The 57,671-nt window shown below is 58.7% G+C and carries 50 protein-coding genes (2 of these 50 only partly in view); 18 read left to right on the top strand and 32 right to left on the bottom strand.

Features of this window, described 5'->3' with window-relative positions; translation table 11 throughout:
• Nucleotides 1-629, bottom strand: the 5' portion of a protein-coding gene (doeA, locus tag CTT34_RS14385) for an ectoine hydrolase DoeA (protein ID WP_159343045.1). 571 nt of this gene lie to the left of the window's left edge; 629 of the gene's 1,200 nt are visible here — the first part of the coding sequence; its start codon is at nt 627-629; its stop codon lies off the left edge, out of view.
• A gap of 313 nt (nt 630-942) precedes the next feature.
• Here doeA and CTT34_RS14390 point away from each other — a divergent pair, with 313 nt between their 5' ends.
• The 5 genes from CTT34_RS14390 (at nt 943) to CTT34_RS14410 (ending at nt 5,865) form a co-directional block, all read left to right on the top strand.
• Nucleotides 943-1,878, top strand: coding sequence for a 2-hydroxyacid dehydrogenase (locus CTT34_RS14390; RefSeq protein ID WP_159343046.1), 936 nt, complete (start codon nt 943-945; stop codon nt 1,876-1,878).
• Between the two features lie 74 nt (nt 1,879-1,952).
• The gene (locus tag CTT34_RS14395; RefSeq protein ID WP_159343047.1) at nt 1,953-2,675 is read left to right on the top strand and encodes a hypothetical protein; all 723 of its coding nucleotides are present in this window, start codon (nt 1,953-1,955) and stop codon (nt 2,673-2,675) included.
• Entirely contained in the window at nt 2,676-3,608 is a 933-nt protein-coding gene (locus tag CTT34_RS14400; protein ID WP_159343048.1) for a LysO family transporter, read from the top strand.
• Between the two features lie 75 nt (nt 3,609-3,683).
• Nucleotides 3,684-4,913, top strand: a complete 1,230-nt coding sequence (locus CTT34_RS14405; RefSeq protein WP_159343049.1) for a nucleoside recognition domain-containing protein — start codon at nt 3,684-3,686, stop codon at nt 4,911-4,913.
• Between the two features lie 85 nt (nt 4,914-4,998).
• Nucleotides 4,999-5,865, top strand: coding sequence for a DMT family transporter (locus CTT34_RS14410; RefSeq protein WP_159343050.1), 867 nt, complete (start codon nt 4,999-5,001; stop codon nt 5,863-5,865).
• On the opposite strand, the gene CTT34_RS14415 is transcribed toward CTT34_RS14410, so the two are convergent.
• The 5 genes from CTT34_RS14415 to CTT34_RS14435 all read right to left on the bottom strand — a co-directional run bounded on the left by CTT34_RS14415 (nt 5,862) and on the right by CTT34_RS14435 (nt 12,717).
• Complete coding sequence (locus CTT34_RS14415; RefSeq protein WP_159343051.1) at nt 5,862-6,878, bottom strand: asparaginase; 1,017 nt, start codon at nt 6,876-6,878, stop codon at nt 5,862-5,864. The two genes, CTT34_RS14410 and CTT34_RS14415, sit on opposite strands and share 4 nt — an antisense overlap.
• Nucleotides 6,879-6,922: 44 nt before the next feature.
• A complete protein-coding gene (locus tag CTT34_RS14420; protein WP_159343052.1) occupies nt 6,923-8,386 on the bottom strand; it encodes an alanine/glycine:cation symporter family protein in 1,464 nt (487 codons plus the stop codon).
• Between the two features lie 239 nt (nt 8,387-8,625).
• Nucleotides 8,626-10,809: an OsmC domain/YcaO domain-containing protein gene (locus CTT34_RS14425; protein ID WP_159343053.1), complete on the bottom strand. Its 2,184-nt coding sequence runs from the start codon at nt 10,807-10,809 to the stop codon at nt 8,626-8,628.
• Nucleotides 10,810-10,917: 108 nt separating this feature from the next.
• Complete coding sequence (locus CTT34_RS14430; RefSeq protein WP_159343054.1) at nt 10,918-11,802, bottom strand: alpha/beta fold hydrolase; 885 nt, start codon at nt 11,800-11,802, stop codon at nt 10,918-10,920.
• 30 nt (nt 11,803-11,832) lie between these two features.
• Nucleotides 11,833-12,717, bottom strand: coding sequence for a LysR family transcriptional regulator (locus CTT34_RS14435; RefSeq protein ID WP_159343055.1), 885 nt, complete (start codon nt 12,715-12,717; stop codon nt 11,833-11,835).
• 119 nt (nt 12,718-12,836) lie between these two features.
• Here CTT34_RS14435 and CTT34_RS14440 point away from each other — a divergent pair, with 119 nt between their 5' ends.
• Nucleotides 12,837-13,847: a zinc-binding alcohol dehydrogenase family protein gene (locus CTT34_RS14440; RefSeq protein WP_159343056.1), complete on the top strand. Its 1,011-nt coding sequence runs from the start codon at nt 12,837-12,839 to the stop codon at nt 13,845-13,847.
• A 111-nt stretch (nt 13,848-13,958) separates the two neighbouring features.
• Nucleotides 13,959-14,762 carry a helix-turn-helix domain-containing protein gene (locus CTT34_RS14445; protein WP_159343057.1) on the top strand — a complete coding sequence of 268 codons (804 nt, stop codon included), beginning with the start codon at nt 13,959-13,961 and terminating at the stop codon, nt 14,760-14,762.
• An 11-nt stretch (nt 14,763-14,773) separates the two neighbouring features.
• On the opposite strand, the gene CTT34_RS14450 is transcribed toward CTT34_RS14445, so the two are convergent.
• Nucleotides 14,774-15,361 carry a TetR/AcrR family transcriptional regulator gene (locus tag CTT34_RS14450; protein ID WP_159343058.1) on the bottom strand — a complete coding sequence of 196 codons (588 nt, stop codon included), beginning with the start codon at nt 15,359-15,361 and terminating at the stop codon, nt 14,774-14,776.
• Between the two features lie 215 nt (nt 15,362-15,576).
• Here CTT34_RS14450 and CTT34_RS14455 point away from each other — a divergent pair, with 215 nt between their 5' ends.
• From CTT34_RS14455 to CTT34_RS14470, 4 genes are read left to right on the top strand one after another with little or no spacing between them, the layout of a single operon-like run.
• Nucleotides 15,577-16,782 carry an efflux RND transporter periplasmic adaptor subunit gene (locus CTT34_RS14455; RefSeq protein WP_159343059.1) on the top strand — a complete coding sequence of 402 codons (1,206 nt, stop codon included), beginning with the start codon at nt 15,577-15,579 and terminating at the stop codon, nt 16,780-16,782.
• Nucleotides 16,779-19,877 (top strand): efflux RND transporter permease subunit, encoded by a 3,099-nt coding sequence (locus CTT34_RS14460; RefSeq protein WP_159343060.1) that lies wholly within the window; start codon nt 16,779-16,781, stop codon nt 19,875-19,877. The genes CTT34_RS14455 and CTT34_RS14460 overlap by 4 nt, the downstream gene beginning before the upstream one ends.
• The gene (locus CTT34_RS14465; RefSeq protein ID WP_159343061.1) at nt 19,877-21,301 is read left to right on the top strand and encodes an ATP-binding protein; all 1,425 of its coding nucleotides are present in this window, start codon (nt 19,877-19,879) and stop codon (nt 21,299-21,301) included. The genes CTT34_RS14460 and CTT34_RS14465 overlap by 1 nt, the downstream gene beginning before the upstream one ends.
• A 22-nt stretch (nt 21,302-21,323) precedes the next feature.
• The gene (locus CTT34_RS14470) at nt 21,324-22,070 is read left to right on the top strand and encodes a response regulator (RefSeq protein ID WP_159343062.1); all 747 of its coding nucleotides are present in this window, start codon (nt 21,324-21,326) and stop codon (nt 22,068-22,070) included.
• A gap of 5 nt (nt 22,071-22,075) precedes the next feature.
• Here CTT34_RS14470 and CTT34_RS14475 read toward each other — a convergent pair whose 3' ends face one another.
• Complete coding sequence (locus tag CTT34_RS14475; protein WP_159343063.1) at nt 22,076-22,993, bottom strand: alpha/beta hydrolase; 918 nt, start codon at nt 22,991-22,993, stop codon at nt 22,076-22,078.
• 186 nt (nt 22,994-23,179) lie between these two features.
• Here CTT34_RS14475 and CTT34_RS14480 point away from each other — a divergent pair, with 186 nt between their 5' ends.
• Together CTT34_RS14480 and betT are read left to right on the top strand one after the other, a co-directional pair.
• On the top strand, nt 23,180-23,602 hold the full coding sequence (locus tag CTT34_RS14480) for a hypothetical protein (protein ID WP_254436394.1): 423 nt from the start codon (nt 23,180-23,182) through the stop codon (nt 23,600-23,602).
• A 227-nt stretch (nt 23,603-23,829) separates the two neighbouring features.
• Entirely contained in the window at nt 23,830-25,869 is a 2,040-nt protein-coding gene (gene betT, locus CTT34_RS14485; protein WP_159343064.1) for a choline BCCT transporter BetT, read from the top strand.
• Nucleotides 25,870-25,938: 69 nt separating this feature from the next.
• Here the strand turns inward: betT and exaC are convergent, their stop codons facing one another.
• Nucleotides 25,939-27,459 (bottom strand): acetaldehyde dehydrogenase ExaC, encoded by a 1,521-nt coding sequence (gene exaC, locus CTT34_RS14490; RefSeq protein WP_159343065.1) that lies wholly within the window; start codon nt 27,457-27,459, stop codon nt 25,939-25,941.
• A gap of 117 nt (nt 27,460-27,576) precedes the next feature.
• Between exaC and CTT34_RS14495 the strand changes: the two genes are divergently transcribed.
• The gene (locus CTT34_RS14495; protein WP_159343066.1) at nt 27,577-28,257 is read left to right on the top strand and encodes a response regulator; all 681 of its coding nucleotides are present in this window, start codon (nt 27,577-27,579) and stop codon (nt 28,255-28,257) included.
• Here the strand turns inward: CTT34_RS14495 and CTT34_RS14500 are convergent.
• The 12 genes from CTT34_RS14500 to CTT34_RS14555 form a co-directional block, all read right to left on the bottom strand.
• On the bottom strand, nt 28,254-29,627 hold the full coding sequence (locus CTT34_RS14500) for a hybrid sensor histidine kinase/response regulator (protein WP_159343067.1): 1,374 nt from the start codon (nt 29,625-29,627) through the stop codon (nt 28,254-28,256). The two genes, CTT34_RS14495 and CTT34_RS14500, sit on opposite strands and share 4 nt — an antisense overlap.
• On the bottom strand, nt 29,605-30,759 hold the full coding sequence (gene nosP, locus CTT34_RS14505) for a nitric oxide-sensing protein NosP (protein ID WP_390620283.1): 1,155 nt from the start codon (nt 30,757-30,759) through the stop codon (nt 29,605-29,607). The genes CTT34_RS14500 and nosP overlap by 23 nt, the downstream gene beginning before the upstream one ends.
• Nucleotides 30,743-32,989, bottom strand: a complete 2,247-nt coding sequence (locus CTT34_RS14510) for an ATP-binding protein (RefSeq protein WP_159343068.1) — start codon at nt 32,987-32,989, stop codon at nt 30,743-30,745. The genes nosP and CTT34_RS14510 overlap by 17 nt, the downstream gene beginning before the upstream one ends.
• The gene (locus tag CTT34_RS14515) at nt 32,979-33,470 is read right to left on the bottom strand and encodes a putative pterin-binding protein (RefSeq protein WP_159343814.1); all 492 of its coding nucleotides are present in this window, start codon (nt 33,468-33,470) and stop codon (nt 32,979-32,981) included. Before CTT34_RS14515 ends, CTT34_RS14510 begins: the two co-directional genes overlap by 11 nt.
• Nucleotides 33,471-33,655: 185 nt before the next feature.
• Nucleotides 33,656-34,477, bottom strand: coding sequence for a DUF2189 domain-containing protein (locus CTT34_RS14520; RefSeq protein ID WP_159343069.1), 822 nt, complete (start codon nt 34,475-34,477; stop codon nt 33,656-33,658).
• A 282-nt stretch (nt 34,478-34,759) separates the two neighbouring features.
• The gene (locus tag CTT34_RS14525; protein WP_159343070.1) at nt 34,760-35,188 is read right to left on the bottom strand and encodes a universal stress protein; all 429 of its coding nucleotides are present in this window, start codon (nt 35,186-35,188) and stop codon (nt 34,760-34,762) included.
• A 10-nt stretch (nt 35,189-35,198) separates the two neighbouring features.
• Nucleotides 35,199-37,799 carry a TRAP transporter permease gene (locus CTT34_RS14530; protein ID WP_159343071.1) on the bottom strand — a complete coding sequence of 867 codons (2,601 nt, stop codon included), beginning with the start codon at nt 37,797-37,799 and terminating at the stop codon, nt 35,199-35,201.
• A gap of 135 nt (nt 37,800-37,934) precedes the next feature.
• Nucleotides 37,935-38,915, bottom strand: a complete 981-nt coding sequence (locus CTT34_RS14535; protein WP_159343072.1) for a TAXI family TRAP transporter solute-binding subunit — start codon at nt 38,913-38,915, stop codon at nt 37,935-37,937.
• A gap of 426 nt (nt 38,916-39,341) precedes the next feature.
• On the bottom strand, nt 39,342-40,643 hold the full coding sequence (locus CTT34_RS14540; protein ID WP_159343073.1) for a TRAP transporter large permease: 1,302 nt from the start codon (nt 40,641-40,643) through the stop codon (nt 39,342-39,344).
• Complete coding sequence (locus tag CTT34_RS14545; protein WP_159343074.1) at nt 40,633-41,112, bottom strand: TRAP transporter small permease; 480 nt, start codon at nt 41,110-41,112, stop codon at nt 40,633-40,635. Before CTT34_RS14545 ends, CTT34_RS14540 begins: the two co-directional genes overlap by 11 nt.
• A gap of 59 nt (nt 41,113-41,171) precedes the next feature.
• Nucleotides 41,172-42,182, bottom strand: coding sequence for a DctP family TRAP transporter solute-binding subunit (locus CTT34_RS14550; protein ID WP_159343075.1), 1,011 nt, complete (start codon nt 42,180-42,182; stop codon nt 41,172-41,174).
• A gap of 101 nt (nt 42,183-42,283) precedes the next feature.
• Nucleotides 42,284-43,282 (bottom strand): LacI family DNA-binding transcriptional regulator, encoded by a 999-nt coding sequence (locus CTT34_RS14555; protein WP_159343076.1) that lies wholly within the window; start codon nt 43,280-43,282, stop codon nt 42,284-42,286.
• 246 nt (nt 43,283-43,528) lie between these two features.
• On the opposite strand from CTT34_RS14555, the gene CTT34_RS14560 reads away from it, so the two are divergent.
• From CTT34_RS14560 to CTT34_RS14570, 3 genes are read left to right on the top strand one after another with little or no spacing between them, the layout of a single operon-like run.
• Entirely contained in the window at nt 43,529-44,707 is a 1,179-nt protein-coding gene (locus CTT34_RS14560) for a Gfo/Idh/MocA family protein (protein ID WP_254436396.1), read from the top strand.
• Nucleotides 44,708-44,709: 2 nt separating this feature from the next.
• Nucleotides 44,710-45,789: a sugar phosphate isomerase/epimerase family protein gene (locus CTT34_RS14565; protein ID WP_159343077.1), complete on the top strand. Its 1,080-nt coding sequence runs from the start codon at nt 44,710-44,712 to the stop codon at nt 45,787-45,789.
• A 44-nt stretch (nt 45,790-45,833) separates the two neighbouring features.
• Nucleotides 45,834-47,069, top strand: a complete 1,236-nt coding sequence (locus CTT34_RS14570; RefSeq protein ID WP_159343078.1) for a nucleoside permease — start codon at nt 45,834-45,836, stop codon at nt 47,067-47,069.
• A gap of 182 nt (nt 47,070-47,251) precedes the next feature.
• On the opposite strand, the gene CTT34_RS14575 is transcribed toward CTT34_RS14570, so the two are convergent.
• The 6 genes from CTT34_RS14575 to CTT34_RS14600 form a co-directional block, all read right to left on the bottom strand.
• Nucleotides 47,252-48,061, bottom strand: coding sequence for a 3-keto-disaccharide hydrolase (locus CTT34_RS14575; protein WP_254436397.1), 810 nt, complete (start codon nt 48,059-48,061; stop codon nt 47,252-47,254).
• A gap of 18 nt (nt 48,062-48,079) precedes the next feature.
• Nucleotides 48,080-48,739, bottom strand: a complete 660-nt coding sequence (locus CTT34_RS14580) for a gluconate 2-dehydrogenase subunit 3 family protein (protein WP_159343079.1) — start codon at nt 48,737-48,739, stop codon at nt 48,080-48,082.
• A complete protein-coding gene (locus CTT34_RS14585; protein WP_159343080.1) occupies nt 48,736-50,424 on the bottom strand; it encodes a GMC oxidoreductase in 1,689 nt (562 codons plus the stop codon). Before CTT34_RS14585 ends, CTT34_RS14580 begins: the two co-directional genes overlap by 4 nt.
• A gap of 36 nt (nt 50,425-50,460) precedes the next feature.
• Nucleotides 50,461-51,363 carry a hydroxypyruvate isomerase family protein gene (locus CTT34_RS14590; protein ID WP_159343081.1) on the bottom strand — a complete coding sequence of 301 codons (903 nt, stop codon included), beginning with the start codon at nt 51,361-51,363 and terminating at the stop codon, nt 50,461-50,463.
• Between the two features lie 46 nt (nt 51,364-51,409).
• Nucleotides 51,410-52,297 (bottom strand): sugar phosphate isomerase/epimerase family protein, encoded by an 888-nt coding sequence (locus tag CTT34_RS14595; RefSeq protein WP_159343082.1) that lies wholly within the window; start codon nt 52,295-52,297, stop codon nt 51,410-51,412.
• 343 nt (nt 52,298-52,640) lie between these two features.
• Complete coding sequence (locus tag CTT34_RS14600; RefSeq protein WP_159343083.1) at nt 52,641-53,501, bottom strand: glycine betaine ABC transporter substrate-binding protein; 861 nt, start codon at nt 53,499-53,501, stop codon at nt 52,641-52,643.
• A 151-nt stretch (nt 53,502-53,652) separates the two neighbouring features.
• Between CTT34_RS14600 and CTT34_RS14605 the strand changes: the two genes are divergently transcribed.
• On the top strand, nt 53,653-54,516 hold the full coding sequence (locus CTT34_RS14605) for a DMT family transporter (protein ID WP_159343084.1): 864 nt from the start codon (nt 53,653-53,655) through the stop codon (nt 54,514-54,516).
• A gap of 9 nt (nt 54,517-54,525) precedes the next feature.
• On the opposite strand, the gene CTT34_RS14610 is transcribed toward CTT34_RS14605, so the two are convergent.
• The 5 genes in view from CTT34_RS14610 to pyk are tightly spaced (at most 4 nt apart) and all read right to left on the bottom strand, a layout consistent with a single transcriptional unit that may run on beyond the window.
• Nucleotides 54,526-55,047, bottom strand: a complete 522-nt coding sequence (locus CTT34_RS14610) for a DUF192 domain-containing protein (RefSeq protein WP_159343085.1) — start codon at nt 55,045-55,047, stop codon at nt 54,526-54,528.
• Nucleotides 55,044-56,177, bottom strand: a complete 1,134-nt coding sequence (locus tag CTT34_RS14615) for an ABC transporter ATP-binding protein (RefSeq protein WP_254436398.1) — start codon at nt 56,175-56,177, stop codon at nt 55,044-55,046. Before CTT34_RS14615 ends, CTT34_RS14610 begins: the two co-directional genes overlap by 4 nt.
• Nucleotides 56,170-56,838 (bottom strand): molybdate ABC transporter permease subunit, encoded by a 669-nt coding sequence (modB, locus tag CTT34_RS14620; RefSeq protein WP_159343087.1) that lies wholly within the window; start codon nt 56,836-56,838, stop codon nt 56,170-56,172. Before modB ends, CTT34_RS14615 begins: the two co-directional genes overlap by 8 nt.
• Complete coding sequence (modA, locus tag CTT34_RS14625) at nt 56,838-57,605, bottom strand: molybdate ABC transporter substrate-binding protein (protein WP_159343088.1); 768 nt, start codon at nt 57,603-57,605, stop codon at nt 56,838-56,840. Before modA ends, modB begins: the two co-directional genes overlap by 1 nt.
• Nucleotides 57,606-57,609: 4 nt before the next feature.
• Nucleotides 57,610-57,671: the final stretch of a pyruvate kinase gene (pyk, locus tag CTT34_RS14630; RefSeq protein ID WP_159343089.1), read on the bottom strand. It continues 1,423 nt past the right edge of the window; only the last 62 of its 1,485 coding nucleotides appear in the window; its start codon lies off the right edge, out of view; its stop codon occupies nt 57,610-57,612.

The raw sequence follows: 57,671 nt of genomic DNA on the forward strand, positions 1-57,671 counted from the left end.
ATAAACCCTTCGATACCGACACGATAAATTTCTGATACCAGTTTGCTCTTGGGCAGGCCAGGTTCGATCACTTCAAGAATGCGCGAATGCATCCCTTCGACGATTTTGGCCGCAACCCGCATATAAGCAATTTCTTGGGGCGACTTGATCGCCCGGCACCAGTTGACCAGCGCGTTAGCATCCATAAACCGCGCATGGGGCAGCTCTTTCAATAGGCTCTGATACGCTTTGGCGGAGAAGTAGTAGTTGTCCATCTCCATGCCCACCACGCCGGTATGCCAACCACGGTCAGGCATAATCGATTGCGCCAGATACTCCATCGGGTGCATATCGGGGTTCTGGACGTAATAATCCGGGTAGTAGGTGATGTTGTCGGGATGAATCCAGCAAGTACGCAGCGCGCCGTTGGCATCCATACGGCGACCAAACCATACCGGCTCGCCTTCCAGCCCCACCAATACGCACTGGTGAACGTAAAATGACCAGCCATCGTAGCCGGTCAGCCACGCCATGTTGGAAGGGTCGCTGACGATCAGTACATCGATGCCGCGAACGGCCATTTCAGTACGCACCTTCCACAGGCGGTTCGCATACTCTTCACGAGTGAAAGGCAGGGAAACCTCAGTCATCGGGCAACTCGCCATCAAAGATCACTAAGAACCAGCACAAGCCAAAGTGGCTTGCCGCGCTGGGCCACAGGATCGACCTGGCCACCGCCGCTGTTGGCCCGCCAATGTCGTCTTAAGCCGATACTAGCACCCACCCTTGGTTGCCGGTCAAAACCTTTATGACAAAAATTTCATATGCCGTTAACGCCCCCTTCATTCGAATGTTGACAGCGCCTTTACGAGGTCAGCGTCAGGCATAGCGCGGGTTGCGCACGCCTATCGCTCTCACCCATGATAGTGGGCAACGGCATTGGGCAGATGATCAGGAGATGGTATGAAAATCGTGGTGCATATCGACGACGCAGAACAGTGGCAACACGCCATTGCCGAAGCGCTGCCTCAGGCGACCGTTCTCACCAGCGACGCGCCTGCTAGCGAGCGCATCAACGCCGACTACCTGGCCGTATGGAAAGCGCCAGCGCACCTTTTGCAGGAACAAACCCAGCTAAAAGGCATTATCAATCTAGGCGCAGGCGTCGATCATCTGCTCAAGACCCCCGGGCTGCCCAAAGACGTGCCCATCGTGAAATTGCGCGACGCGGGTATGAGCGAGCTCATGGCCGATTACGTGCTCTATGGCGTGCTGCACTTCTACCGCAGCATGGATCGCTACGCCGCGCAGCAGCCCACTGCTCGGTGGCAGCCCCATGCCGTGCCCGATAAAGCGAGCTGGCCAGTGGGCGTGTTGGGGCTAGGAGCCATCGGCAGCTATGTCGCCAGCGCTCTTCAACAGGCGGGCTTTCCCGTCTTGGGCTGGAGCCGCACGCCTAAAAAGATCAGCGGCGTGCGTTGCCTACACGGCGATGACGGGTTGAACGAGCTGTTGAGCCAAGTGCAAAGCGTGGTGACGATCCTGCCTGACACGGCAGCGACTCGGCACATTCTCGACGCCCAGCGGCTGGCCCAACTGCCCAAAGGGGCAAGTGTCATCAATCCTGGGCGCGGTAGCTTGATCGATGAGCAGGCGCTGCTGAACGCGTTGGGTTCGGACGAGCATTCAGGTCATCTGCGCGGCGCGCTGTTGGATGTCTTCCATGAAGAGCCCCTGCCCGCTGACCACCCGTTATGGCAACACCCCAAGGTCCTCGTCACACCCCATATGGCGGCGCCCACGCCACTGAACGACGCCATCGATCAGGTGATCTCGTACCTGCATGCTTTCGATGCAGGGGAGCCACTGGCCACCGTGAACCCGGCAATGGGCTACTGACGGATCCCCCTGCGCTCGCTATACTCGCCCAAGGAACCAAGCGCTCGCTAAAGGCTCTTAGGACAACAGACTGGATGGAGGAAGGGCCTTTGCATCACACACTCGCTCGTGCCGCGCAACGCGGCTTGATTGGCGCTGCTTTGGGTGCCCTGCTGATGACAAGCACTGCTGCGCTTGCCGATGACGGCGCGTCATTGGTGTCTCCACAACCGTTCGAGGCGCAGTACCGGCTAGAGATTCGCGGCTGGCCCGGCGCGACCATCACGCATACGCTCACCAACGAGGGCTCGCACTGGTTGAGCGATATGAGCTTCTCCATTGCGGTGGCCCGCGGCCAGGAGCGCAGCCGCTTTTCGATTGACGACGACAGCACTCATTCACTGCTCTACAACAGCAGCTATTCGCTCTTCGGTGTGGGTGACAGCTATCAGCTCAACGAGGGCGATATTAGCTCCATCGACCGTCAGGCCGCGCTTTTCGACCTCTCCCGCCGGGCAGGCACCGAGGGCTGCACAGAAAGCAGCCCCTGTGATATCAGCTTCGTGGACCATCGCGGGCGGGACGAAAACTTTCAGTACTATGTGAATGCGCCCACCACAGCCCGCGTGCCTGCCGGTGAGTTCGAGGCCAAACAGGTCACGCTGATCGATGCCGAGAAGCCTGATCGTCACCTGCTGATCAATTTTCATCCCGAATGGCCGGGACTCATCCTCTCTGCCACGTATGAGAAAGAGGGACGCAGACAAACGACGCTCACCATGACCCAATTCAACCCCGCCGGGGGTAACGCTCCCTAAATGCTTTCTGGCCTATTGATCGTTTTATTGCCGCTATTTTTGGGCTACTTGGTACGTGTCCGTTCGACCCGCTTGCTGAACCTGATCAACCGAGCCGTTAGCGGCTCGGTGTACCTGATTCTGCTGTTGATGGGTGTGAGCCTCGCCGGGCTTGAGAATTTGGGCAGCCAGCTCTCCCGCTTGGGTGGCAACGCCCTACTGCTATTTAGCATCACCACGCTGTTTAACTTAGCCGCACTATGGTGGCTTTCTCGGCGAGTGCGCTTAAGCGCGGGCGGCTCGCCGGTAGTGCAAGATGCGCCTACCAGCAAGCTGGCCGCCATGCAGGGCTCGCTGCTGCTGGTGGGCGTGGTGGCGGCGGGGGTCACTGCGGGGCTGCTGCTTGGGCCAATGGTTGGCGAGGCGCTGTTCACCACCGCTGACTGGCTAGCCGAGTGGGTGCTGTACCTGCTGCTGGTGTTGATTGGCTGCCAGCTACGCAACTCCGGTATGCCGCTGAAGCAAATTTTGCTCAACCGCTTGGGGCTCGCCATTGCGGTCACGCTGGCCGTTAGCTCGCTGCTAGCGGGCTTGTTAGCCGCCCCGCTGCTTGCGCTGAGCTGGAACGAGGGCCTCGCGATGGCCTCAGGCTTCGGCTGGTACTCACTCTCAGCCATCCTGATTGGCGACCAGCTTGGCCCGCTGATGGGTGGTGTGGCGTTCTTCAACGACCTTACCCGCGAGCTACTGGCGTTTATCCTGATCCCGCTGGTCATTCACCGCCACACCGCGCTGGCGATTGGCTACGGCGGGGCAACCTCCATGGATTTCACCCTGCCCGTCATCCAGCAGCACGGCGGCGTGGCCTGCGTGCCCATTGCCGTGGTGAGCGGCTTTATCCTCTCGCTGCTCTCCCCGCCGCTGATTCTGTTCTTTCTTTCGCTTTCGAGTTAGCACGCACGGGCGCTCCTTGGTTAGGATACGCAGCAAGCGCATACCCTCTTTGATGACCAAGGACGCCTACCCGCCATGCTCAACGGAATCTGGTTAAGCTTCTTTATTGCCGCCTTTGCGGCATCGCTCTGGCAGTGGCTGGTGGGTGGCGACAGCGACGTGTTTGCCCGCTTGGTGCAGTCGCTGTTCGATATGGCAAAAGTGAGCGTCGATATTATCTTGGTGCTGCTGGGCACCATGACGCTGTGGCTGGGGTTTCTTTCCATTGCCGAAAAGGCGGGGTTGATACGACTACTGGGGCGGGTACTCGACCCGCTGTTTAGCCGCTTGATGCCAGAAGTGCCCCGTGGCCACCCGGCCATGGGGCTAATCAGCATGAACTTTGCGGCGAACATTCTCGGCCTGGATAACGCCGCCACGCCGATCGGCATTAAAGCGATGCATTCGCTGCAAAGCCTTAATCCCAGCAGTGAGACCGCCAGCAACGCGCAAATCCTGTTTTTAGTGCTTAACACGTCGTCGCTCACCCTGCTGCCCGTCACTATTTTTATGTACCGAGCCCAGCAGGGAGCCGCCGACCCGACGCTGGTATTTTTACCGATCTTGTTAGCGACAAGCGCCTCTAGCCTGGCTGGGCTGTTGGCGGTAGCGGTGATGCAGCGTTTAAAGCTCTGGCACCCGGTCGTGTTGGCCTATTTAGTGGCGGCTGCGTTAGCGTTAGGGCTATTGATCACTACCTTAGCGGGGATGTCCGCTCAGGCGCTAGCGGCGGCCTCAACCCTAGTGGGCAATTTGACCCTATTTAGCATTGTTATCATGTTCTTAGTCGTTGGCGCGCTGCGCGGAGTGAAGGTATACGACGCCTTTATCGAAGGGGCTAAAGAGGGCCTGAGCTTTACCATCACCCTACTGCCCTACCTGATTGCCATGCTGGTAGCCGTGGGAGTGCTGCGCGCCAGCGGCGTGCTGGATGCCGGGCTTGGCGGTATCCGCTGGCTGGTTGAGGGCATCGGCTGGGACACCCGCTTTGTGGATGCGCTGCCCACCGCCTTTGTGAAGCCCCTCTCCGGCAGTGGCTCCCGTGCCATGATGATTGAAACCATGAACACCTTTGGTGTCGATAGCTTCCCTGGGCTACTGGCGGCCACCTTCCAAGGCAGCACCGAAACCACGTTTTACGTGCTGGCGGTTTACTTCGGTGCCGTAGGCATCACCCGCATTCGCCACGGCTTGGGCTGCGCGTTAGTAGCCGACGCGTCGGGCATTACTACCGCCATTGTTGTGTGTTACTGGTTCTTTGGTTAAGAAGTGACTCTCACGCTTTCGTTCACTGGTGACAGCGTCTACCTTTCAAGGCCACGCCAAACCATTCATGGACGAAAGGTGAATCATGCCAGGCGCCAGCACGATGTTAATTGCGCTCGCGGCGCTCTTCTGGGGTATTTCTGGAGGCATCGCGGGGATTCTGTTAGATAGCGGCTGGGACGCTGCCGTGGTCTCGTTTTATCGCGGCTTTGTCGGGCTCGTCTTCGCACTGGTGTGGCTTGTATTGCAACGGGGCAGTCGCGGCTTGGCCAGCCGTTCGCTATGGTGCTGGTCAGTGGTGGCGGGCCTGGGGGTGGCGGGCAACTTTACCTTCTACTTTCTCAGTATCGAACACGGCAGCGTGGCGGTGGCGGCTACCCTGATGTACTGCGCTCCGGTGTTTGTCTATCTGGCTTCGTTTGCGCTCAAGCTTGAGCGCCCCACAGCGGCAAAGTGGCTGGCCATCGCGCTGGTCATGGTCGGCGTGGTGCTACTGACCAAGCTGTACGCCATTGGCTCAGGTGACCTGTCGCTGATGGGCGTCGCCACGGGTCTACTGGCGGGACTTTCCTACGCGCTGTTCATTTTTGGTTTCAAATACGCCGCGCCCCATGGAAGCCCCTCCGCCGTGCTTTCGATTGCCTTCACGGTGCTGGCCGTCGTTCTGATTCTGCCAGCCGATCTGTCTCAAACCATCAGCGTGGTCAGCGCACCAGAGCTTCCGCTGTTTATGGCGTTAGGTATTTTGGGCGCGGGCCTGTCGTTTCTGCTTTATGTGGTAGGCATCAAGCACGCCGCCCCGGCGTTAGCGTCCATGGTGGCCATGGTCGAGCCGGTCACCGCCACTCTGTTTGGGGTGGCGGTGCTGGGTGAAAATTTGGAGATGATTCAGATGGTCGGCATGGGGATTATCTTACTGACCGTGACCGCACTGAGCGTGACATCCCGCTAACGGGCCGTCGCTTCACCGCGAATGGGCGCACTGAGCGCTTTGCGCAGCGCTGGCCCAGAAAGCCCTTGGCCAAGCAGCACGGTAAGCTTCGCGACGGCAGCTTCCAGCGTGATATCGCCCCCGGCGATCACGCCCGCTTGATTGAGTGCCGCCCCCGTGGCGTAGGCGCCTTGAACGACCTCCCCCTGGGCACACTGAGTGACGTTGAGCAGCGCCACCCCCCGTTCGTTAGCGGCTTGCATGGCGTTTAGCAGTTCACCTTCAAAGCTTGGTGGATTGCCCACGCCGTAGCTTGAGATCACCAATCCTTTGAGAGTGGCATCTTCCAGCAGCGCTTTAGCACGCCGTAGCGACATTCCTGGATGCAGCGGCAGTACCGCCACCGCGTCGTCGTCTAGCTGAAGGGGTGAAAAACTGGGCTCCCCGCTGAGCAGCACCGACGGTTGGGGAAAGGTAATGCCAATACCTATCTCGGCCAGCCAAGGGAAGTTGGGAGAGTCGAAGGCATCCAAACCTTGCGTGCGCACCTTGCGGGCGCGGTTGCCGCGCAGCAGCCGGTCATGAAAGAGCAGGCTCACTTCGCAGGGGGTAGCCGGATGAGCGGCCAGCTGTAGCGCGCTGACCACGTTGTTCAGCGCGTCGCATCTTGGCTCACCCAGCGGAATTTGAGAGCCGGTGAAGATCAACGGCTTGTTGAGCGCACCGAGCATAAACGACAGCGCCGCAGCGCTATAGGCCATGGTATCGGTGCCATGCAGGATGATGAACGCCTCGTAAGCCTGCCAGTGGCTTTCCAGCGCTGCTACGAGGCGATTCCACGCCTCGGGCATCAGTTCGGCGCTATCGATCAGTGGCTGCATTTCCACCACATCGAAAGCAGGCAGCCGATAAGGGTCGCCCAAGGCCAGGTGCGCCGCTAAGCGCTCGGCCAGCCCCGCGCTGGGCACGTACCCCTGGGGCGATGGCTGCATACCAATGGTGCCGCCGGTGTAGAGCATGAGGACGCGGGGCATGGGCGCTCCTTACCTGATGTACAGTCGAGTGAACAGAACCGAACTTACTTCGCCGGCGCGCTTTCCAGACGCTGCTTCAGCGCTTCGGCCTCTTCTGGCTCCAGTTCCCACGCTTTAGGATCCAGGTCGAGATCCGGGTGCTGATTAGCGTCGAAAATCGGCTGTTTGATGCCCTGACGGCGCTGGCTATCGAAATCGTTCATGATACGCAGGCCGCATTTGAACAGCAGAATCAGCGCCACCAAGTTCACCACCGCCAAGAGGCCCATGGTCACGTCGGCAAAGCCGAACACGGTGCCTAGATCCGTGGTCGCGCCCCAGCACACCAGCAGCACAATCGCCACGCGGAAGGCGTTGAACAGGTTCTGGTTATCGCGGCTGAAGAAGTTCAGGCTGTTCTCGCCCAGGTAGTAGTTGTACAGAATGGTGCTGAAGGCGAACAGCAGCAGCGCCAGGCTCACAAAGGTACGGCCCCACTCGCCCACGTGGTCTGCCAGGGCAGCCTGGGTCAGCGCAATGCCTTCTACGCCCGCTCCGGCGGCCGGGTCGTATACGCCGCTAAGCAAAATCAAAAACGCCGTAGCCGAGCAGATAATCACCGTATCGATAAACACCGAGAACGCCTGCACGATGCCCTGGTTGGCCGGGTGCGGCACGTAGGCAACGGCGGCCACGTTGGGCGCACTGCCAAGGCCCGCTTCGTTGGAGAACAGGCCGCGTTTCAAGCCCATCATGATGGCAGCGCCAATACCGCCGCCCACCAGCGGCTCCAGGCCAAACGCGCTCTTCACGATCAGCGCGATCACGCCAGGAATCTCAGTGATGTTCAACGCAATGACCAGCAGCGCCACGGCGATATAGCCCACGGCCATGAACGGCACCAGATACTCGGAAATACGGGCAATACGCTTGATACCGCCAAAGATGATCAGCCCCACCAACATGGCCAGCGCGATACCGCTGTACAGCACCGGCACGCCAAAGGCGTCGCCAAACGAGGTGGCAACGGCATAGGACTGCAGGGCTGTAAAGGCAAAGCCGAAGGTAATCAGCAGCAGTACCGAGTAGAACGCCGCCAGCCAGCGCCACTGCTTACCCAGGCCTTTGACGATGTAGTACGCCGGACCGCCACGGTAGGTGCCGTCGCCCTCGGCCTCTTTATAGGTTTGCGCCAGCGTACACTCCAGAAAGCTGGTGGCCATGCCCATCAGGCCTACCAGCCACATCCAGAAAACGGCACCGGGGCCGCCCAGCGTAATCGCCACGGCCACACCAGCGATATTACCGCCGCCTACACGGCCAGCCACCGACAGCACCAGCGCCTGGAAGGAGCTTAAGTGGCCGTGCTGATTACGCTTGAAAGCTTGTCCTGAGCCCAGGATGCGAAACATTTCACCGAAGTAGCGAAACTGCACAAAGCGGGAGGCAATGGTAAAACCGATCCCCACTCCCACCAGTAAAACGAGTAGAACCTTCCCCCAGAGGAGGTCATTGAGCATATCGAGCATGGGATACTCTCCGCGTTATTATTGAGCGTTATGGAAGTTGCGTCGTTAACGACCGCGTCTTTTTGCTATTGAGATGCGCGAAGAGTGTTGTACCAAGCCAAGCCTGCAATGAAATTTGGCGCAGCGGTGCAGTTGGTTGCACTCACTGCGCCAATCACTGCACCAGAGTGCACCACATAAAAAACGGTGCGGGCCACTGAAGGCCACGCACCGCTGTTTTTGCTCACCGATAACTGCCGTTAGAGGCCCGCTTTTGCCGCCCGCGCTGCGTGAAGCTTCTTGTAGCTTTCGATGAGGCGCTGGTGGCGATCCAAGCCCTCTAACTGCATATTGGTGGGCGTGAGGCCGTGGAAGCGCACGCTGCCGTCTACTGAACCCACGACCGCCTCCATGGTCGCTTCGCCGAACATGCGCTTGAAGTTGGGCAGGTAGTCATCCAGCGCCAATTCGTCGTCCAGCTCAATTTCCAGCACCGCGTTCACCGCCTGGTAGAACAGGCCGCGCTCAACGGTGTTGTCGTTGTACTGAAGGAACATCTGCACGCAGTCCAGCGCCTCTTCATGGCGGCCAAGTGCTAGGTAGACCAGCAGTTTCAGCTCCAGGATGGTCAACTGGCCCCACACGGTGTTCTCGTCGAACTCGATACCGATCAGCGTGATGATATCGGCGTGGTCGTCCATCTGGCTCTCTTCCAAGCGCTCGACGAGATCGGTGAGCTGCTCGTCATCCAGGCGGTGCAGGTTGAGGATATCTTCGCGGTAGTCCAGCGCCTTGTTGGTGTTGTCCCAAATCAGGTCTTCGATGGGGTACACCTCGGAGTAGCCCGGCACCAGAATGCGGCAGACCGGCGCGCCTAAGTCTTCATGCACCGCCATGTACACTTCCGCGCCCAGCTCTTCGAAAATACCGAATAGGGTCTCGGCTTCCTCTTCGTTGCTGCCGGAGAAGTCCCATTCGCTGAACTCGAAGTCAGGCTTGGCACTAAAGAAGCGCCAGGAGACCACGCCCACCGAGTCGATGAAGTGCTCGACGAAGTTGTTGGGCTCAGAGACGGTCTGCGAGTTGAAGGTTGGCAGCGGCAGGTCGTTCAGGCCTTCGAAGCTGCGGCCTTGGAGCAGCTCGGTCAAGCTGCGCTCCAGCGCCACTTCAAAGCTTGGGTGGGCACCGAAGGAGGCAAACACGCCGCCGGTGCGCGGGTTCATCAAGGTGACGCACATCACCGGGAACTGCCCGCCCATGGAGGCATCTTTGACCAACACTGGGAACCCCTGGGCTTCCAGAGCGTTAATACCCTCTACTATGCTTGGGTACTTTGCTAACACTTCCTGCGGTACATCCGGCAGGGTTAGCTCCTGCTCAAGGATCTCCCGCTTCACCGCCCGCTCGAAAATTTCTGAAAGGCACTGCACCTGGGCTTCCACCAGGGTGTTGCCCGCGCTCATGCCGTTGCTGAGGAACAGGTTTTCAATCAGATTGGAGGGGAAGTAGACCGTTTCGCCATCGCTTTGGCGCACAAAGGGCAGCGAAACGATGCCGCGATCTTCGCGGCCCGAGTTGGTATCGATCAGGTTCGAGCCACCCAGCTCGCCTTCCGGGTTGTAAATCGCCAGGCAGTGCTCGTCGAGAATGCCTTTCGGCAGCTCGTCATTCGGTCCTGGCTTGAACCACTTCTCGTTAGGGTAGTGAACGAATTCGCTGTTCGCGATCTCTTCACCGAAGAACTGATCGTTGTAGAAGAAGTTGCAGCTCAGGCGCTCGATAAACTCGCCCAGCGCTGAACAGAGCGCGCTCTCTTTGGTCGCACCTTTGCCGTTGGTAAAGCACATGGGCGAAGCCGCATCGCGGATATGCAGCGACCACACGTGGGGCACGATATTGCGCCAGGAGGCAATCTCAATCTTCATGCCGAGGTCGGCCAAAATACCGCTCATGTTGGCAATGGTCTGCTCCAGCGGCAGGTCTTTGCCTTCGATGTAAGTGCTGCCCCCTTCCGGCGCCCCCATCAGCAGCGCCTGGGCGTCCTCGTCGATGTTCTCGACCACTTCGATCTGGAACTCGGGGCCGGTCTGAACGACCTTCTTCACCGTGCAGCGGTCGATGGAGCGCAGGATGCCTTCGCGATCCTTTTCCGAGATATCTTCCGGCAGCTCGACCTGGATTTTGAAGATCTGCTTGTAGCGGTTTTCCGGATCGACGATGTTGTTTTGCGACAGGCGAATGTTCTCGGTGGGAATATTGCGCGCGTTGCAGTACACCTTGACGAAGTAGGCGGCACACATGGCCGACGACGCCAGGAAGTAGTCAAACGGGCCAGGGGCCGAGCCGTCGCCCTTGTAGCGAATCGGCTGGTCGGAGATGACCGTAAAATCGTCGAACTTGGACTCCAGGCGGAGGTTGTCGAGATAGTTAACTTTGATTTCCATAAGCGGGCGTCCGGAGTAATGAGTGTGCCTGAGCGCCAACGCATCAGGCGAATGGCGGCCATTATCCAGTTTTTTGCCCGCTTCGTCTTGGGCAGTCGCGTGAATCGCTTATTGCGGAACCAGCAAGAACGGCAGCGCTTCCTCTAACAGCACGTCAGGAATCTCTTCGGCGATATAGTGCCCGCAAGGCAGCGCCTTGCCTTCTACCTGGGTCGCTACCTTGCGCCACTCGCCCAGGGCATCAAAGCAGGCTTTAATCGCCCCTTGGGCACCCCACATCACGTTGATGGGGCAGGTCAGTTTCACACCCGCATCGATATCCGCCTGATCGTGCTCTAAATCGATAGTTGCGCTGGCGCGGTAGTCGCCGCAGATACCGGTGGCCGTGCCGGGAAGCGCCAGGCAGCGCTCGTACTCCGCCAGCGCTTCTGGGGCGAACGGTGCCATGCCCGCGCTGCGGGCGCCCATCACGCTTTTTAAGTACTGAGCGGGATCGGCTTGAATCAGCATTTCTGGCAGCGGCTGAGGGCGAATCAGAAAGAACCAGTGCCAGTAGCTGCGGGCGAACGCCTCGTTGGTGCCACGGTACATGGCCAGCGTGGGGGCGATATCTAAAAGCACCATGCGCTCGACGCGTGCTGCGTGGTCTACCCCTAAGCGGTGTGCCACCCGCGCGCCACGGTCGTGGGCCAGTACCTTGAAACACTCGAACCCCAGCGCGCTCATTAGTTCGGCCATATCGGCGGCCATGGTGCGCTTGGCGTAATTGAAGTGCTCTGCGTCGTCATCCGGCTTACCGCTATCGCCGTAACCGCGCAGGTCGGCGGCAATCACCGTAAAGTGCTGGGCAAGCGTGCCCGCGACTTTGTGCCAAATCATATGGGTCTGCGGGTGGCCGTGAAGCAGCAGCAGCGCCGGGCCGCTGCCGCCCATCCGATAAGCAATATCGACGCCGTTAACGCGGCGTGTCTGTTTCTCAAACCCCTCAAACATGGCTAGCTCCTCGCGGATAGATAATGCTCTTCACTTGGCGTCCTCTTGTAACCGTTCGATCAGAAAGTCTTTCAGCGCGACCACAGCCGGCGTGAGCGACAGCCGATGCGGGCAGACGAGATACAGCGGCGCGGGCTCGGTAGCAAACGAGGCCAACAGCGCCACCAAGCGGCCTGCATCGAGGTCTGCCTGAACATCCAAGCGAGATTTGTAGGCAATGCCCTCTCCCGCCAGCGCCCAGCGGCGCACACACTCGGCATCGTCGCTCACCCGATTACCCTGCACGCTGATACGCTCACTGCCGAACTGCCATTGGTTGTGCACCCGCTCACCTAGGTTGAAGCAGAGGCAGTTGTGCTGGCGTAATTCATCTGGAGTGGCAGGCTCGCCGTGGCGCGCGATATAGCTTGGCGCTGCGCACACCACTCGGTGGTTATCGCTTTTTAGCGGCAGGGCTACCAAGCTGGAATCCTCCGGCACGCCGTAGCGCAGGGCAATCTCCACCGGCTGGCGAAACAGATCGCTCACCCGGTCACTCACCCGAAGCCGCAGGCGCAGCTGCGGATGCCTTGCCATAAAGCGATCCAGCCAGCCCAGCAGCACGTTGCGGCCTAGATCAGACGGCATGGAAAGGCTGAGTTCTCCCGCAATATCTTGGCGCTCGCGGTGCAGTTCTTTTTCCCCTTCGGCAAGGGCACGCAGCGCCGTTTTCGCATGCACTAAATAGTGCGCACCGGCGGGGGTTAGCCGCAAGCTGCGGGTAGAGCGTATCAGCAGCCGCGTGCCTAACGCGTCTTCAAGCCGTTTGATCGCCACGCTAGCCACCGCCGGGGTAATCGCCAGCTCCCGCGCGGCGGCGGAAAGGCTGCCGTGCTCGGCGGCGTAGACAAGCACGTTTAGGTCATCGGTACGCATGGGTCGATGGCGCCCTTATTTTCAAAGAAAATGAGAAACTGTTAGCTACATTAGCCCTCTTTTTCATAAAACGACACCCAGGCATGATGACGCCATTCATCATCCCTCAGAGAGCCACTATGAAAGCATTTGCGTTTACCAAAAGCCTGCCGATCGATCATCCAGACGCCCTGCACGCCGTCGAGCTACCGCTGCCCACCCCCGAGCCCCACGATATTCGCGTCGCGGTGAGTGCGGTTTCCGTTAACCCGGTGGATGCCAAGGTGCGCAAGAGCGCGCTGCCCGAAGGCGGCGAGCCGCGCGTGCTGGGTTACGACGCGGTGGGCGTGGTCGATGCCGTGGGCAGTGCGGTCACTCGCTTTCAGCCGGGTGACCGGGTGTGGTACGCGGGCAGCATCGCACGCCAAGGCTCCAACGCTGAGTACCAGTTGGTCGATGAGCGCATCGCCAGCCTAGCGCCGAAGAGCCTCTCCGACGCCCAGGCCGCCGCCCTGCCGTTAACCGCCATTACCGCCTGGGAACTGCTGTTCGACCGCCTAGAGCTGGGCATGCGCGACACCAAAGGCAAAACCCTGTTAGTGGTAGGCGCTGCGGGGGGTGTTGGCTCGATTCTGATTCAGCTCGCCAAGCAGCTCACCGATATCACCGTGATTGCGACGGCCTCTCGCCCGGAAAGCCAAGCCTGGGTCACGTCGTTAGGCGCTGATGCAGTGATCGACCACCACCAGCCGCTGGATGAAGCGCTCAACGCCGCAGGCTACGAGCAGGTGGATATGGTGATCAGCCTGAACCAAACCGACCACCACTTTGAGGCGATCATCAATGCCTTGAAGCCCCAGGGTAAACTGGCGCTGATCGATGACCCGGAGCTGATCGACGTGCGCAAACTCAAGCTCAAGAGCCTGTCACTGCACTGGGAGCTGATGTTCACGCGGCCGCTGTTTACCACCGAGGACATTGCCAAGCAGCACGATTTATTGGCTGAAGTCGCCACCATGGTGGATAGCGGCCGTTTAACCACGACGCTGGGCGAGGTGCTTGGCCCCATCACTGCCGACAATCTAACGCGCGCTCACGCGCTGATCGAGAGCAACCGCACCGTGGGTAAGCTGGTGTTAGAGGGCTTCTAACCACGCGCACCGCTTATTTTAAGCGGACGTAAAGAGCGAGCCGTTGCACTCTTGGGCGCAAGGCGGCACATTAGCCGCACCGCCACCGCCCAAGAGCCTCGAGTCTCGCCCATGCATGATGAATTTGTGGCCAATTTGCGCCTGCTGTGCAGCTACTACCCTTCCATTGCCGACGTGTGTCGTCGCCTGCCCATCAACCGGGCGCAGTTCAACCGCTACCTCAGCGGACGCTACTACCCCAGCCATGCCGCGCTCCAGCGTATTTGCCACTTTTTTGGCGTCACGCCGGACGACATTGCCATGCCTCACCACGATTTTCGGGCGCTGGTACAAACCGGCCAGCTCAATGCCGACACCGCGAGCACCTCGCTGCCCTGGCCCAACGCGCTAATTCAGCGCGGCAGCGAAGGCATGGAGCGCTATCTAGGGCGCTATTTCGAGCTTTATCACTCTATGTCGCGCCCCGGCTATTTAATGCGCACGCTGGTGTGTTTGGAAGAGCGAGAAGGTGGCGTGGTGTATCAGCGCACAGAGCGAATGCAGGTGGTGCCGGGTAAGCGCCCCTGCCATAACCGCTATGTCGGGGCGGCGGTCAAGCTGGCCGACCGGCTGTTTTTGGTAGACCACGAAACCCTCAACGGTCACGAGATCACCCAGACCATTCTATTCCCCAGCTTTCAAAGCCAGGTCACGCGGCTAACGGGCCTGAAAATGGGCGTGGCAGATAATAGCGAGCGCATGCCTTGCTGCGTGCGCGTGGTTTATCAACGCTTGGATGAGCAAATTAGCCTGCGAGACGCGCTGTCACAGTGCGGCTTGGTCGCGCTGGATGACCCGTCGCTGGATGCCTCGCTGCTCGCCGCCGTTAACAACGACGTGCCTAGCGGGGATTACCACTTCCGCGCCCGCCATTGATGCTTGGCAGGCTAGCGGGGGGGCAGTACGTGATCGAACAAAATGGCCTCGAAGTGTTCCATAGGAGCCAGAGATTTAAGCGTTTTGGCCCGCAGAATCGCCCCCTCCCAACCGGAGAGAATAAAGCTGGCCAGCGCCTCAGGAGCAACGGCGGTATTGATCGTGCCGTCGGCTTGGGCTTGGCTCAAGCAGACCACAAAGCGTTTTTCCCAACGCTGAAACACCAAATTCAGGGCGTCACGGAAGGTATCACTCTGCCCGGATAACTCCTGGCCCAGATTACCGATCAAGCAGCCGGTGGTGTGATCGCAGTCGAGCATATGGGCGCGCCCGGTGGCAAAGTAGCGGCGCAAACGCTCAAGGGGCGGCAGGGAGGAGTCTTCCAGCAGCGCCGCTAACGACGCATCGTAATCGTCGGCGAAGCGCTCAATGACCGCCAAGCCGAAATCTTCTTTGCTAGAAAAGTAGTGGTAGAACGAGCCTTTGGGGACACCGCAGGTTTTTAATACAGCATTGATACCCGTCGCGTTATAGCCCTGCTGGGCAATCAGCTCGGCACCAGAATCAATGAGTTTGTCGCGGGTGGCGGTGTTTTTCATAACGTCATACAGACCAGGGAGTCTATGGCTTTTCATATGAATGATGGCAGCTATTGCTTGCTGCGTCAGCGTTTGGTGCAAAAAAGCCCCGTCACGTCGGGTTGCACACTTTTTGCACAAAGCTTACCTAATCGCTGCGTGGCAATCGGTGATGCTAGCATGATACGCGCTCTTTTCTGGAATTTTCGCTCTCAGCCAACGGATAACGCCCGTCCATGACCCCCTCTCGCTCTTACGCTTTTTCTCAGCAAGGTCGCATCGGCTTCGGTGCTCTGGCAGCGCTATTGGTGTTTGTCGGTGGTTTAGCTCTCGCTTGGTGGATCGTTAGCCAGCCACCCCGGGTCGAGCGCCGCCCGCCGCCACCGCCAACGCCGCCGGTGGTCGATATCATCACCACGGAACAGCAGGTGCAATCCCCCACGCTGAATGGCTTTGGCCGCGTTGAGGCAGAAAAATCCACCGAGCTTGCCAGCCGCGTAGCGGGCCAGCTAGAGCGCTTTGGCGATGGCGTGCTGCCTGGGCGAGTCGTGGAGCAAGGGGAGCCTGTGGCCCACATCGACCAAGCCGACCTGCGCTTAACGTTAGAAGACGCCGAAGCCCAGTTGGCGAATGCCCAGGCGCAGCTCGCCTTAGAGCAGGCCGAGCAGCAGCGCGCGCGCAGCGAGTACGAATCCTTTGGCCGCCAGCTCAGCGCCGAACGCCGCGCGCTGGTACTGCGTGAACCGCAGCTCCGTCAGGCCCAAGCTCAACTGACCCAAGCCCGCGTGATGCGTGACCAAGCGGCGCTCAACCTAGAACGTGCGACCTTAACCGCCCCGTGGCGCGCCATGGTGCAAGAGCGTTTGGTGGGCGCTGGCAGCCTGCTGAGCCAAGGCACCGCCGTGGTGAGTTTGGTTGGCGTCGAGCAGTTCTGGGTGCGCGCCTCGCTGCCGGGCGAAACGCTGAATTGGCTGTCGCCGGGGGGGAGCGTCACGCTGACCAGCCAAGGCTGGCCAGAAGGTGCCTCACGGGAAGGCACGTTGCTCTCTATTCTGCCCAACCTCGAAGAGAACGGCCTTCAGGCCCAGCTGTTGATCGCCGTGGATGATCCGCTGGCGCTCAACCAGGACGGCCCCGCCCTGCGCTTGGGCGATGTGCTGCGCGTGGCGTTTCATACAACCGCCGAAGAGCCCTTGATTGCGCTGCCCTCAGCCGCACTTCGCCCCGGCGAGCAGGTGTGGTGGGTGGATGAGGATAATCGCCTGCAGAGCACCCAGGTCACGCTCGCCTATCGCGGCCAGGAAGAAGTGCTGATACGCAGTGGCCTGGAGCCCGGCCAGCGGGTAGTGACTGCCGGGCTGGCCCAACCCCGAGAGGGCCAGGAAGTGCGGATTCGCCAGCGTGGCGATACCCCTGCTCAGGATGAGGGAGCGGCGCAATGATGCGTAAAGGCCCGTTGGCGTGGATGGTGGATCACGGCGTCGCCCCTAACCTGATGATGGCACTGTTTATCATCGGCGGGTTAATGGCATCGCTGGCGATTAAAAAAGAGGTCTTCCCTGAATTCGAGACCGAAATCGTTCAGGTCACCATCAGCTACCCGGGTGCCACGCCGGAGGATGTAGAGCAGAGCCTGCTGCTGCCGGTCGAGGCCGCGATTGCCGATGTGGAAGGCATCGATGAACTGACCGCCAGCGCCAGCGAAGGCAGTGGCGTGGTGAGCGCCACGCTGATTGATGGCGTGGACGTGATGCGTGCTTATCAGGATATTCAGCAATCCGTGAACGCCATCACCACCCTGCCCGCCGCCGCCGACCCGCCCCGCTTCACCCTGGCAGGCCGCTCGCGCAGCGTGGTCAGCCTTCAGGTATATGGCAACGTGGGCTTGGCCGCGCTTCACGACGCCGCCGAGAACGTACGCGCCGAGCTGCAGGCCACCAGCGGCATTTCCCGCGCCGAGCTTTCCGGCAACCGCGAACGGGAAATCCAGGTTCATTTGGATGACGAGGCCATTGAGCGCTACGGGTTGGATCATCAACAGCTGGCGGGCCGCATCGCCGAGGAAGCGCTGGACCTTGCCAGCGGCCAGCTCACAACCGACGAGGGTGAGTGGCTGATTCGCTACCAGGGGCGGCGCAACAGCGCCGAGGAGTTTGCCGAACTGCCCATCTTGACCACCGCCCAGGGCGCGCCCGTTATGCTCGGCGATATTGCCAGAGTGAGCGAAGGCTTTGCCGAAACCGACCGGGAGGAATTTTATAACGGCCAACCGGGGCTATCGGTGGACGTGTATCAAATCGGCGACCAAACGCCCACTGGTATTTCCAATGCGGTTTACGGCGAGTTGGAGCGGCTGCGGGCCAACCTGCCCGATGGCGTCAGCCTGGACGTTTCACGGGATAGCTCGGAAGTTTACGAAGACCGCCTCAGCCTGCTGCTGAAAAACGCCTGGATGGGGCTAGCGCTGGTACTGATTTTGATGGCGCTATTTTTAGAGGCGCGGCTGGCCTTTTGGGTCACGCTAGGCATTCCCACGGCGTTTTTAGGGGCCATGCTGTTTCTACCCTGGGTCGGCGTGTCGCTCAATATGATGTCGATGTTCGCCTTTATCATCGCCCTCGGCATCGTGGTGGATGACGCCATCATGGTGGGGGAGAACATCTACAGCTATCGAGAGCAGGGTTACTCGCTGCGAGATGCAGCGGTCAAAGGCGCTCAAGAAATTGCCACTCCGCTGACCTTTGCCATCCTCTCCAATATCGTCGCGTTTCTACCGCTCTTATTCCTGCCGGGCTTTTTGGGGCTGATTTTTGCCACCGTGCCGGTGGTGGTGATCACGGTGTTCGTGATTTCGCTGGTAGAAGCGCTGTTTATTCTGCCCGCCCACTTGGCCCACGCCAGCAAGCCCCGCCAAACGCCCGCGTGGCAGCGGCCTATCGAAGCGGTGCGACTCAGTATGCAGCGCGGTTTGCATCATTTTACCTATCAACAGTTTGAGCCTCTGTTACAGCGCGCGCTCAATCAGCGCCTGCTCACCGTCGCTATGGGCGTCGCCATTCTCTGCGTGACCATGGCCTGGGCGATGAGCGGGCGGTTAGGTTTTTCGCTGATGCCTCGGGTCGAGTCTGATCAGGTACAAGCCACCGTCACCCTGCCAATTGGCAGCCATATCAGCGTGAGCCGTGAGCTAAGCCAACAGCTCCTCGATGCCGCTGCGCAGCTCAGCGAGCAGGAAGAGACGCTCACCTTCAGCAGCACCCGCAGCAGCCTGGATGGCGAAAACCTGGAAGTACGTTTGGATATCGCGCCGGAAAGCCTCGATGCCTGGCCTCCTTCTCGCATCGCTCGGGAGTGGCGGGATCTCACCGGGGATCTGTTAGGCGCGCAGTCGGTACGTTTCGAGTCTGACGTGGGCGGCCCCGGCAGCGGCGCGGCCCTTAGCCTGCGCCTCTCCCACCCCAATACCCAAGTACTGGAAGCCGCCGCCGCCAGTTTGGCAGAACGGCTGGGGGAGTATGGCTTAACCGATATCGACAGCGGCCTGGGCGATGGCAAGCCGCAGCTTGAGATGCGTCTCTCCGCCGAAGGGCGTTCACTCGGGCTGACCGGCAGCGACCTCGCCCAGGCGCTGCGGGGCCCGCTGCAAGGGGCCACGGCGGTGGAGCAGTTTATCGGTCGCCAGGAGGTGAGCGTGGAAGTGCGCCTGCCAGAGCAGTCGCGCAACAGCCTTAGCGAGCTGTACCGCCTGCCGGTCAGAACCCCCGACGGGATGAGCGTGCCGCTCTCTAGAGTCGCGGATATCACTCTGAGCCAAGCCTCTAGCAGCCTGCAGCGTATCGATGGGCGGCGGATTATCACCGTCACCGCCGATTCAGAGGGCGACCAAGCGATTAACCAAGTGCTCGCCACCCTTCAAGAAGAGGTCTTCCCCACGCTCAGCAACACCTGGCCAGGGCTTGAAGTGAGCATGGGCGGCCGTCAACAGGATACCGCCGACAACCTCGCCACCCTGCGTAATGCCATGTGGCTGATGTTAGCGGCCCTCTATGCGCTGCTCGCCATTCCGTTCAGAAGCTACCTGCAGCCGCTGTTAGTGATGGCCGCGATTCCGTTTGGTATCGTCGGCGCCGTGGGCGGTCATATGCTGATGGGCTTTGGGCTGTCGATCATCAGCCTATTAGGTATGCTAGCGCTCTCCGGCGTGGTGATTAACGATGCGCTGGTGTTGATCGACTACGCTAACCGTAAGCGACGGGAAGGCATGGCGCCTCGCGAAGCGATTGTGGCCGCCGCCACCCGACGCTTGCGGCCGATTATGATGACCACGCTGACCACGTTCCTGGGGCTTGCGCCGATGATTCTGGAAACCTCACGCCAGGCACGCTTTATGATCCCCATGGCGATTTCGCTAGGCTTTGGCATGCTCTTCGCTACCATGATTCTGCTGCTGGTGGTGCCCTGCCTCTATTTAGGGCTGGAAAACCTGCGTGAACGGTTAAGCGCCCCACGCCAGCCTAGCCAGCAGGGCATAAACTAATGAGTAGATGGACCCGACTGCGTCAGTGGCGGCCCTCGCGGCTGGGGCTAAAGCTGTTTGTAGCGATTCTCAGTGTCAATGTTGCGATTGCCGCCAGCGTGTTTCTGGCGGTCTCTTACAGCATCGACCGCGGCTTTCTTGAGTATCTCAATCAAGCCCAGGAGCGGCGGGCCACGCTGCTCGCCGATGGACTGATTACCCGCTGGGAAACCCAGGGCGACTGGGCGTGGTTAGAAACGTCGCCTGATCGTTGGCCCTATATTGTGCGCTTTGAGCTCGGCCAGGAGCATCGCGACCGCCCCTCTCCCCTTGGCGAAGCTGAGGATTTTGCTCTGCGCGATAGCGAAGGGGATTATGTCGTACCACCTGCGGATGCACCCCGTGGCTCAATGGGCTGGCGCTGGCTGACGCTATACAGCGAAATGACCCAAAGCGGCCAGCGGGAAGCGATTGGTGCACTGGGTTTTCGCCCGCCGCAGGAGATGATGGAGCGCATGGAGAGCCGCTTTCTGGAGCGCCAGCAGCGTAACCTAGTGCTTATCGTGATCTCGCTAGGGCTGGCCTCGCTGCTGCTGGCAGGCGGACTCTCCTGGTGGCTGGGTCGACGCACCCGCGCCTTGGCCGGTGCTACGCTGCGCTTAACCGAAGGCGACTACCATACCCGCCTGCCAGAGCGTGGCAAAGACGAGCTTTCCCGCCTAGCCCGAGATTTCAACGTGCTGGCCGCCACGCTTGAAGCCAGCCGTGAAGCCCGTGCCCGCTGGGTCTCGGACACCGCCCATGAGCTGCGCACCCCGCTGGCCGTGCTGCGGGGTGAAATTGAAGCCATGCAGGACGGCATCCGCCCGCTGAACCAGGAAAACTTAAGTTCGCTGGCTCAGGAAGTGGCTCAGCTAGAGCGCTTAGTAGCCGATTTACGCCTGCTCTCCCAAAGCGATGCGGGCGCGCTGGATATCCAGCTTGCCCCCATGAACCTGAGCGAAAGTCTGGAAAGCCGCCTTAACGACGCCGACCGCTGGCTGGAAGAGAGCGGCCTGACCCTCACCACGGCCCTGGCCGATGATGTGATGATTCGCGGCGATGCCCAACGGCTGCGCCAACTGTGGAGCAACCTGCTGGATAATAGCTGTGCCTACACCCAGCCGCCTGGAAAGCTGAGTGTTTCCCTTATCTGCGAACGGGGCGACGCGGTGATTATCTGGCAAGATAGTGCCCCCGGCGTTCCTGAAGAGGAGCTGTCACGTTTAACCGAGCGGCTCTACCGCGTGGAGGGTTCCCGCAACCGCGCCAGCGGCGGAAGCGGCCTAGGGCTTTCCATTGCCAGCGCGCTGGTAACGGCCCATGGTGGTACCCTCACCCCCAGCGCTTCGCCCCTTGGCGGCTTGACCTGGACCCTGCGGTTTCCGCTGTTAACCGTCTCTTAACCCGACCCTAAGCGAGCTTGCGATGACCCAGCGTGCTGAACACCCCGAGGCTCCCGCCCAAGACGGTCTCTCTCAGGAGACGTCCCTACTGATCGTGGAGGACGAGCCTAAAATTGCCCGCCTCATGGCGGACTACCTGCAAAGCAATAACTTCGCTCCGACCATTATCAGCCATGGCAGTGACGTCATGCCCTGGCTGACCCAACACTCGACGTCGCTGGTGCTGTTGGACGTGATGCTGCCGGGCAAAGATGGCCTGACGCTCTGCCGAGAAATTCGCCAACAGTGGCCGACCCTGCCGATCATCATGGTCACCGCCAAAGTGGAAGAGGTGGATCGTCTCCTCGGGCTCGAACTGGGTGCCGATGATTACATCTGCAAACCCTTTAGCCCGCGCGAAGTGGTGGCACGTGTCAAAGCCGTGCTGCGCAGAAGCCATGCCGCCGCCCAGGGCGATGCCCCAACCACCGCCAAGCATGCCCCGGTGACGCTGGACGAAGAGGGCTGGCAGGCGCTCGCCAATGGCCATGACCTAGGGCTGACCGCCGTGGAGTTTCAACTGCTGCGCGTGATGATGCAGTCGCCTGGCCGGATCTTCAGCCGCGAGCAGCTGATGGATCATATGTACCGCGACAACCGCATCGTGTCCGAACGCACGGTCGACAGCCACATCAAGAAGCTGCGTAAAAAGATCACCGAAGCCCTGCCCGACCAGGAGATCATCCGCTCGGTGTATGGGGTCGGCTATAAGTATCAGCCCGAGGGGTAAGCCACTTACTCAGGCGCGACATGGCGGTTCAAGAACGCAATCCCCGCCTCGATGGCGCTTCCGCGCAGCAGGAAGCTCGTGACATGGCCACGCCCGCGCTGCAGGTAGAGTTCGCTAGGCGTCCCCTGGGCCTTCAACGCTGCGTAGAAGTCAGTGGCGTGATCGACCGGCACGAGCTGGTCCCAGCTGCCGTGAAACAGGAAAAACGGCGGTGCCTTAGCGGTGATTTGCCGGGTCGGAGAGGCCAGCGCGTAGGCCTCCGGCCGCTCGGCACGTGTGCCGCCGATAAAGTCGATCACGAGACGTCCATCGTCGAATTTCAACAGATCACTGGGTAACCCGCCCGCCAGCACTGCTGCCAAACGCGCATGCTCCCCGCCATAAGGCGCTGCCAACGGGCCTTCACTGCCAGCCAGGGCAAGCAAGCTGACCAAATGCGCGCCGGAGGAGAAGCCGACACCGACGATGCGGTCGGTATCGATCTGCCAGTCAGTGGCGTTGTCGTGTATCCAGGCCATCGCCTGCTGGAGATCGTGTAGCTGCGCGGGGAAACGATAGTCAGGGGCAAAGCGGTGTTCGATATTCACCGTGACGTATCCCTGGGCCGCCAACTGCGCCGCGATGCCTTCCATATCCTCCGGCCCTCGATTACGCCACCCCCCACCGTGTACCACGAGCGCCGCAGGACGACGTGCGTCGCCTGACGTCTCGGGGAGCAGCACCTGGGCACGTAAGGTTTCGGGCCACGTCTCAGGCGTGTAGGGCTGAGGAGCCAGGCGGCTAAACGGCTGGGGGGCGCGCAGCGTGCCCTGCTCGATGGCAGGCTCCCCTTGGCTGACTTGATGCGTGGCACCGCAGCCGCTTAACCACACGGCTAGCGCGCTGACACTCACGATTCGGCGTAGACCACGAATATCTGGCATGCGTCTCTCCTTCTGACCAACGGTAGTGGCGTTTCCCCTCACCGCTCAACCGCCCCGTGCTCTATCTTGTCGTTTCGTCTCGTCTGAGAAGGTCACGGTTGTTGCACACTTTGTGCAAACGTTTTACACCAAGCCCATGAATACTGACATCGTCAAATTACCATGTATTCACCGATGAGGTATGCCATGAAGATGTCACTTCGCCAACTGTTCGCGCCCGCTCTGCTGGCCGTCGCCCTGACACCGTTAGCCTTCACCGCACAAGCGGATCACCACGATGGCCAAGGCATGGATCGTGAGGCCATGAAAGAGCGCATGGAAGAGCGCCGCCAGGAAGTTTACCAGCGCGCTGAACTGAGCGAGGAGCAGCAAGCAGCCCTCAATGAGGCCCACGCCGAGCATCGTGAGGCCGTCCTGGCACTGCGTGAAGAGCATCAAGCCCGTGTCGCCGAGATCCTCTCCGACGAAGAGCAGCAGGCGCTGCGTGATGCCATGCACGACATGCACGCTGAGTACCGCCAGGAGCGTGGTCATAGTGGCCACGGCAAACGCGGTCACCATGACGATTCCACCCACGACATGGACACCGAAGAGGCTGCTGCCGAGTAAGCGTTTATTTAGCGTCAAACACGCTCTCCGCGCCCAGCTTAGCTGGGCGCGTTTGTTTCTATACTCCTCCCGCAGCCCCTTGCGCGCCCTGTCTCATGCGCTTCCACCCTGGCTGGCCTGCTTGGCGCTCGACTTGAAGTGAACGCCTAAAGCGCGTATTTTATTTGAACGTTCATTCAAAAATAACGTGTTTCTCATCTTTGTCTTAACAACAGGAGTCCGCCTCCATGGCGAAAGACAACCCCGTCCTCCCCTCACGAGACCGCTTGAACCCCGTGGTTTTCCACGGCAGCGTCGCCGGTATTCTCGTGTTCTTGATCATGACGATGCTGTTCACCGAGCAAGCAGGCGCTTTCTTCGATGCAGGCCTTGCCTGGGTGAGCAAAACGTTTGGCTGGTACTACATGCTGGCGATTGTGGCGTATCTGGTGTTCGTGGTGATCATCGGCATGTCCCGTTACGGCAGCATCCGCCTTGGCCCCGACCACTCACGGCCTGAGTTCTCGCTACTCTCCTGGTCGGCCATGCTGTTTGCCGCAGGCATTGGCATTGACCTTTTGTTTTTCAGCGTTGCCGAGCCGGTTGCCCACTATTTGGCACCGCCGGATCTAACTCCTGAAAGCCAAGAGGCCATGCGCAACGCCGTGGTACAAACCTACCTGCACTGGGGGCTCTCCGGTTGGGGTCTGTACGTGCTGATGGGCATGGCCCTGGCCTACTTCAGCTACCGTCACCGTTTGCCGCTGGCGATTCGCAGCGCGCTCTATCCGCTGCTGGGCAAGCGCATTCACGGCCCGATTGGCAACGCCGTCGATATCACTGCCGTCATTTCGACCGTGTTCGGTATTGCCACCAGCTTGGGCATTGGCGTGATTCAGCTCAACTACGGCCTAAACTACATGTTCGACGTGCCGGAAACGCTGACGGTGCAGGTCATTTTGATCGTGCTGGTGGTCGTACTCGCCACGATCTCGGTAGTCACCGGCGTCGAGAAAGGCATTCGTCGCCTCTCCGAGTTCAACATGCTGTTGGCCCTGGCGCTGATGCTGTTCGTGCTCTTTTCCGGCGACACCCTGGTGCTGCTGGATAAGGTGGTCAACAACGCGGGCGACTATCTCTCTGGCTTCGTGGCTGCCAGCTTCGACACCTACGCCTTTGCCGATGAAGGCGCCCAAGAGTGGAAAATGTGGTGGACCATCTTCTTCTGGGGCTGGTGGATCGCCTGGACGCCTTTCGTAGGCCTGTTCCTGGCGCGTATCTCTCGCGGTCGTACCATTCGTCAGTTCGTGGCCGGTGCGCTGTTCATTCCGCTGTCGTTCATGATGGTGTGGATGTCCATTTTCGGTAACAGCGGTATCGAGCTGGTCGCCAACCAGGGCGTTGTCGAGCTGGGCGAACAGGCGCTGAACTCACCGCAAACCACGCTGTATACGCTGCTTGAGTACTACCCCTATGTGGGCATTACCGCCGCCGTCGTGACCGTGTTGGGTATCGTCTTCTTCATTACTTCGGCGGATTCGGGTGCGCTGGTATTGGCCAACTTCACCTCGATCTTAAGCGACGTGAACCACGATGCGCCGGTGAAGCTGCGCATCTTCTGGTCGGCCGTGATTGGCTTGATTACCGTGGCTCTGCTCATGGCAGGCGGCTTAAACGCGCTACAAAGCGCAGTCGTGATTACGGCGCTGCCCTTCTCGGTGGTGATCTTTGCCATCATGGTGGGCACCTATAAAGCGCTGAAGCTGGAAGGCAGCAAAGCCGACGCACGCCGCATGATTGCGGGCGGTGCCCCGGGCGGCGACTGGCGGGAGCGTTTGGATCGCGCGCTGGACACCTCCAACCGTGCCGGTGCCGCGGCGACCATTCAGCACTCGATTCGCCCCGCGATGACACAGTTTGCCCAGGAGCTGGAGAGCCGTGGTCAGGCCGCTAACGTCACCGAAGAGCAGGTCGAGGGGGAGTCGCTGCCCACGCTGACCCTTCAGGTCGACTTTGGTGACGCGACGAGCTTTGTTTACCAGGTTTGCCCGCACCGCATGCGGACACCGAGCTTCATCCCGGCAGACGATGACTTCTACGTGCGTCTGGATGTGTACCTTGCCGAAGGCGGTCAGGAGAAAGACCTCAATGGCTACACTCGGGGTCAGGTGATTGGGGATTTGGTGGCCGAGTACGAGCGCCACTTGCACTTCCTCACCCTGGCAGGTGGCCACGTACAGGCCATGCCGGGCACCATTGGCGAACCGCCAGAGGATGCTCAGCTGTAACGGCACTCGCCCAATAAGAAACCCCGGTCTATTGACCGGGGTTTTTTGTGCTTGCCGTACTCGCGCGCTTTAGAAGAAGCCCAGCGGGTTGATATCGTAGCTCACCAGCAGATTCTTGGTTTGCTGGTAGTGCTCGAGTGCCATCTTGTGGGTTTCACGACCCACGCCCGACTTCTTGTAGCCGCCGAAAGCAGCGTGGGCGGGGTACTGGTGGTAGCAGTTGGTCCAGACGCGGCCCGCTTGAATGCCACGGCCCATGCGGAAGGCCACGTTAATATCGCGGCTCCACACACCCGCTCCCAAGCCAAACTCGGTATCGTTGGCAATCGCCAGCGCTTCCTCTTCGTCCTTGAAGGTCGTCACCGCGACCACCGGACCAAAAATCTCCTCCTGGAAGACACGCATCTGGTTGGTGCCTTTCAACAACGTTGGCTGAATGTAGTAACCGCTGTTGATGCTGTCATCCAGCGTCTCTTTGTTACCGCCGGTGAGGAACTCGGCGCCCTCGTCCCTGGCGATATCCATGTACGACATGATCTTGTCGAACTGCTCTTGGGATGCCTGAGCGCCCACCTGAACGTCGGTATCCAGCGGGTTACCCCGTTTGATGGTTTTGGTGCGCTCGATGACTTTCGCCATGAACTCGTCGTACATGCTCTCTTGAATCAGCGCCCGCGACGGGCAGGTGCACACTTCCCCTTGGTTGAAGAAGGCCAGCACCAGCCCTTCTACTGCTTTGTCGATGAACGTCGGCTCGGCGTTCATGATGTCGGCAAAGTAGATATTAGGGGACTTACCGCCCAGCTCGACGGTAGAGGGAATGATGTTCTCTGCCGCACACTTCAGAATATGCGAGCCCACCGGCGTCGAACCGGTAAATGCGATCTTGGCGATGCGCTTGCTGGTCGCCAGCGCCTGACCGGCTTCCGCGCCAAAACCGTTGACGATATTGAGTACGCCCGGCGGCAGCAGGTCGCCAATCAACTCGGCTACTTTCAAAATGGAAGCAGGGGTCTGCTCGGCGGGCTTGAGAACGACGCAGTTACCTGCCGCCAGCGCCGGACCTAGCTTCCACGCTGCCATCAAAATCGGGAAGTTCCAAGGGATGATTTGCCCCACCACGCCCAGCGGCTCGTGGAAGTGATACGCCACGGTGTTGGCATCGATATCGGCGGCGGTGCCCTCCTGGGAGCGCAGGCAGCCCGCGAAGTAGCGGAAGTGGTCGACGGCTAGCGGGATGTCCGCATTGAGGGTTTCACGCACCGCTTTGCCGTTATCCCACGTTTCGGCCACGGCCAGCATTTCGAGGTTTTGCTCGATGCGATCGGCGATTTTGAGCAGAATGTTACTGCGCTCTTGTACCGAGGTCTTGCCCCACGCCGGAGCGGCTTTATGGGCAGCGTCTAACGCTTTTTCGATATCTTCAGCGCTAGAGCGGGGAATTTCACAGAACACTTTGCCGTTCACTGGGCTAATATTGTCGAAGTACTGACCGTTCACCGGGGGGACGAATTCACCGCCGATGTAGTTGCCATAGCGCTTTTCGAACGACACAACAGAGCCCGCTTCACCTGGGTTGGCGTAGATCATGGTACTGCTCCTGAGTATTATGATTATTAAAAGGTGCCTACCCAGTGTTGGCCACTCACGCCATTCACGATATAGCCCGATGGCAGGACGCACCCTCATTCCTTGGTAGGAGACGCCATGTACTCGCTGTTAGTGGCAGATGACCATCCGCTGTTCCGCGATGCGCTGCACACGGTAATTCGCAGCGGCTTCACCGATACGGAGCTGGTCGAAGCCGACAGCCTTGCCGCGGCCATCGCACGTATCGAAGCGCAAGAGGGGCTGGACCTGCTGTTGCTCGATTTGAGCCTGCCGGATGCCGACGGGCTAGAGGGGCTGAAAGCGCTTCGCGAGACGTTTCCCTGGCTGCCGGTCGCCATCGTTTCTGCCCATCAGGAGCGCCAGCTCGTGCTCGATGCCATTACGCTAGGGGCAGTGGGCTATATCCCAAAATCGACGCCACGGGAGCAGCTGCTTGCCGCTCTGCAGCAAATCCTCCAAGGGCAGCTCTATTTGCCCGCCGAGATCATGCGCCGCCCTCCTCCCAGGCCTCCTTCGGCGCCCGGCGCGACACACTCGGACGACCGCCAGAGTCGCTTACCTCGGCTGACCGACAAACAGTTGGATGTGTTGAGCTGCATGAGCCAGGGCATGTCGAACAAGCAGATTGCCCGAGAACTTGCCATCGCTGAAACCACGGTCAAAACCCATGTATCGGCGATTTTGCGTAAGCTCGGCGCGAGCAGCCGAGTGCACGCCATTGTCATGGCTGGCGAGGAAGATCTAAGCGGTTATCTTACGAAACGTCCGGTGCGTTAACGGCTCTCCAACAGCGTGCCCAGCAGCATTTTGAGGCGCAGCGGTTTGAGCGGTTTTAGCAGACAGTGGATCCCTGCTTCGCGGGTGGCACGCTTCACGGCGGCCTCATGGTTGGCAGTGATCACCACGGCGGCTAACCCAGGGTAGCGTCGACGCAGTCGAGCAGCGAGGTCGATGCCGTTCTCTCGATGGTCGCCGAGATGGTAATCCACCAATAGAACGGCGGGACGTTCACCGTCGCTAGCCGCTTCCAACGCGCTCACCGTCGCGGCCGCGCGTACCCGGCATCCCCAGCTGCCCAGGAGCGCCTGCATGCCTTCGGTAATGGCCGGATCATCGTCCACCACCCACACGACGCACCCTTGCAAGGGATCGTCATCCCACTCGATGGACGTTCGCGACGGGACGGCGCTGTCCTCGCCGATGTCGGCATAGGGCACCAAAATGGAGAACAGAGAGCCGTGGCCCAGTCGAGAGGCCAACCGAACGGGGTGGCCCAGCATCGTGCTAATGCGATCCACGATGGCCAACCCCAACCCCAACCCGCGACTCTGGTTCGCCTGCGGCTGGCTGGCGCGGCGAAACTCCAAAAAAATCGCCTGACGCTGCGGTTCGGGGATACCCGGGCCGGTATCCCCAACCATGATCTCCAATCCGTCGGGGCGGCGGCGGCAACCTAACAGCAAGTGGCCATGTTCGGTGTAGCGCACCGCATTGCTGAGAAAATTACGCACAACCCGAGCCAGCAGCGCCAAGTCGGATTCCACCCACACCAGGGAGGGGACGTAGTGCAGGCTGAGCCCGCGAACCCCGGCCACTTGGCGGTACTCCTCAGCCAACGCATCCAGCAGCGTGTTGACGGCAAAGGGCGCTTTATCGGCGTGGAGCACTCCGGCGTCAAGACGGGAGATGTCCACCAGCGTTCCCAGCAGCCCTTCGACATCCTTCAGCGACCGGCCAATATGGCCGACCAGTGCTTGGGACGCTGTCGGCAGTGCATGGGCTTCCAGGGCGCTGGCGAACAGTCGAGCGGCGTTGAGCGGCTGAAGCAGATCATGACTGACTGCGGCCAGGAATTTGGTTTTCGACTCATTGGCCGCTTGGGCGTCGGCATGAGCGGCCAACAGCCGAGCGTTGACCTGACTCAACTCATCCAGCGTGCGGTGCAGCGCGTCGGTGCGCTCGCGCACCTGCTCGGCGAGCAGAACGGAGCGTTCGAACGCGGCGTAGGGCGCGCCGTTGGGAGCACCGCCAGCCTCCACCCGCTCCATGAGCGCCGTACACACGCTGCGCAAGCGCCGATTCTCTTCGCGCAGGGCTGCCACATCGTCGTCCCGTGGCGACGAATCAGAGAGCTGGAAGAGTGCCAAACGCCACCCCCGTAAAGGTTTGGTTCACATGCATGCCATGGTGCTGCTCGCCGTAGGTATTGAAACCGACCACCCTCGCCCGACGCAGCAGCGCGGAGGCTTGGTCGAGTTGATCCAGCGACTCCAGCGCCATGCGCCTTAAAAAGCAGTCGCAGCCAATGATGGCGGCAGGTTCGCCTAGACGGGCTTCTAGGCGCTGCAGCATACGGGCTAAATCGTCCAGCAGCGGCGTGGGCTGCATAGCGGTGAGCACGATGCCGTTCTCGACCGCGCAGTAGAAGCTTAGACTGCCGTCGTCATTGACCCGCTGAATCGAGCGAACGTAGTGCTGGCCGCCCAAGTGCACCGCCAGCGGGTGTCGGGCGAAGACCGCCGGTGCCAACGCCTCGACCGGACAGCCCACCAGAGCAGCATACAATTCGGCGGCGGGTACACCGTTGAGTTCAAGGACGCGGCGACGCTCCTGGTCCGCCCCGGTGACCACCAGCTTATGCTCGAGCGGCTCAAGATGGTGGGTAGAGAAGACGTCAAACGGCAGCCGAGTATTCATCATGACGACCACCGCCGCTCGGGTATGAAAGCGCCCGTTGGCATACACATGGGTGTGGGTGAGATGGTTATCGTCGCCTGCGGAACCTCCAAAGCTTGGAATACGCCCGAGTGCCGCATCCAGCGTTGCCAGTACCTGCTCCTCGCGGCTTGAAAGACCATCCAGCAGTGTCAGGGCAAAGCTGTGTTCGTTGACCAGAGCCACGGCTTGTCGACGGCAGCGCTCCAAGAGCGCATCGACCAGCGGCTGCGCGACGGGTAAATCGAAATGATCCAGGTCATCGATCAGCGCGGTTTCGACGGCAAAAAAGCGTCGATCGAAGGAGATGGCAACGATCGAACCACGGTCATAGCCATCGGGCGTTAGCTCGCCCGCCGTGGTGCAGCCGCTGACGGGCAGCTCACCAAATGCCTGACAGAGCGCATCAGCCAGCCGATCCAGCGGGTACTCAGCGCTGCAAAAAAACAGCACGAAACCGGCGTGCTCATGACACAACTCGGCCGCCAGCGCATGGGCAGCCACCTGCGGGTCGGCCTCACGGCTCGCAGCCGCGATCAGGCCACGGTTAGTGAAGCTGGTGATCACGACGCCATGTCTCCAGCGCAGCGTGAGTACGTGCCGCACAGTGGCGGAGCGCGTTGAAACAGGCGTCCAGCGACGCCAACGATGCCTCATCATGGGCAGCCATGGTTTCTAACCGTTTGGCCTGAACGGCAAGCAGCTCGGCACCTATGCTCACGGATTCCCCCCGTAACTGATGCGCCAGCCGCTGGACCTGATGCCAGTGTTTGCGATCGGGCTGGCTGCCGGGCGCAAAATAGCCCGCAAGCTGGGGGATGTAGTCGTTCACCTGCTGGTGGTAGAGCACCACCAGTTGGTTGACGCTGTCAGGGCCTAGCGAGCCAATGAGCGTTGCCAGTGTCGCCTCATTGAGCAGAGCCGCGTCATTCCCTTCCTGCGTGGACGCCAAGCGCGCGGGGGCGACGGGCGTCTGCGTGGGCGAGAGCTGCAGCGCCAACACGTTACCCAGGGCTAGCAGCGAGAGCGGCTTGGTGATGTAGTCATTCATGCCCGCAGCGAGACAGCGTCGACGATCATCCTCAGCGCCACCGGCGGTCATCGCCACGATGGGTACCTCGCTGCACCAGCCCCCCATCGCCCGCAATTGCTGCGTGACGGTGATGCCGTCGATATCCGGCAGTTGAATGTCCATGAAGATGAGATGCACCTGCTGACGCTGCACCATCGCCAGAGCGTCGCGGCCATTTTCTGCGCACACCACCTCGCAGCCCAACCGTGATAGTAGCCCCACCGCTACTTTGCGATTGACCGCGTTATCCTCTACCAAGAGCAGCGACGTGCCGCCAAAGTCCCGCGTAGGCTCGGCGGGCAGCGGTGTCGTGACAGGGGTCGCTTCGACGAGCGGCAGCTCACACCAGAAAGTACTGCCCTGGCCCGGCGTACTGTTAACGCCCAGCCGCCCCTGCATGGCTTCACTCAACCGCTTACAGATGGCCAAGCCCAAACCGGTGCCGCCATAGCGACGTGCAACGCTTTCATCCGCCTGCTGGAAGGGTTCGAAAAGCGTTTCTTGCTGTTCGCTATTGAGCCCGCAACCGGTATCGGTGATGTCGAACGAGAGATACTCGACGGTCGACGACACCCGAATCGAGACGCTGCCGTAGTCGGTGAACTTGATCGCATTGGCAATGAGGTTGAGCAGGATCTGCCGCAAACGCCCCGCGTCGATCATCACCCAGGCTGGCACCAGTGGGTCCACGTGCAGCGACAGCTGAAGCCCTTTTGCCTGCGCTCTGGGTTCAAAGAGCGCCATGACCCCTTCTACCAGCGGCTTAAGCGCGGTCGGCGACGTTTCCAGGGTCAAATGGCCGGCCTCGATTTTGGAGAAATCGAGAATCTCGTTGATCATCGCGAGTAGCTGGTTGGCACTCTCGTGAATGGTACGGGCGTAGTCTTCGACCTGGGCGGGACTGGCGGGCTCGCGCAGCAGCTCGCTCATCCCAATCACGCCGTTGAGCGGCGTGCGAATTTCATGGCTGACCATGGCCAGAAAGTCCGATTTCGCATGGTTGGCGGCTTGCGCCTGCTTTGCCGTCACCTGAAGCTGTTTACTGAGCTGCTCTTGCTCCCGTCGCGCTGCTGCGCTCTCGCGCATCTCACGCACCAGAAAGACAATGACCGTCAGCACGGCGAAGCTCATTCCAATCAGCAAAGAAATCAGTAATTTATACAGCGTACTCAGAAGCGCACGCTCTTCGGTGGCAGACTCCGCTAAATAGCCGTTGATCGTAATCACCAAGCGCTCGGTCAGTCGAGTCAGCGCCTGTAGCTCGGTCTCCAACGCCGTGACGGGCAGCCGAGCCATGGACTCGTGGGGTTCGAACATGGGGTCGAGGGTGTCGAGCTGCTGCTGAATGTGGTCCAGCAGTTCACTGGCGGCACTAATACTTTGCAACAGCGAGCTGACTTCCCCTTCGCGTAGCAGGGTGATACGGCTGTAGAGCAGCTCGAAGCGGAGATTGAGCTCGTCCTGGGCGGCCGGTGATAAAGGGCCTCGGGTCTCTGCCAGCAAATGGTTGAGCAGTTGCACGGCGTCACGATCGAGCTTGTAAACCACCCAGGCGGTATCTTCACGCAGGCTTTGCGTCAAGTTGTCCTGGCGCCAAGCCGATAAGCCAGCCACCACCAACGCCGCCGCAAACAGCAGCACGGTAATGATGGCAACCAGCTTGAGGCGACGCGGGTAGCGCAGCAGGCGGGGCGCCCGTGCGGCAGACTCACTAGTGGACATGGATGTGCATGACCTGCCACACGGCTCTGAAGCGCATACGCTCACTCAACAGCGCTTCGTCATGATCGAAGGGGTAAAGCACCCATAACGGGCCATATTCGCGGATGGGAATGGTCTGTCCGTCTCGCTCAAGGGCCAAAATCACGTCGTAGTCGTAAAAATCCTCGGTGGGAATCTCCGCTTCATAGCCATTCAACGCCGCCACGTTAATGGTATCGCCCTCTGCCCCGACGTGTTCGAGCAGCGTGCGCATCAGCGGTCCACGGTAGTGGCTCGTGCCTTCGGTCCACGGCGTACCGGTGGTGAACTCATGCTGAGGCAAAGCGCTCAACATGGCACGATCGAAATGGGCCTCGTCGTCGAAGTTGGCCGCTGTCACCTCTCCCTCTATCTTGAGAATCACCGGCCCACTAGGCGTTGCCAGTGTTCCCGTCTCTGCCGCGTCCGCTAGCCCCGTATGGGGAATGCTGAACGCCAGCATAGTCCACCCCAATAACAACGCTTTCACTACCGACTCCTCGTATCGTAGTGCCTGAGCGACGCGACGGCTGTCGCAAGCGCAAGGCAATAAAAAAGAGATGGCGTTAGGGTACGCCATCTCGATTCATTGGTCAGTTGAATGTCGACTTTTTTGGTAAGCGGAGCGTAACGCGAAGGTTGCCTTCGTTAGGTTTTGAGTTTTTCCACCGGCTCGAACCGTACCAGTTCTTCGTAGGCGTGCCAGCTCGCGTGGCCGAGAACGGGCAGTATGAGCGCCAAACCGATATAGAACGTCATGACGCCCACCAGTACGCAGCCCGTCAGGATGGCGGCCCATAGCAGCATGGGGCGGAAATTGCGGGCCACACAGCGCACGCTGGCTTCGATGCCCTCCATAAACGTGAGGTCTTGATCCATGAGCGTAGGAATGGCGACGACGCTGATGGCAAAAGCACCAAAGGCCAGAACGCCACCGGCAACGGTGCCGACGGCAAGCATGCTAAGCCCTTCGGGCGTTGTAACCAGCGCCGTGTAGAGCGTAGCTGGGCTGGGCACTTCGAATCCGAAAAAGAGCGCAAAGAGCAGTGTGGCGAGACGTATCCATGCCAAAAAGAAGATCATCATCATCACGCCCATCATGGCGAGCTGACCCGCATGCGGCCGCCAACTACCGAACGCGTCGCCCAAGTTAGGAACTCGCCCGCGCTCAAGCGCTAAGCTGATACCGTAGGAGCCCACCGCCACGAGCGGCCCGATGAACATGAAGCCAGCAATCATGGGCAGCAACCAGTGCCAGTAGCCCAAGGTGTAGGCCCCCAGCGTAATGGCGATACTCAACCCCACCCAGAACATGCCGTAGGACAAGCTGATGGCCGAGGCACGGCGAAAATCTTCGACGCCTGCAGCGAGCCAGGCTTTGGGCCTGTCCATGCCGACCTTGTTGATGATGATTTTAACGTTGGGCGCATCGGCTGATTGGCCGTGAGTTTTTGTTGTTACTGCATTCATGGCGTAACTCCTATGATTTACCCCAAATGGCTGTCACTGACCCAAGCACCAAGGTAAATAGCTACCATGTGTGTTGACACCATTAATCCAACGTTAATGGCTTAATGTTCTTTTAATGTAGCTGAGCCAGTGTCACGTGAAGGGCTTTCCCGCCACTCAGTACAAAAAATCCTCCTCTGGCGCACTTAACGACAATTAATTCGATGCGTTAGCGTGTCGTGATATTCACGACAAAAAAAAGCTCCAGGCCAATGGCCCGGAGCTTCGTGGGGTAGACGGCGTTCAGCGCACGATCATCACCGATATCTTGGCATGATGAACGACATGCTCCGCATTGGGGCCAAGCACGTAATCGACGAACTTACGTTTGGTGTGCGACGCCATCACGATCAGGTCGGCATCGATTTTCTTGCCGACTTTGATAATGGCCTCCCAAGGCGAGCCATCGACGATCACACTTTGGGTCTTGATCCCTTCCGGCACCTGCTCTTGAATGAACTTGTGCTGCGCCTCTTTCATGGCCACATGCGCTTTTTCAGAGAAGTTTTTCGGAAAATAAGCGCCCACCATGGGCATTTTGAATTCCGGCAGTACCGTCACCACGTGTAGCGATGCCCCAAAGGTTTGGCACAGGGTCACCGCCGTAGGCAGCGCTTTCTTCCATGACGCTTCTTCGTTCAAGTCCACGGGCAGTAGCACTTTATGGTACATGGCAACCTCCTTAGGCAGCGGCCACTTCGTTGGACTGCTCTTGACGCCGACGGCGGCGCTGCATCACTACGACCAAGCCAAAGATGCCCAGTGCAGGCAGCCACATCCACTCTTTGGTCCAGCGATCCACCGGGGCCAACACTTCGAGGATCTCTTGGTCGAAATCGAAGCCCAATTCGGCTGCTTGGCTACCAAACTCGACGAAATCGACCAGCGTTTGGTCACCGTCTTCGTAAAGCTCGATGCCCAGGTTCGCCATGCGCTCTTCCCCCGTGTCACCGCGCGGTACGGGAACGAGGACATAGGTGGTCATGGGCGCACCGAAATCGTCCTCACCGGCAATTTGCACGCGCAGGTTGCTTCCATCATCGACTCGGCCTAGTGCCTCAGCGAACTGAGCAGGCGGCACCGACTCGTAGGGGTCGTGGATCTTGTCCATCCAGAAGCCGGGACGGAACAGCGTAAAGGCAACCAGCAGCAGCAGCAGCGACTCGTACCAACGGTTACGGGTGAGCATGTAACCTTGGGTGCCCGCGGCGAAGATCAACATGGCGATAGTCGCGACGATGAACACCAAAATGCCCTGCACCACCGTGACATCGATCAACAGCAAATCCGTGTTGAAGATGAAAAGGAACGGCAAGGCAGCGGTACGCAGGCTGTAATAGAACGCCTGGAAGCCGGTGCGCAGTGGATCGCCTCCTGACACGGCCGCCGCCGCAAAGGAGGCCAGGCCTACGGGCGGTGTGACATCCGCCATGATGCCGAAGTAGAACACGAACAGGTGAACGGCAATCAGCGGGACGATCAGGCCGTTTTGCTGACCCAGCAGCACGATCACCGGGGCCATCAGCGCCGACACCACGATGTAGTTCGCCGTCGTCGGCAAGCCCATGCCCAGGATCAGACTTAGCAGGGCCGTCAGCAGCAGAATCATCATCAGGTTGCCGCCGGAGAGAATCTCGACGACGTCCGCCAGTACCAAGCCTACGCCGGTTTGCGATACCGCACCCACCACGATACCGGCAGTGGCCGTCGCGATACCGATACCGATCATGTTGCGCGCGCCGGTGACCAGGCCATCCCACAGGTCTTTAAAGCCTTCTTTGATATCGGCGGCCATCTGGCTGCGACCGCGGAAGATCGCAATGATCGGACGCTGAGTGACCATGATGAAGATCATGAACATGGTGGCCCAGAACGCGGACAGTCCAGGCGACAGACGCTCGACCATCAAGCACCACACCAGTACCACAACCGGCAGAATGTAGTGCAGGCCGACCATGACCGTCGGGCGGGTTTGCGGCAGTGTCACGACTTCGGAGTTGGGATCGTCCATCTCCAGCTCGGGGTAGTTGGCTCCCACTTTTAGCAGCGCCACATAGACGATCGCTAGACCGACGGAGACGACCCAAGGAGTCGCTTCACCCAGCACGGGTTTTAGCCAACCCAGGCCATAGTAAACGGCAATCGAGAGCCCCATGAGCAGCAATAAGCCGGTCATGAAACCAATCACTTTATTTAGTAGAGGACGCGCCGGGTTGCTGGACGGCAGGCCTTTCATATTGGCCTTGAGCGCTTCCAAGTGAACGATGTAGATCAGCGCGATATAGGAGATCAGCGCTGGCAAGAAGGCGTGTTTGATCACGTCGACGTAGGGAATACCGACGTACTCTACCATCAAGAACGCCGCTGCCCCCATGACGGGTGGCATGATCTGGCCGTTCACCGAGGAGGAGACTTCCACCGCGCCCGCTTTCTCAGCGCTAAAGCCGACTCGCTTCATCATCGGAATCGTAAAGGTACCGGTCGTCACGGTATTGGCAATCGACGACCCCGAGATCAAGCCGGTCATACCAGACGCCACCACCGCCGCTTTGGCCGGGCCGCCTTTGAAGTGGCCAAGCAGCGAGAAGGCCACTTTGATGAAATAGTTACCGGCACCCGCTTTATCCAACAATGCCCCGAACAACACAAACAGGAACACGAAGCTCGTCGAAACCCCCAGCGCAATACCGAACACGCCTTGGGTGCCCAGCCACTGGTGGTTGATCAAACCGCCCAGACTCACACCACGGTGAGCCAAAATGCCCGGCATGTAAGGGCCAAACAAGGAGTACGCAATAAACACCGCTGCCACGACCATCAGAGGCGGCCCCAGTGCACGACGGGTGGCTTCTAACAACATCAATATGCCAACGACGCCCACGACGATATCCTGGGTAATCGGCAACCCAGGCCGCTGGGCCAAATCGGCATAGAAAATGAATAGGTAGGCGCCGCAAAACGCCGCTACCGCTGCCAGGACCCAGTCGGCCAGCGGCACACGATCACGGGGCGAACGCTTGAAGGCGGGGTACGCCATGAAGGCTAAAAAGAGCGCAAACGCCAAATGAATCGAGCGCGCTTCCGTGGCGCTAAACACGCCAAAGCCAACGATATAGGGAAGTGGCGATGCAATCCATAGCTGAAACAGCGACCAGATGGCTGCAATACTCACGAGCAGCTTTCCAGGTACGCCTAGGGGTTTCCGTGCCCCTGTATCGCTGGAAGCGACCATATCCTCCAGGTCGTTCTCAGCGGCTGCCGAAGGGTGTTTGTCATCACGCATACGCTTGCCCTGCCTAATGGTCAGCGCTGACAATCAGCGCTCTCAACAAGAAGCGCGGACACCCAAGGTGCCCGCGCTTTGCAACTCAAAGCGACGCTACTCACCTTCCGTCAATAGCGTCACTCTTTTTACGACTTATTCGATCCAGCCACGCTCACGGTAGTAACGCGCTGCGCCATCGTGCAGCGGCGCGGTCAAGCCGTCAGAGATCATGTCTTCTTCGTTCAGGTTCTCGAACGCCGGGTGCAGACGCTTGAAGCGATCGAAGTTTTCGAAGACGGCTTTCACCGTTTCATAAACGATGTCTTCATCAACAGCGGTGGAAGAAACGAAGGTTGCCGCCACACCGAAAGTTTCGACGTCTTCGTCGTTACCACGGTAGAGGCCACCCGGAATCACGGAACGAGTGTAATAGGGGTACTCTTCGATCAGGCCGTCGATCTCTTCACCGGTGACGGAGACCAGACGCGCGTCGATGGTGGTGGTCGCTTCTTGGATAGAGCCATTCGGGTGGCCTACCACGTACACCATGGCATCGATGTTGTTGTCAGACAGGGCAGCCGCCTGCTCGGCAGCATCTAGCTGCGACGCCAGGGCGAAGGTATCTTCGTCCCAACCGAACGCATCCATGACGACATCCATGGTGTTACGCTGGCCAGAACCAGGGTTACCGATGTTGACGCGCTTGCCAGGGAAATCGCTGATGTTCTCGATACCGGAATCCGCGCGGGCCACCACGGTCAGCGGCTCGCCGTGCATGGTGAAGACGGCACGCATGTCTTCCCAAGCGCCCTCTTCTTCGAAGTTGGCTTCACCGTGGTAAGCACGGTACTGAACGTCGGACTGTACAACGCCCATGTCCAGCTCGCCGCTCTTCATGCCATTGACGTTCGCCACGGAGCCACCGGTGGACGGGGCGTTACAGCGGATGTTGTGCTCATCGCTGCCACGGTTGACCATGCGGCATACCGACTGGCCAACGACATAGTAAACACCGGTTTGGCCGCCGGTACCGATCGTGATGTAGCGCTCCTGGGCAACGGCCGGAGAGGCAAAGGTTGCCGCAGCAATGAACGCGCCTGAGAAGGCCGCGGTAGAAAATACATGGCGTTTCATGAACACACCTCTTTATCTTGATGTTGTGAGCGTTATGCGCTTTGAAGCCACCTGCAGAACGGTTCCCTTCAGGTGTTTCGGTTCCAAAACGTTGTCAAGACAGTCTGTTATCAACCTCGGCATTTAGTGCCGACTGTTCCTACTTTAGCGAAAAAAAAGCTAATTGGCGAAGCGCGATGCAATTTAGCGTGTCGTGCAGTGCAGCATTCACACCCGATGTTTCACGATTTCCATCGGCGGGCAATGCCACCATCGACATAGCTGGCAAAACGAAACGGGCAGCCCGCTTAGGCCGCATCACACTTACCATAGGCACGCTTGGCACTCTTCGTTAGTTTAGCGGCCTGTAACGTTTAGTAAGCGTTAAACATCCTGACAGGCATATGCCTGTTCGGCATGGGCTATCACCCATCGTTTATCCGAGGCTCACACGTTATAACCCAGCACCGTGGGAAGCCATAGCGCAATGCCTGGAAAGATCGCCACGAGCGCCAGTGCACCACCCATCGCCACCACGAAGAGTAGCGCCCACCCAAGGGTATGTTCCAAACGAATCTTGGCGACTTCCGTCGTGACCATCAGATTCACCGCCACCGGCGGGGTAAACTGACCGATCGCAATGTTCATGGCCAGCAAAATACCGAACCACACCGGGTTCCACTCGAAATGCTGCATCACCGGAATCAGAATCGGCATCATGATCAGGTAAATGGAAATCGCGTCTAGCAGCATGCCTGCCACCAGCACCGCTAACATGACGAGGACCAGCAGTAGCACTCCATTGTCGGTCAAGCCAATGATCCACTCCGCCAAATGACGGAAGGTGCCCAGCATGGTGCCTGCCCAGGCAAAGATACCTGCCAGCGCAATGATCAGCATGACCACGCCCGAGATGATTGCGGCCTCCCCTAGCAGCTCCCATACATCGCGTAGCGTGAGTTCTCGCGTCAAGAACAAGCCCACTACCGCTCCGTAGGCAACGGCGACCACGGCGGCTTCCGTGGGGGTAAAGAGGCCTGAACGCAGCCCTCCTAAAATCAGCACCGGCGCAAACAACGCAGGCAGCGCTTCACGGAAGGTGCCTCGTACCGTCAGCCTTTCAGCTCCCTCTACCGGTGCTCCCTCCCAGCCATAGCGTTTGGCGACCAACATGGCCGGCACCAGCAGCGCCAAACCTGCCAACACACCTGGAAACAACCCCGCCGCAAACAGCGCGCGAAGATCGACACCCGGTACCACGATCGAGTAGAGAATCAGTGCAACCGAGGGAGGAATCAAAATCGCCGTCGAGGCCGAAGCCGCGATCAGCGTGGCAGAGAACGGCTTGGGGTAGCCTGCCTTGGTCATGCTGGGTAGCATCACCATGGCCACGGCGGCGGCATCGGCGGGGCCCGAGCCGCTCATGCCGCCCATGATCATACATACTAACACCGCAACCAGCGCCAGCCCGCCGTGCCGTGGCCCAATCAATGCCTGAGCAAAGCGCACCAAACGCAGCGCTACGCCTGCCCGCTCGAAAATCAACCCGGTGAGAATAAACAGCGGAATGGCAATCAAGGGGTACTTGGCGATGCTGTTATAGGTATTGGTACCCAGGGTGGCGAGCATGTCTGGCGATAGACCCAGCACGATGCCCACCGCCCCCGAAAGCGCCAAGGAGAACGCTACCGGCACGCCGGCTATCAGCAGTCCGGCAAAGGCTAGAATCATCCAAATATCAGGCGTCACTGTTTATCTCCCCCGCCAATCGGTCACGGGTTTGCTGCACCAAGCGCCACAGCATGGCCGCAGATAATACGGGCAGCCATACCAAGTACCACCACTGCGGCAGCCCCAAGCCCGGCGACAGTGACTCCCACTGATACTCCTGCCATGCCAGCTTGCCGCCGTACCAAGTAATTAAACCCAATACGATCAGGCCACACAGGGCTTGAAAAAGAATCAGCGCGCCTCGCCACCGTGGCGGCAAGGCGCGCTCTAAAAAGCCAATGCGGATATGCCGGTCGCGACGCAAAGCAACCGACGCACCGGCGAAGGTCAACACGACCAATAGGAAAACGGAAAACTCTTCGGTAAACGAAAACGAGCCGCCTGTTAGGTAGCGGGTCACCACATTGCCCAGGCTAATCAACGCAATGACAATCAGCGCGAGCGCGCCGAGCCAGCGCTCGGCGCGCGCATCGGGGAAGCCTTTCATGGCAGCCTCACATCAGCAAGCTGCCGCCCTTGGCGGGCGGCAGTGAAAACACACGAACATCAATGGGCGTCGATAGCGGTTTGAGCGGCCTCGACCAGCTCTTCACCGATACGTGGGGCCCATTTTTCGTAGACGGATTGAGTGGCTTCCACGAACGCTTGATACTGCTCATCGGTGAGTTCGGTGACGGTCACTCCGCGCTCTTGGATCGCGGCCAAACGCTCGCTCTCCTGCTCACGGGTCATGGCAATTTCCCAGGCACCCGCCTCTTGGGCCGTTTCGCGCAGCATCGCTTGCTGCTCGTCACTCAACGACTGCCAGACCTGCTGGTTAACGGCAAAAATCAGCGGATCGTTCATGTAGTTCCATAGGGTCAAATGCTCCTGGCCTACTTGATCGATACGTGCCACGTCAAAGACCGACAGCGGGTTTTCCTGGCCATCGACCGCGCCCGTGGTGAGAGCGGGTTGGGCGTCGGTCCAGCTCATCTGCGTAGGGTCAGCGCCTAAGGCGGAGAACGTATCCTGGAACAGCGGTGAGCCCACTACGCGGATCTTCAAGCCGTCCAGATCCTCCGGCTGGCTGATCGGGCCGTGGGAGTTGGATACTTGACGAAAGCCGTTTTCACCCCAGGCCAGCGGAATAACGTCACGAGACTCGATCGCCTCGAACACCAGAGACCCCGCCTCACCACCCGTCACGGCATCGACGGCGGCCTCATCAGGAATAAAGAATGGTAAAGAGAACAGGTTCAGTTCCGGCACTTGGGGCGACCAGTTGATGGTGGACCCCACCGCGGCATCAATCAGGCCAGAACGCATGGCGGAAAACTCGCGGGTTTGGTCACCCGACACCAGCTGAGAGTTAGGGTAAACCCGCAGGGTGAGTTCACCACCACTGCGCTCTTCTACCAATTCCGCCCACTTCTCGGCGGCTTGGCCCCAAGGAAAGGCTTCTGAAAGCACGGTAGAGACCGAGAGTTCGCGCGCTTGCGCAGAAAACGCAGCCGAGAGCAGTGCAGCGCCAGCCAAGCCAGCGGTGAAACGAGCCATAGAGCGTGTCAGCGTCATTATTATCGATCCTTTTTTATCGGTTCTTATAAGGTGCCTGGCTTTTCAAAACCATCGGCACACCGCCCATTGTAGGCCGTTAGCAAGCGAAAGGAAGACGCCTAAGGTCGGCATTGAGCAGTGCTGTTACGCGTCACCAGGGCATGGGGCAGAGTCACGTTATCAACGCGCTTTCCTTCCAGCACATCGATCAGCATGTCTACCGCTGTCCGCCCAAACGCTTCAGCCGGTTGTGCAATGGTCGTCAACGGGGGGTCACTGTAGTAAGCAAAGGCGATATCATCGAAGCCCGCGACCGAGATATCGTGGGGTACGCGCAGTCCAGCTTCTTTGATGCGACTAATGGCACCAATCGCCATTTCGTCGCTCTCACAAAATATAGCGGTGGGTCGCTCTTTCAAGGCGACCAACGCATCGGCTGCCTGATATCCCGATGAGGGGGTGAAGTCACCAGGACACAGTAAGCGTTCGTCCAGTGCAATACCTGCTGCCGCCAGGGCGTCTTGGTACCCTTGTTGCCGATCGCGCGTCAACGGACTTCGGCGCGGGCCTTTGATCATGCCAATACGTCGATGGCCAAGGGCAATGAGATGCTCCGTCAGCTCCCGTGCAGCCCCTCGATTGTCCAACTGCACGGTGGGGCATGGCGCATTATCCAATACCTCACAGGCATTGATCATGGGCAAAGGCGTGCCGGATGGGAACGCATTCTCAGCAAAAGGGTTGAACGCTCGCAATTGGATGACCCCATCGGCCTGACGCGTACTGACCAAGCTCGCGTAATGGGTCTCCATGGTTTCATTACCGAGCGTATTACATAGCAACACACCATAGCCGCGCTCCTGGGCAGCTTCTTGAATACCGCTGATCACCCGCGCGAAAAACGTATTCGCAATGGTGGGCACGAGCACGACGAGATTGTGAGTGCGTTGAGAGCGAAACTGTACTGCCATCAAGTTCGGTTTGTAGCCTGCCTGCTCCACCGCCTTGAGCACCTTTTCACGCGTGGAGGGAGAAACGATATCGGGCGATTTCAAGGCGCGCGACACCGTCGCCACCGACACCCCCGCCAAATCGGCGACCTTGCGTATATTGGTCATAGCCTCCCTTATCACTTGCCCATCGTCGCCTGCAGGTGCTTATGCGACGTTTCATGCGTCAGCTTACCGTATCCCGTCTTTAAACTCAGCGCGCTATTTACCCGTTACGAATAGACCTTTGTCGCATTGACGTCACTCGTTGTGAAACCTAATTTCAACTTAATGTAACCGGTTACATCAATAAAGATCCGTCAATGGCATGCGCTTGATCAGCCCAATGCATGCAGCAAAAAAAAGGAGGACTATATGTCCCACCCTACGTCATCACGTATCCGCTTAGGCATGGTAGGTGGTGGACAAGGCGCATTCATCGGTCAGGTTCATCGCCTAGCCGCTCGGCTTGATGATACCTGTGAACTGGTATGTGGCGCATTCAGTCGCTCAAAAGAGAACAACCGTCTTACCGGCGAGCAGTGCTACCTCCCCTCCCAACGGGTTTACGACGACTGGGAGCAGCTCTTAGAAAGCGAAAGCCAGCTGCCCGAATCACAGCGGATGCAGCTCTTGGTCATTGTCACTCCCAATCATCTGCATGTCCCCATTGCCGAGGCGGCAATGCGTAAAGGCTTTCATGTGTTTTGCGAAAAGCCGGCGGCAGTGTCGCTCTCTCAAGCGCAGCGTTTGGCCGTCAGTTGGCAGGCCAGCGGTTGCCTCTATGGCTTAGCGCATACCTACCTTGGCTATCCCATGGTATGGCAAGCGCGAGAAATGGTGAGAGACGGTCAGCTTGGCCAACTTCGCAAAATACACGTGGAATACCCGCAGGGCTGGTTAAGCGAGAGTCTGGAGCAACAAGGAAATAAGCAGGCGGCTTGGCGAACCGATCCACAGCTCGCGGGTATCAGTGGCTGCATGGCCGACATTGGCACCCATGCTTTCGGACTCGTCGAGTTCATCTCAGGTCACCACGTCAGTGAACTCTGCGCTTCGCTGAACAGCCACGCAGAGGGTCGTTCACTGGATGACGATGGTGATGTCTTGTTGCGCACAGCGCAGGGCGCTAGCGGGACTCTCATTGCCAGTCAAGTATGCCGCGGCGAGGAGAACGCACTCAAGATACGCCTTTACGGCGACCAAGGAGCGCTTGAGTGGCACCAAATGGAGCCTAACTCACTTCTTTATCGCCCCTCGCAGGCTCCGATGCGAACGCTTCGTGCCGGCATCGACCAGCCCGACCTTTTTCCCAGTGTCATGCAGCGTTTACGCCTTCCTGGAGGCCATCCAGAGGGCTATTTGGAAGCACTTGGCAATCTGTACCGGGACTTCGCCACCGCCATCCAGCAGGGCAAGCAAGGAAGCGTAGAGGGTGTGCCTGGCATGGCCTCGGGGCTACGAGGAATGGCATTTATCGACGCCGTCACGACCAGTCAACAAAGCGACCAGAAATGGACACCTCTCCCCGATACACATCCACAAGGAGCTTGATCATGCCCAACCAGTCTACAGGCCTGCGAGGACCCGCTATTTTTCTGGCCCAGTTCATCGGTGAAGAGGCACCCTTCAATACCCTAGAGGGCATCGCTCGCTGGGCGGCCGAGAAAGGCTATCGTGCCATTCAGCTACCCACGATCGATGACCGCTTTATCGACTTGCGCAAAGCAGCAGAGAGCCAAGCGTATTGTGATGAATTAAACGCCCTCTGCGAGAACGCGGGAGTCGTGATCAGCGAGCTGTCGACCCACCTTCAGGGACAGCTGGTCGCCGTGCATCCCGCCTTCAACGATGTATTCGATGACTTCGCGCCAAAAGAGCTACACGGTCAGCCGCAGGCACGCACCGAGTGGGCCATCGAACAACTCATGCTGGCAGCCAAAGCCAGCCAGCGGCTTGGCTTGACGGCACACGCGACGTTCTCCGGCGCTCTGCTGTGGCCGTTTGTCTACCCTTGGCCCCAACGCCCCGCCGGGTTAATCGAAGAGGGGTTCAACGAACTCGCCCGACGCTGGACACCTATCCTCGATGCTTTCGACCAAGCAGGCGTGGATCTCTGCTTTGAGATTCACCCCGGCGAAGATCTGCACGATGGTGCTTCCTTCGAGCGTTTTCTGGCGGCCGTCGACCACCACCGCCGAGCCAAAATTCTCTATGACCCTAGCCATTTGCTGTTACAGCAGCTCGACTATCTCGGGTTTATCGATCAGTACCATGAACGTATCGGCATGTTTCACGTTAAAGATGCCGAATTCACTCCCAATGCGCGCAGCGGCGTGTATGGCGGCTATCAGGATTGGATGGAGCGACCAGGTCGCTTCCGTTCATTAGGCGATGGTCAGATCGATTTCAGCGCTGTTTTTAGCCGATTAACGCAATACGGGTTCGATGGCTGGGCAGTGCTGGAGTGGGAGTGCTGCCTCAAGGATGCGGAGCAGGGTGCCACAGAGGGAGCGCCTTTTATCGAAGCGCATCTGATTCAGCCCGCCGGTCACGCTTTCGATGATTTTGCCAGCGTAAGCAGCAGTCGCTCGCGCAATCGTCGAATCCTCGGCCTTTCCTCAACGGCCGATTAACGGCCTTTCTCAAGGCGCATACAACGACAACAAAGGACGACGTCATGGCCATGATACGTACACGACTCAGCATCATGATGTTTTTGCAGTTTTTTATCTGGGGCGGCTGGTTCGTCACCCTAGGCACTTTTTTGGCAAATAATCTCAATGCCAGCGGCGGCCAAATTGGTATGGCCTTCTCAACCCAATCCTGGGGGGCCATCATCGCGCCCTTCATCATTGGCTTGATTGCCGATCGCTACTTCAACGCCGAGCGAATATTGGGCGTGTTGCATCTCTTGGGTGCAGGGCTCATGTATGGCCTGTATATCGCCAGCGACTTCAGCACGTTTTACCCCTTGGTACTGATGTATATGATTCTTTATATGCCTACACTCGCCCTGGTCAACTCGGTCTCTTTTCGCCAGATGAGCGACCCAGGCCAAGAGTTTGCCAAAATTCGCGTATGGGGAACGATCGGTTGGATTATGGCAGGCCTGGGAATTAGCTACCTCTTTGCCTGGGACTCTTCCCAAGGCATTGCGGACGGCATGCTGAGGAACACCTTTTTGATGTGCGCTATCGCGTCATTAGCACTTGGCTTGTATAGCTTTAGCCTTCCCGCGACACCACCTAAAGCAAACGGCCCAGTCGGCTTAAAAGAAGTCCTGGGGTTGGATGCGCTGGCCCTGCTTAAAGACCGTAATTACGCCATCTTCTTCATTGCCTCTATTTTAATCTGTATTCCGCTTGCGTTTTATTACCAAAACGCCAATCCATTTCTGGCTGAGATCGGTGTTGCTAACCCGACCGGTAAAATGACGCTAGGACAAGTATCCGAAGTCCTGTTCATGCTGCTGCTGCCCGTCTTTATCCATCGCTTTGGCATTAAGAAAACGCTACTGATCGGCATGCTGGCCTGGGCGCTACGCTACGCGCTGTTTGCCTTTGGCAACGCCGATGAGATGGTGTGGATGCTCTTGATCGGGATTGCTTTACACGGCGTATGTTATGACTTTTTCTTTGTGACCGGCCAAATTTACACTGATGCTCGAGCGGGAGAGAAATTCAAAAGCTCTGCCCAAGGCATGATCACACTGGCTACTTACGGCGTGGGCATGCTGATAGGCTTCTGGGTCGCCGGTCAAATCACCGATCACTTCTCCACTAATGGCGTGCACGACTGGCAAGGCATCTGGATATTCCCAGCGATCTTCGCTATCGCGGTATTGGCGCTCTTCTTCCTTACCTTTAAAAACGAGAAAAACGTAGCGACGGCACCCAGCTTGCAAGGAAGTTAAACGTTGGCATTACCGGGCGCTGTCTCGGCGCCCGGTAGTGGGTGGGTAATCGTGGTCAATGATGTTGGATAAACGACGCTTACATCGATAGATTAGCAATACTAAGATCCAAAAAGCCCCGCCCGTCAGTGCTCAATTGCAAAAACGGGCGGGGCTTTTTAGCTAACGCAAGAAGTGCTGACTTATAGCTCCCTCACCCAGATATTGCGAAAACTGACGTCCGCATCGTGATCTTGCAGATAGATAGGCGCGCAGTCATGAGCGTCTTCGTAGCTGGGCTCTCCTATCCACTCGGTGGTGCCTTGCACTTCAACATGGTGCTGAACCACGACACCGTTATGTAGCACGGTGACATAGGCAGGTGACTCCAGCGTCCCTGTCTCGTCGAAACGTGGCGCAGTATAGAGAATGTTGTAACGCTGCCATTCACCAGGCGGGCGAGAGGCATTGACCAGAGGAATGTACTGCTTGTAGATGGACGCTGCCTGGCCGTTGGGATAGGTTGGATTATCGTAGGAGTCCAAGATCTGGACTTCATACCGTTCTTGCAAAAAGACGCCGCTATTGCCACGGTCCTGGCCCTCCATGTCTGCCATATCGGCTGGCGCTCGCCACTCCAAGTAAAGCTGCACATCACAGAAGTCCTGGCGCGTGCGTATCCCTCCTGCGCCCCGCTTGACGGTCATGACGCCGTCCATCACGTGCCACTCGACCTGCCCGCCCTCCTCGGCCTCCCAGGCATCTACATCGTCACCATCGAATAGTACGATGGCATCAGACGGTACGCCATTCTCAGGCACCGACACCGCGCGGGGTACGGGCGTCCACACTTCGGTGTTGGCGGCTTGCTGTTCGGGGGTTAGCGCCTCTTGCGAGGCGCTTTCCTTTGCTACGCTATCGGATGCCATGGCGAAGGCCAGCACACAGAGGGCGGGGGCATACCCTTGTGAACGGTGGCGTTGCTTTAGCTGCGGGATATCTCGAAAGCTCATGAATGCTCTCCTTCTTTATTAGGTGGCCCAAGCAGGTTCGCCCTGATAGGTCGCGCAGCCGTCGTAGCGGCCGGGCACGGCTTCATAGCGCAGGACCTCCGTCGCGCCCACTTCTGAGGTGAAGAAGCCAAACAGCGTCAACTGTTTCATCATGGTGAAATAGTGCGGAAGCGAAGCCTCACTATCCGGGTGGTCAAGGGATGACTGGGTATCTGCCGTTTGATTTTGAGCGGTCTGCGTCTCTGCCGTCAGCGCCTCAGCAGGCGTCGGCTGCTCTCTGCGCGGCTGGCGTTGGGCGTGTGCCTTTGCTTCGCGGTCCAATTCAGTAATGAGCGCTAACCGCTGATCGCTGCTTAACGCCATGAAATCACGTTCGTAAGCCGCCCGGCTGCGCGCCTCAAGCTGCGCCAAACCAAAATAGAACACCTCTCTTTCCGAAGGCGTATAACAATCACTCACGAACAGCGCCATGAACTCACCCACGCCAGCGTCTTTGGCGCCAGGAGTCTCGGTTCTCGGTAGGATCGTCTCGGCCAGCTCGCTCATTCGTTCCACATCACGGCTGCTAAAGAGGTGACGGGTGCGGCCTGTATCGCTAAAGGCTAAGAGAGACTTGCCACCGATCATGGCGGTCCCCGTCGTCAAAGCGATCATTTTGAGTAGTTCGCGACGATTCATGACAAATTCCCCCGCTTCAGTTCTTCCACTGCGTAGTCCACCGCGCGAGCGGTCAGTGCCATGTAGGTGAGCGAAGGGTTCACGCAGGAGGAGGACGTCATGCAGGCGCCATCGGTGACGAACACATTCGGCGCATCCCATACCTGGTTATGGCGATTGAGTACGGAGGTTGTCGGATCACGGCCCATACGCGCCGTGCCCATCTCATGAATCCCCATGCCCGGCGCATAATCGCCTACGTCACCTTTGACGTTCTTCACGCCTGCGGCCTCGAGCAAATCGATAGCATCCTGGACCATGTCACGACGCATCGCGTGCTCGTTCTGCTTGAGTTCAACGTTGATCGACAGGACCGGTAGCCCCCACTGGTCGCGGACGCTATGATTCAGCGCGATACGATTATCGTGATCAGGTAGCATTTCGCCGAAGCCCGTCATGCCGATCGTCCAACCACCTGGCTGGCTCAGCGCTTGCTTCAAATCAGCGCCAATATTGAGTTCCGCAATTTCGCGATCCCAGCCTTGGCGGCTGGCAGCACCTTGATACCCAAATCCGCGTACGTAGCTTCGCTGCTCATCGCCGACGTTGCGAAAGCGAGGAATGTAAAAGCCTGCGGGGCGGCGTCCAAAGTAGTATTTGTCGAGATAACCTTCCACGTCGCCACTAGCACCGCAGCGAAAATGGTGATCCATGACGTTATGCCCCAGTTCACCACTGCTACTTCCCAAGCCACCTTCCCAAACATCGGTGGCAGAGTTCATCAAAATCCAGGTGGTGTTAAAGGTCGACGCGTTGAGGAACACCACATCGGCGGTGTACTCGTGAACGTCATGCGTTTCTGCATCGATCACTTCGACGCCTCGGGCACGCTGGCGAGCCTTGTCGTAAAGTACTTGGCTGACAATAGAGAAAGGTCGCAGCGTCAAATTTCCCGTGGCCACCGCAGCGGGAAGCGTAGCGGACTGAGTGCTGAAATAGGCACCGTAAGGACAGCCTAGCCAACATTTATTGCGATACTGGCAGTTGACGCGATTTTGCTCCGGCTTTGGCTGAGTAATATTGGCGACTCGACTGTGAATAAGGTGCCGCTGCCCGCCGAACGTGCTTTCTATCCGTTTGGCGACCTCCTGCTCGACACAGTTCAGAGGAATGGGAGGCAAAAACTCACCATCGGGGAGAATATCCAACCCTTCGCGGGTACCGGAAATGCCGGCAAATCGCTCTACGTAGTCGTACCAAGGCGCGAGATCTTCATAACGAATCGGCCAGTCGATCGCGATACCCTCACGCTGGTTAGCCTCAAAATCCATCGGACTAAACCGGTAGCTTTGTCGCCCCCATAAGAGTGAGCGACCACCCACATGGTAGCCACGAAACCAATCGAAGCGCTTCTCCTCTACGTAGGGGTTGGCCTGTTCATCGGCCCACATTCCCAAGGTAGCTTCATTGAGTGGGTAGTCGCGCTTGAGCACCGGGTACTTAGCAATCATCTCTTGAGTGGGTTCGTTGCGGTGGGGGTAGTCCCAAGCCTCTTTGTGGGCATTATGGTAATCCTTCACATGCTCGATATTCCGCCCACGTTCGAGCAGTAAGACTTTCAAGCCTTTCTCGGTTAGCTCTTTAGCGGCCCAGCCGCCACTAATACCTGAGCCAACCACGATGGCATCGTAGTGATTATCTGACATGGTCATCTTCCTTGTTGTGTTGTTGTTCGATGCGAATCACACATCGCAGAGTTCAATCGCCGCCCGCAGTGATTCGATGCTTTCCTCTTGGCTAGCGCGGTCAGGGATAAACTCTTGGGCGATATAGCCGTTGAAGCCGGTATCTCGGATCGCTCGGCAAATCGCGGGATAGTTGAGCTCTTGGGTGGCATCTATTTCGTGACGCCCAGGCACACCGGCAGTGTGGTAATGGCCGAAAAAACGATGGTGATCACGGATAGTGCGGATGACATCGCCCTCACTGATTTGCATGTGGTAGATGTCATAGAGCAGTTTGAAGTTGGGCGAACCAAGCCGACGACTCAGCTCGATGCCCCATGTCGAGTTGTCGCAAAGGTAATCAGGGTGGTCGATTTTGCTATTGAACAGCTCCATCTGTAGCACCACGCCTTTTGCTTCTGCCTGGGCAAGAATTTGCTTGAGCCCCGCTTCGGCATTTTGCAATCCCTGCTCAGGGTCCATGCCTCGCGCATTGCCGCTAAAGCAGATGAGGTTGGTATAGCCAGCTTGGCTAACCAGATCGATATATTGACGGTATCGCTCGATCAGTGCCGAATGGAAGCGTGTATCGCCCCAGCCATCTTCCAGGCTCAACTCAGCGCCATGACACATCGAGGCGTCGAGTCCATAGCGCTTAAGGATTGGCCACTCTTCTGGCCCAACGAGGTCAATCGCTTTAATACCCAATTCGGTTGAAAGCTGACAGAGCCCCTCAAGAGGCAAAAAGTCGAATGTCCAACGCGCGACCGAGTGATGAATATTGCCCTTCAATACTCGTCTTTGGTGAGATGTATCATCGGCTAACGACCGCGCCCCTAGGTAAGGCAAAGCCGTCAAGCCAAGCGCACCGGTCATGCTGTGACGCAGCAGGCTGCGTCGATCAAGAGAATAGCGCTTCATAAGGTACCCTCGCGTACGTCATCTGAAAGAGATGGCTTAAGCGTGCTTACTCTTCACGAAGCGCTGACAGTTTCTCTTCTAGAAAGCTATTTCCACGGGTGATGACGGCTTCCGCATCGTGGGGCATATCATGTTCGATGATGTACCACTCAACATCCGAAGCTTCGGCGGCGGGTAAAATGGCATCCCAATCCAACTCCCCCTCTCCTAGCGTCGCAAAACCACCCTGATCCTGAGCCGTGCCCTCTGGGGCGTTGTCTTTGGCGTGGATAGCGAAAAGCTGGCCATCGAAACGAGAGACATACTCCACCGGGTCCAGCCCACCTCGAGCTACCCAGGCAAGATCCAATTCAGCCAACAAACCCGATCCCGCCGCATCAAACAGATGCTCCAATGCTGTTTTGCCGTCATACATCTCCATCTCAAAATCATGGTTGTGGTAGGCCAAACGGAAACCTTCGGCCTCTAAGGTTGCAGCAATGCTGCCTAGCTCTTCACCCAGAGCCTCCCAGCCTTCAGCATCATTAGGGCGTGCGCTCTCATCTAGGTACGGCATGGTTAGCGTGTCGTTACCCACCGACTGATTAAAAGCCATCGTTTCGTCTAAACGATGGCGTAAATCTTCTAGCGCTACATGGCTGGAGATCACTTCAAGCGCATGTTTCTCTAACAATACATTGAGGGCATCGGCGGTTACTTGCTGAGTGCCCACCGTCTCGATGGCAGAGACGCCCGCTCGATTGACAACAGACAGTTGCTCTTCAAGATCGCCAAAATCACGTAGCGTATACATCTGAACAGCAATGGGTAAAGCTGCTGCGCTGGCATGCTGAGCCTGGGCCTCATCTGCCATATTCAGCGTTGTGAGCGTTACCGCACCGACGGCAAGCAACGCGCAAGCGCGTGAGGGTTGTTGGTTGTTCAATGTATCCATGTCCACCTCATTTCATTGTTAGGTTATTAGGTGATTGGCTAGGTAATGGCCTAGCGACCTTTTCCGTACTGCCTTAACAAGACAAAATGTAATCGGTTACATTTTTTTAGATCATGGATAGCGCTTGTGCAAGCCAGCCTCATCAAGTCCCTTCATTTCTTTGTTTTAAAAGCCCATACCTCCTAACAGCAACTGTATAAGCAACTGGTTATAAAGCATTTATCAAGTCATCGAGAAAACTAAAACTTTCGTCTTAGTCAATATACAAATAAAACGCCCCACGCATTAAGCGTGAGGCGTTGAGGGACTTGATGGCACGCCCACTGGGCATAAAGAGTCGCGTTTATTCGCCAGCAGCCAGCCACGTATCGACTAACTCGCGGTTCTCGCCAATCCAGGTGCGCGCCCCTTCTACGGGGTCGCCCTGCTGTTCAATCGTCGCCATCAGCCCGCCTAAGGTATCGTCATCCATATGCCACTCGTTCAGCACTTGGGTGAGCCACGGATCGTCCTCCGCGAAGCCTTTGCGGGAGAACCAGAAAATATCGTCGCTTTCACCGAACACGCCCTGAGTATCTTGCAAGTACTTGAGATCATACTCAGCAAAGGCCCAGTGCGGGTTCCAGAGCGTCACGGCCATGGGCTCTTCACGCTGATAAGCATCATCGAGCGCCGCCATCATCGCCGGGTCGGAGCTGTACAGCTGACGCATCGGCAGGTCATAAGCATCGATGGCCTCGTCCGTCAGCCCGGCAATGGCAGAGCCGGAGTCAATGCCGACGATGGTCGGGCGGCCCTGGTAAGAGAACTGATCGGCGCTATCGCGCAACGCATCGATAGTATCGATATCGACATAGCTCGGTACTACAATGCCAAGCCCCGTGCCTTCGTACCACACGTCGTGCACATCGATCTCGTCTTTATAGGGCGCCAGGAACTCCTTGTCCGTGGTGGGCAGCCAAATTTCCAGCGAGATATCGAAATCATTATTGGCCAAACCGCTGTACAGCACGCTTTTGCCTACGTCGGTCAGCTCGATATCGTAGCCGTGCTCTTCTTCCAGCACGATTTTCCACATATTGGCGACGGCAATATTTTCAGCCCAATTATTGGTACCAATGACCAACTGCTTGTCGTTGGCGTGGCCGGAAGCCGCCACCAGCGCCATGCTCAGGCCTAACAACGTTGATGAGATTTTCTTCATAATCATTCCTCTGTTATTACTATTGATCTCGATACAACGACTGTTGCCGTCTTACTATAACACTATGTTTTGCTAAATCGTCGAAATGACCTTTTTCCGTTATAAAAGCGCTTTGCTATGAAGGCGCCTCACCCCTCACCGAGAGAACGCCGTGCCGCTTCGTGATGTGCTTCTGGGCCTGTTGGTCATTGTCATTTGGTCACTCAACATCATTGTGATCAAAGTGGGCGTGGCGGAGCTGCCGCCGCTACTCATGACTACGCTGCGTTTTGTGCTAGTGGCCGCACTGCTGGTGCCGTTTTACCCGGTTACCCGGGCGCAGCTGCCCTTTTTAGTGCTGCTCTCCATCACGTTTGGCAGCCTTCACTTTGCGCTACTGTTCATTGGTTTGGGGCAAGCGGAAGCTGGAACAGGCGCGCTGCTTGTGCAGATGGGCACACCGTTTGCGACGCTATTGGCGGTGGTCTTCTTAAAAGAGAAGCTGGGACCTAAACGCTTGGCAGGCTTGCTGCTCTCGTTTGCAGGTGTCGTGGTACTGGCAGGAGGGCCAACGCTGCCCTCGCCGCTACCGTTAGCCATTCTGCTGTTGAGCGCGTTTGGCTGGGCGGTCTCGCAGCTATTGATCAAACGCGGGCCACCCATTGCACCGTTGGCGCTGGCGGGGTGGGTAGCGCTGTTTGCGGTGCCTCAGGTTGCGCTCGGCTCGTGGCTCTTTGAGCAACACCAGTGGCAGGCGATCACACAGGCAAGCTGGCTGGGCTGGGGCGCGGTGGCGTATACCGCCATTATGTCGTCCATCGCCGCTTACGGCATTTGGTACGCGCTGCTGCGCCGCCACCCGGTAAATCGCGTAGTGCCGATGACACTCCTCACCCCTGTTTTCGCGGTGGGCTTAGGCGCGCTGCTGATGGACGACCCGCTTGGGGTGCATAAACTGGTAGGCGGAGGCTTAGTGGTCGCGGGAATCGCCCTGATTGTGCTGAAGTTTGGCAAACAGCGGCCAACCAGGGCGTAAGCGAGAGCGTTACTCGGGGCGGCAAAAACCGGCCAGCGCAGGCACCGAGACACAGTCGCCTACCTGTATGCCACGTTCCGCAAAGTAGCCCGCGTTAACCTCCAACGCCGCATGGTAGGCCGCCCCGGCAGGATAAGAGGGGCACTCCTGGGGGGCATCAGATTCGCAGGGCGGCATGGTATTAATCGCCACTATCCGCCCTTCGCCGTCGATATACGCGATATCCAGCGGAATCAGCGTGCGATACATCCAAAAAGCGTTACCGGCGGGCTGCTCGCTCTCAAACCGAAACAGCATACCGCGCGCTTCTGGCAGGTCCTCACGGCCCATTAAGCCACGTTGGCGCTGCGAGGCAGTTTCCGCCACTTCCACATCCAGACGGTGCGGGCCACCTTCGCTATGGATCGCCAGCGGCAGCGTGTTGGCTGGCGCGGGTTCAGACGCCCAAGCCGCTAACAGCGGCAGGGGTAAACAGGCGGCGAGTGAAACACCGACAGCGGTTTTCAGCAGTTGGCGGCGTGTCAGGGTCATAACAGGTTCCTTTTGTTGTGTGATGCCGTGTGGGTACGCTGCGCGGGCATAAGATGAATCCCCTCGGCCAGCAGCGAGACGTGTACCCTTTCCCCCAAGCTAAGCTGATTACGTTTGGCCGCGTGGGTGGCGATGTCGAAACGTAGCATATCTCCGTGGGAAACACGCAGCGAGATTGATGTCATGCCGCCCAACACCACCATTTCGCTGACCGTTGCCGCCACTGGGTTTTCGCGTTCGCCTTGGGAAGGCCGCCCCCGACGATGCAGCACGATATCTGACGGCGGCAGGTACCATGCCTGCGGCTTGCCTAGTTCAACACGATCTAGTCCTTCTGCCACTTCCAGCCACCACTCGCCCCACTGCAAGCGTCGCCCAGCGTCCGTCTCGACCACTTCCCCGCTAAAGACGTTGTGGCGATCCAACAGCCTAGCGACAAGCGGCGAAGTCGGTTTCCGAAACAACGCCTCAGGCGTGCCCTGCTGCAGGCTGACGCCGTTATGCAGCACGCAGATTTGATCGGCGAGCGCGGTGGCTTCTTCCAAGTCGTGGGTGACGAGAATAATGGGAATGGAGATCTGTTGGCGCAACAGCGCCAGCTCACGCTGCAAGCGGCGACGAGTCACCTGATCCACCGCAGAGAACGGCTCATCCAGCAGTAGCACTTGGGGCTCTCTGGCCAACGCACGGGCTAGCGCTACTCGTTGGCGCTGGCCGCCGGAAAGCTCGCTGGGGTAGCGCGCCTCCAGCCCCTGCAAACGCACTTTGCTCAACCACTGAGCGGCCTGCTCAAACCTTTGAGCGCGGGGCAGGTGCCCCATGGCGAGCTGCACATTCTGCAGCGCCGTCAGATGAGGGAACAGCGCATAGTCCTGAAATACCATACCAATCTGGCGCGCTTGCGGCGGCAGGGAGTGGCGCTGGCCGCTTTGGGCCAGAAACCACTCCCTGCCCGCGCAGCGCACGCTACCCTGCTGAGGCTGATAAAGCCCGGCAATGGTGCGCAGCAGGGTAGTTTTACCACTTCCCGATGGCCCGACCAGCGCCAGCAGCTCCCCAGGGGCGCATCGAAACGAGGCATTAAGTGGAATCGGGCCGGCCTGTTGGGCGGTCACTACCAGATTATCCACGTGACCACCTGCGCTTTCCTGCAAGCCCATAGACAAGGCCTAAGGTTGCCAGGGAAATGACTAGCAAGAGTGCGGACATGCTCGCCGCGCCCTGCTCGTCAAAAGCCTGTACGCGGTCATAAATGGCGATGGAGAGCGTGCGGGTCTCACCATCAATCGCACCGCCGACCAGCAAAATCACGCCAAACTCGCCCAGTGTGTGAGCAAAGGTTAGCGCTGCCGCCGACAAAATGCCCGGCCACACCAGCGGCAATTCAATACGCCACAGGGTTTGCCATGGGCTTAGCCCACTGCACCACGCAGCCTCACGCAGGTTCGCAGGCACATGTTCAAAGGCACGCTGAATCGGCTGAATAGCAAAGGGGAGATTGGCAATCAGAGAAGCCAATAAAATACCGCTAAAGGTAAAGTTGAGGCCGCCCCCTGTCAGCGCGGCCCAGGCACCGCCTAACGGCGCATCGCGGCCAAACTGCTGAAGCAAATAAAACCCTAGCACCGTAGGCGGTAGCACCAGCGGCAGCGCAATCAGCGCTTCACACAGGCCCTTGCCACGGAACTGTGTCGTCGCCAGCACGCGCCCCCACCAGATGCCTAGAGGTAATAAGAAGAGACAGGTAAACGCCGCGAGCCGCAGCGAGACAGAGAACGCCGACCAGTCCATTAATCGGTACTAAATCCGTAGGTTTCAAAAATCGCTTTCGCATCCGCCTGTTGCAGCCACTCGTAAAACGCGTGAGCCACTTCTCCAGCCTGCGGCGTTAACACCATGCGCTGGCGCAGCGGCGTATGCCACGTTTCAGGCATCAACACCGCCTCGCTGCGCTCCGCTAGCGCAGGTGCTACCGCTAGCGAATAAGCCACCAAACCACCTCGCGCCTCGTCGGAAAGCGCAAACTGCATCGCCTGGGAGACATTCTCCCCTTGAACCCTCAGCGGTTCGCTAGCTTCCCACAGGCCCGCCTTTTGCAACACGTCTCGGGCGGCCATGCCGTAAGGGGCGTGTTCTGGGCTGGCAATGGCGATACGCAGCCGCTGCCCCTCTGCCAAGGCGGCAATGGCCTCCTGCACGCCGGCAAGCGGCGCTTGCTCACTGGGTACGGAGTAACGGCCAGTTGGCTGTACCCAGGCTAGCCGTCCTCGGGCGTAAATCACGCCCGCGTTATCCACGTACCCTTCGTCGTACAGCGCCTGAACAAACCCTTCATCTGCTGACAAAAACAGCTCGAAGGGCGCGCCCTGGGCGATTTGACGACGAAAGTTGCCGGAGGAGCCGAAATTAAGCCGCAGCGCGTGGCCGGTCTGCTGGGTAAACTGGGCGGCGGCTTCCTCCAGGGCGAACTGCAGGCTAGACGCCGCCGCTACAATGGGCGCGCCCGCCATCACAGGCGCGCTTAGCAGCCAACCGCACAGGAGCAGCAGTGCGCGCATTCGTTTACGCCTTCGCGTTTTCGGCGTGCTGCTCGGTAATGGCCATCACTTTCATGGTGTTGGTGC

The sequence above is a fragment of the Halomonas meridiana genome (assembly GCF_009846525.1).
Taxonomy (GTDB): Bacteria; Pseudomonadota; Gammaproteobacteria; order Pseudomonadales; family Halomonadaceae; genus Vreelandella.

Bases quoted from the DNA above. Each gene is read 5' to 3' on its own strand.
- CTT34_RS14480 (WP_254436394.1), top strand. From the start codon at position 23,180: ATGAAGATGTCACTTCGCCAACTGTTCGCGCCCGCTCTGCTGGCCGTC.
- CTT34_RS14495 (WP_159343066.1), top strand. From the start codon at position 27,577: ATGTACTCGCTGTTAGTGGCAGATGACCATCCGCTGTTCCGCGATGCG.
- CTT34_RS14585 (WP_159343080.1), bottom strand. From the start codon at position 50,424: ATGTCAGATAATCACTACGATGCCATCGTGGTTGGCTCAGGTATTAGT.
- CTT34_RS14610 (WP_159343085.1), bottom strand. From the start codon at position 55,047: ATGACCCTGACACGCCGCCAACTGCTGAAAACCGCTGTCGGTGTTTCA.
- CTT34_RS14415 (WP_159343051.1), bottom strand. From the start codon at position 6,878: ATGCCCCGCGTCCTCATGCTCTACACCGGCGGCACCATTGGTATGCAG.
- CTT34_RS14550 (WP_159343075.1), bottom strand. From the start codon at position 42,182: ATGACGCTGACACGCTCTATGGCTCGTTTCACCGCTGGCTTGGCTGGC.
- CTT34_RS14510 (WP_159343068.1), bottom strand. From the start codon at position 32,989: ATGTCCACTAGTGAGTCTGCCGCACGGGCGCCCCGCCTGCTGCGCTAC.
- CTT34_RS14420 (WP_159343052.1), bottom strand. From the start codon at position 8,386: ATGCTCGATATGCTCAATGACCTCCTCTGGGGGAAGGTTCTACTCGTT.
- CTT34_RS14535 (WP_159343072.1), bottom strand. From the start codon at position 38,915: ATGAAACGCCATGTATTTTCTACCGCGGCCTTCTCAGGCGCGTTCATT.
- CTT34_RS14600 (WP_159343083.1), bottom strand. From the start codon at position 53,501: ATGAAGAAAATCTCATCAACGTTGTTAGGCCTGAGCATGGCGCTGGTG.
- betT (WP_159343064.1), top strand. From the start codon at position 23,830: ATGGCGAAAGACAACCCCGTCCTCCCCTCACGAGACCGCTTGAACCCC.
- CTT34_RS14390 (WP_159343046.1), top strand. From the start codon at position 943: ATGAAAATCGTGGTGCATATCGACGACGCAGAACAGTGGCAACACGCC.
- CTT34_RS14520 (WP_159343069.1), bottom strand. From the start codon at position 34,477: ATGAATGCAGTAACAACAAAAACTCACGGCCAATCAGCCGATGCGCCC.
- CTT34_RS14555 (WP_159343076.1), bottom strand. From the start codon at position 43,282: ATGACCAATATACGCAAGGTCGCCGATTTGGCGGGGGTGTCGGTGGCG.
- CTT34_RS14450 (WP_159343058.1), bottom strand. From the start codon at position 15,361: ATGAAAAACACCGCCACCCGCGACAAACTCATTGATTCTGGTGCCGAG.
- CTT34_RS14590 (WP_159343081.1), bottom strand. From the start codon at position 51,363: ATGAAGCGCTATTCTCTTGATCGACGCAGCCTGCTGCGTCACAGCATG.
- CTT34_RS14440 (WP_159343056.1), top strand. From the start codon at position 12,837: ATGAAAGCATTTGCGTTTACCAAAAGCCTGCCGATCGATCATCCAGAC.
- CTT34_RS14580 (WP_159343079.1), bottom strand. From the start codon at position 48,739: ATGAATCGTCGCGAACTACTCAAAATGATCGCTTTGACGACGGGGACC.
- CTT34_RS14445 (WP_159343057.1), top strand. From the start codon at position 13,959: ATGCATGATGAATTTGTGGCCAATTTGCGCCTGCTGTGCAGCTACTAC.
- CTT34_RS14545 (WP_159343074.1), bottom strand. From the start codon at position 41,112: ATGAAAGGCTTCCCCGATGCGCGCGCCGAGCGCTGGCTCGGCGCGCTC.
- CTT34_RS14455 (WP_159343059.1), top strand. From the start codon at position 15,577: ATGACCCCCTCTCGCTCTTACGCTTTTTCTCAGCAAGGTCGCATCGGC.
- modA (WP_159343088.1), bottom strand. From the start codon at position 57,605: ATGCGCGCACTGCTGCTCCTGTGCGGTTGGCTGCTAAGCGCGCCTGTG.
- CTT34_RS14570 (WP_159343078.1), top strand. From the start codon at position 45,834: ATGGCCATGATACGTACACGACTCAGCATCATGATGTTTTTGCAGTTT.
- CTT34_RS14465 (WP_159343061.1), top strand. From the start codon at position 19,877: ATGAGTAGATGGACCCGACTGCGTCAGTGGCGGCCCTCGCGGCTGGGG.
- CTT34_RS14515 (WP_159343814.1), bottom strand. From the start codon at position 33,470: ATGCTGGCGTTCAGCATTCCCCATACGGGGCTAGCGGACGCGGCAGAG.
- CTT34_RS14430 (WP_159343054.1), bottom strand. From the start codon at position 11,802: ATGTTTGAGGGGTTTGAGAAACAGACACGCCGCGTTAACGGCGTCGAT.
- modB (WP_159343087.1), bottom strand. From the start codon at position 56,838: ATGGACTGGTCGGCGTTCTCTGTCTCGCTGCGGCTCGCGGCGTTTACC.
- exaC (WP_159343065.1), bottom strand. From the start codon at position 27,459: ATGATCTACGCCAACCCAGGTGAAGCGGGCTCTGTTGTGTCGTTCGAA.
- CTT34_RS14575 (WP_254436397.1), bottom strand. From the start codon at position 48,061: ATGAGCTTTCGAGATATCCCGCAGCTAAAGCAACGCCACCGTTCACAA.
- CTT34_RS14565 (WP_159343077.1), top strand. From the start codon at position 44,710: ATGCCCAACCAGTCTACAGGCCTGCGAGGACCCGCTATTTTTCTGGCC.
- CTT34_RS14435 (WP_159343055.1), bottom strand. From the start codon at position 12,717: ATGCGTACCGATGACCTAAACGTGCTTGTCTACGCCGCCGAGCACGGC.
- CTT34_RS14395 (WP_159343047.1), top strand. From the start codon at position 1,953: ATGGAGGAAGGGCCTTTGCATCACACACTCGCTCGTGCCGCGCAACGC.
- CTT34_RS14460 (WP_159343060.1), top strand. From the start codon at position 16,779: ATGATGCGTAAAGGCCCGTTGGCGTGGATGGTGGATCACGGCGTCGCC.
- CTT34_RS14470 (WP_159343062.1), top strand. From the start codon at position 21,324: ATGACCCAGCGTGCTGAACACCCCGAGGCTCCCGCCCAAGACGGTCTC.
- CTT34_RS14405 (WP_159343049.1), top strand. From the start codon at position 3,684: ATGCTCAACGGAATCTGGTTAAGCTTCTTTATTGCCGCCTTTGCGGCA.
- CTT34_RS14425 (WP_159343053.1), bottom strand. From the start codon at position 10,809: ATGGAAATCAAAGTTAACTATCTCGACAACCTCCGCCTGGAGTCCAAG.
- CTT34_RS14560 (WP_254436396.1), top strand. From the start codon at position 43,529: ATGTCCCACCCTACGTCATCACGTATCCGCTTAGGCATGGTAGGTGGT.
- CTT34_RS14525 (WP_159343070.1), bottom strand. From the start codon at position 35,188: ATGTACCATAAAGTGCTACTGCCCGTGGACTTGAACGAAGAAGCGTCA.
- CTT34_RS14530 (WP_159343071.1), bottom strand. From the start codon at position 37,799: ATGCGTGATGACAAACACCCTTCGGCAGCCGCTGAGAACGACCTGGAG.
- CTT34_RS14410 (WP_159343050.1), top strand. From the start codon at position 4,999: ATGCCAGGCGCCAGCACGATGTTAATTGCGCTCGCGGCGCTCTTCTGG.
- CTT34_RS14475 (WP_159343063.1), bottom strand. From the start codon at position 22,993: ATGCCAGATATTCGTGGTCTACGCCGAATCGTGAGTGTCAGCGCGCTA.
- CTT34_RS14595 (WP_159343082.1), bottom strand. From the start codon at position 52,297: ATGGATACATTGAACAACCAACAACCCTCACGCGCTTGCGCGTTGCTT.
- CTT34_RS14400 (WP_159343048.1), top strand. From the start codon at position 2,676: ATGCTTTCTGGCCTATTGATCGTTTTATTGCCGCTATTTTTGGGCTAC.